Source organism: Streptomyces sp. NPDC101151 (assembly GCF_044768335.1).
GTDB lineage: Bacteria > Actinomycetota > Actinomycetes > Streptomycetales > Streptomycetaceae > Streptomyces.
Map to the genome: position 1 here is coordinate 1 of NZ_JBIWPP010000019.1, position 55,158 is coordinate 55,158.

At 67.3% G+C, this 55,158-nt stretch carries 66 protein-coding genes, 1 tRNA gene and 1 pseudogene (1 of these 68 only partly in view); 57 read left to right on the top strand and 11 right to left on the bottom strand.

Annotated features, from left to right (window positions below; all coding sequences use genetic code 11):
- Positions 1-566 precede the first annotated feature (566 nt).
- Positions 567-887, top strand: a complete 321-nt coding sequence (locus ACIRU3_RS29315) for a hypothetical protein (protein ID WP_404062267.1) — start codon at positions 567-569, stop codon at positions 885-887.
- 218 nt (positions 888-1,105) lie between these two features.
- Here ACIRU3_RS29315 and ACIRU3_RS29320 read toward each other — a convergent pair whose 3' ends face one another.
- Positions 1,106-1,402: a hypothetical protein gene (locus tag ACIRU3_RS29320; RefSeq protein WP_404062270.1), complete on the bottom strand. Its 297-nt coding sequence runs from the start codon at positions 1,400-1,402 to the stop codon at positions 1,106-1,108.
- 536 nt (positions 1,403-1,938) lie between these two features.
- Between ACIRU3_RS29320 and ACIRU3_RS29325 the strand changes: the two genes are divergently transcribed.
- From ACIRU3_RS29325 to ACIRU3_RS29335, 3 genes are all read left to right on the top strand, one after another.
- On the top strand, positions 1,939-3,219 hold the full coding sequence (locus ACIRU3_RS29325) for a pentapeptide repeat-containing protein (protein WP_404062272.1): 1,281 nt from the start codon (positions 1,939-1,941) through the stop codon (positions 3,217-3,219).
- A 643-nt stretch (positions 3,220-3,862) separates the two neighbouring features.
- Entirely contained in the window at positions 3,863-4,270 is a 408-nt protein-coding gene (locus tag ACIRU3_RS29330) for a DUF6416 domain-containing protein (protein WP_404062276.1), read from the top strand.
- Positions 4,271-4,582: 312 nt separating this feature from the next.
- Positions 4,583-5,260: an HNH endonuclease family protein gene (locus ACIRU3_RS29335; RefSeq protein WP_404062278.1), complete on the top strand. Its 678-nt coding sequence runs from the start codon at positions 4,583-4,585 to the stop codon at positions 5,258-5,260.
- Between the two features lie 210 nt (positions 5,261-5,470).
- On the opposite strand, the pseudogene ACIRU3_RS29340 reads toward ACIRU3_RS29335, so the two are convergent.
- Positions 5,471-5,545: pseudogene (locus ACIRU3_RS29340) on the bottom strand (phosphate transport system regulatory protein PhoU); the annotation flags it as partial.
- Between the two features lie 267 nt (positions 5,546-5,812).
- Between ACIRU3_RS29340 and ACIRU3_RS29345 the strand changes: the two are divergent.
- The 3 genes from ACIRU3_RS29345 to ACIRU3_RS29355 all read left to right on the top strand — a co-directional run bounded on the left by ACIRU3_RS29345 (position 5,813) and on the right by ACIRU3_RS29355 (position 8,639).
- On the top strand, positions 5,813-6,349 hold the full coding sequence (locus ACIRU3_RS29345) for a hypothetical protein (protein WP_404062280.1): 537 nt from the start codon (positions 5,813-5,815) through the stop codon (positions 6,347-6,349).
- Between the two features lie 19 nt (positions 6,350-6,368).
- Positions 6,369-7,286: a ribosome-inactivating family protein gene (locus ACIRU3_RS29350; protein WP_404062282.1), complete on the top strand. Its 918-nt coding sequence runs from the start codon at positions 6,369-6,371 to the stop codon at positions 7,284-7,286.
- A 732-nt stretch (positions 7,287-8,018) separates the two neighbouring features.
- Entirely contained in the window at positions 8,019-8,639 is a 621-nt protein-coding gene (locus ACIRU3_RS29355; RefSeq protein ID WP_404062284.1) for a DUF4231 domain-containing protein, read from the top strand.
- Positions 8,640-8,725: 86 nt separating this feature from the next.
- On the opposite strand, the gene ACIRU3_RS29360 is transcribed toward ACIRU3_RS29355, so the two are convergent.
- Positions 8,726-9,814, bottom strand: a complete 1,089-nt coding sequence (locus ACIRU3_RS29360) for a Shedu anti-phage system protein SduA domain-containing protein (RefSeq protein WP_404062286.1) — start codon at positions 9,812-9,814, stop codon at positions 8,726-8,728.
- Positions 9,815-9,936: 122 nt separating this feature from the next.
- Between ACIRU3_RS29360 and ACIRU3_RS29365 the strand changes: the two genes are divergently transcribed.
- On the top strand, positions 9,937-10,380 hold the full coding sequence (locus ACIRU3_RS29365; RefSeq protein ID WP_404062288.1) for a GntR family transcriptional regulator: 444 nt from the start codon (positions 9,937-9,939) through the stop codon (positions 10,378-10,380).
- An 11-nt stretch (positions 10,381-10,391) separates the two neighbouring features.
- Positions 10,392-10,961 carry an HD domain-containing protein gene (locus ACIRU3_RS29370; RefSeq protein WP_404062291.1) on the top strand — a complete coding sequence of 190 codons (570 nt, stop codon included), beginning with the start codon at positions 10,392-10,394 and terminating at the stop codon, positions 10,959-10,961.
- Here ACIRU3_RS29370 and ACIRU3_RS29375 read toward each other — a convergent pair.
- The gene (locus tag ACIRU3_RS29375) at positions 10,949-11,422 is read right to left on the bottom strand and encodes an NUDIX domain-containing protein (RefSeq protein WP_404062294.1); all 474 of its coding nucleotides are present in this window, start codon (positions 11,420-11,422) and stop codon (positions 10,949-10,951) included. The two genes, ACIRU3_RS29370 and ACIRU3_RS29375, sit on opposite strands and share 13 nt — an antisense overlap.
- Positions 11,422-12,189, bottom strand: coding sequence for a helix-turn-helix domain-containing protein (locus ACIRU3_RS29380; RefSeq protein ID WP_388072303.1), 768 nt, complete (start codon positions 12,187-12,189; stop codon positions 11,422-11,424). Before ACIRU3_RS29380 ends, ACIRU3_RS29375 begins: the two co-directional genes overlap by 1 nt.
- 592 nt (positions 12,190-12,781) lie before the next feature.
- On the opposite strand from ACIRU3_RS29380, the gene ACIRU3_RS29385 reads away from it, so the two are divergent.
- The 21 genes from ACIRU3_RS29385 to ACIRU3_RS29485 all read left to right on the top strand — a co-directional run bounded on the left by ACIRU3_RS29385 (position 12,782) and on the right by ACIRU3_RS29485 (position 26,983).
- On the top strand, positions 12,782-13,012 hold the full coding sequence (locus tag ACIRU3_RS29385; RefSeq protein ID WP_404062297.1) for a hypothetical protein: 231 nt from the start codon (positions 12,782-12,784) through the stop codon (positions 13,010-13,012).
- A gap of 5 nt (positions 13,013-13,017) precedes the next feature.
- Positions 13,018-13,467, top strand: a complete 450-nt coding sequence (locus ACIRU3_RS29390; RefSeq protein ID WP_404062300.1) for a DUF3307 domain-containing protein — start codon at positions 13,018-13,020, stop codon at positions 13,465-13,467.
- Positions 13,468-13,589: 122 nt separating this feature from the next.
- Complete coding sequence (locus ACIRU3_RS29395) at positions 13,590-13,877, top strand: hypothetical protein (protein WP_404062303.1); 288 nt, start codon at positions 13,590-13,592, stop codon at positions 13,875-13,877.
- Positions 13,874-14,473 (top strand): hypothetical protein, encoded by a 600-nt coding sequence (locus tag ACIRU3_RS29400; RefSeq protein ID WP_404062305.1) that lies wholly within the window; start codon positions 13,874-13,876, stop codon positions 14,471-14,473. The genes ACIRU3_RS29395 and ACIRU3_RS29400 overlap by 4 nt, the downstream gene beginning before the upstream one ends.
- Positions 14,470-15,123 carry a GGDEF domain-containing protein gene (locus ACIRU3_RS29405; RefSeq protein ID WP_404062308.1) on the top strand — a complete coding sequence of 218 codons (654 nt, stop codon included), beginning with the start codon at positions 14,470-14,472 and terminating at the stop codon, positions 15,121-15,123. The genes ACIRU3_RS29400 and ACIRU3_RS29405 overlap by 4 nt, the downstream gene beginning before the upstream one ends.
- Positions 15,120-16,118 carry a DUF2637 domain-containing protein gene (locus ACIRU3_RS29410; protein ID WP_404062310.1) on the top strand — a complete coding sequence of 333 codons (999 nt, stop codon included), beginning with the start codon at positions 15,120-15,122 and terminating at the stop codon, positions 16,116-16,118. Before ACIRU3_RS29405 ends, ACIRU3_RS29410 begins: the two co-directional genes overlap by 4 nt.
- Entirely contained in the window at positions 16,118-16,525 is a 408-nt protein-coding gene (locus tag ACIRU3_RS29415; protein WP_404062313.1) for an RRQRL motif-containing zinc-binding protein, read from the top strand. The genes ACIRU3_RS29410 and ACIRU3_RS29415 overlap by 1 nt, the downstream gene beginning before the upstream one ends.
- Positions 16,526-16,527: 2 nt before the next feature.
- Positions 16,528-16,845 (top strand): hypothetical protein, encoded by a 318-nt coding sequence (locus tag ACIRU3_RS29420; RefSeq protein ID WP_404062316.1) that lies wholly within the window; start codon positions 16,528-16,530, stop codon positions 16,843-16,845.
- Positions 16,846-16,847: 2 nt separating this feature from the next.
- Positions 16,848-17,012 (top strand): pRL2-8, encoded by a 165-nt coding sequence (locus ACIRU3_RS29425; RefSeq protein ID WP_404062647.1) that lies wholly within the window; start codon positions 16,848-16,850, stop codon positions 17,010-17,012.
- Positions 17,012-17,341, top strand: coding sequence for a hypothetical protein (locus tag ACIRU3_RS29430; RefSeq protein ID WP_404062319.1), 330 nt, complete (start codon positions 17,012-17,014; stop codon positions 17,339-17,341). Before ACIRU3_RS29425 ends, ACIRU3_RS29430 begins: the two co-directional genes overlap by 1 nt.
- A gap of 80 nt (positions 17,342-17,421) precedes the next feature.
- Entirely contained in the window at positions 17,422-19,647 is a 2,226-nt protein-coding gene (locus ACIRU3_RS29435; RefSeq protein WP_404062321.1) for a cell division protein FtsK, read from the top strand.
- A gap of 141 nt (positions 19,648-19,788) precedes the next feature.
- Positions 19,789-20,043, top strand: a complete 255-nt coding sequence (locus tag ACIRU3_RS29440) for a hypothetical protein (RefSeq protein ID WP_404062324.1) — start codon at positions 19,789-19,791, stop codon at positions 20,041-20,043.
- Positions 20,044-20,059: 16 nt separating this feature from the next.
- On the top strand, positions 20,060-20,251 hold the full coding sequence (locus ACIRU3_RS29445; RefSeq protein WP_404062326.1) for a hypothetical protein: 192 nt from the start codon (positions 20,060-20,062) through the stop codon (positions 20,249-20,251).
- Complete coding sequence (locus ACIRU3_RS29450) at positions 20,248-20,442, top strand: hypothetical protein (protein WP_404062329.1); 195 nt, start codon at positions 20,248-20,250, stop codon at positions 20,440-20,442. The genes ACIRU3_RS29445 and ACIRU3_RS29450 overlap by 4 nt, the downstream gene beginning before the upstream one ends.
- 14 nt (positions 20,443-20,456) lie before the next feature.
- Positions 20,457-21,050 carry a hypothetical protein gene (locus ACIRU3_RS29455; RefSeq protein ID WP_404062331.1) on the top strand — a complete coding sequence of 198 codons (594 nt, stop codon included), beginning with the start codon at positions 20,457-20,459 and terminating at the stop codon, positions 21,048-21,050.
- 47 nt (positions 21,051-21,097) lie between these two features.
- On the top strand, positions 21,098-21,841 hold the full coding sequence (locus ACIRU3_RS29460; RefSeq protein ID WP_404062334.1) for a hypothetical protein: 744 nt from the start codon (positions 21,098-21,100) through the stop codon (positions 21,839-21,841).
- Between the two features lie 12 nt (positions 21,842-21,853).
- Positions 21,854-22,333, top strand: coding sequence for a hypothetical protein (locus ACIRU3_RS29465; protein ID WP_404062337.1), 480 nt, complete (start codon positions 21,854-21,856; stop codon positions 22,331-22,333).
- A gap of 84 nt (positions 22,334-22,417) precedes the next feature.
- Positions 22,418-23,335 (top strand): bifunctional DNA primase/polymerase, encoded by a 918-nt coding sequence (locus ACIRU3_RS29470; protein WP_404062340.1) that lies wholly within the window; start codon positions 22,418-22,420, stop codon positions 23,333-23,335.
- A gap of 157 nt (positions 23,336-23,492) precedes the next feature.
- Positions 23,493-25,037: a YfjI family protein gene (locus ACIRU3_RS29475; protein ID WP_404062343.1), complete on the top strand. Its 1,545-nt coding sequence runs from the start codon at positions 23,493-23,495 to the stop codon at positions 25,035-25,037.
- A 315-nt stretch (positions 25,038-25,352) separates the two neighbouring features.
- Entirely contained in the window at positions 25,353-25,544 is a 192-nt protein-coding gene (locus tag ACIRU3_RS29480) for an AlpA family transcriptional regulator (RefSeq protein WP_101400676.1), read from the top strand.
- On the top strand, positions 25,541-26,983 hold the full coding sequence (locus ACIRU3_RS29485; protein ID WP_404062345.1) for a tyrosine-type recombinase/integrase: 1,443 nt from the start codon (positions 25,541-25,543) through the stop codon (positions 26,981-26,983). The genes ACIRU3_RS29480 and ACIRU3_RS29485 overlap by 4 nt, the downstream gene beginning before the upstream one ends.
- Before the next feature lie 4 nt (positions 26,984-26,987).
- Here ACIRU3_RS29485 and ACIRU3_RS29490 read toward each other — a convergent pair whose 3' ends face one another.
- On the bottom strand, positions 26,988-28,028 hold the full coding sequence (locus ACIRU3_RS29490) for a helix-turn-helix domain-containing protein (protein WP_404062348.1): 1,041 nt from the start codon (positions 28,026-28,028) through the stop codon (positions 26,988-26,990).
- Between the two features lie 531 nt (positions 28,029-28,559).
- Entirely contained in the window at positions 28,560-28,985 is a 426-nt protein-coding gene (locus ACIRU3_RS29495; protein ID WP_404062351.1) for a hypothetical protein, read from the bottom strand.
- Positions 28,986-29,229: 244 nt separating this feature from the next.
- On the opposite strand from ACIRU3_RS29495, the gene ACIRU3_RS29500 reads away from it, so the two are divergent.
- Both ACIRU3_RS29500 and ACIRU3_RS29505 read left to right on the top strand, forming a co-directional pair.
- Entirely contained in the window at positions 29,230-29,673 is a 444-nt protein-coding gene (locus ACIRU3_RS29500) for a GntR family transcriptional regulator (protein ID WP_404062354.1), read from the top strand.
- Positions 29,674-29,678: 5 nt separating this feature from the next.
- A complete protein-coding gene (locus tag ACIRU3_RS29505; RefSeq protein WP_404062357.1) occupies positions 29,679-30,581 on the top strand; it encodes a phosphotransferase in 903 nt (300 codons plus the stop codon).
- A 4-nt stretch (positions 30,582-30,585) separates the two neighbouring features.
- On the opposite strand, the gene ACIRU3_RS29510 is transcribed toward ACIRU3_RS29505, so the two are convergent.
- Complete coding sequence (locus tag ACIRU3_RS29510; RefSeq protein WP_404062360.1) at positions 30,586-31,959, bottom strand: hypothetical protein; 1,374 nt, start codon at positions 31,957-31,959, stop codon at positions 30,586-30,588.
- A gap of 772 nt (positions 31,960-32,731) precedes the next feature.
- Here ACIRU3_RS29510 and ACIRU3_RS29515 point away from each other — a divergent pair.
- The 21 genes from ACIRU3_RS29515 to ACIRU3_RS29615 all read left to right on the top strand — a co-directional run bounded on the left by ACIRU3_RS29515 (position 32,732) and on the right by ACIRU3_RS29615 (position 49,088).
- Positions 32,732-32,941, top strand: a complete 210-nt coding sequence (locus tag ACIRU3_RS29515) for a hypothetical protein (protein ID WP_404062363.1) — start codon at positions 32,732-32,734, stop codon at positions 32,939-32,941.
- Between the two features lie 167 nt (positions 32,942-33,108).
- Entirely contained in the window at positions 33,109-33,381 is a 273-nt protein-coding gene (locus tag ACIRU3_RS29520; RefSeq protein ID WP_404062366.1) for a hypothetical protein, read from the top strand.
- Positions 33,378-33,740, top strand: a complete 363-nt coding sequence (locus ACIRU3_RS29525; RefSeq protein WP_404062369.1) for a hypothetical protein — start codon at positions 33,378-33,380, stop codon at positions 33,738-33,740. Before ACIRU3_RS29520 ends, ACIRU3_RS29525 begins: the two co-directional genes overlap by 4 nt.
- Before the next feature lie 42 nt (positions 33,741-33,782).
- Entirely contained in the window at positions 33,783-34,841 is a 1,059-nt protein-coding gene (locus ACIRU3_RS29530) for a hypothetical protein (RefSeq protein ID WP_404062372.1), read from the top strand.
- Positions 34,842-34,866: 25 nt separating this feature from the next.
- Positions 34,867-35,004 carry a hypothetical protein gene (locus tag ACIRU3_RS29535; RefSeq protein WP_404062374.1) on the top strand — a complete coding sequence of 46 codons (138 nt, stop codon included), beginning with the start codon at positions 34,867-34,869 and terminating at the stop codon, positions 35,002-35,004.
- A gap of 188 nt (positions 35,005-35,192) precedes the next feature.
- Positions 35,193-35,396 (top strand): hypothetical protein, encoded by a 204-nt coding sequence (locus ACIRU3_RS29540; protein ID WP_404062376.1) that lies wholly within the window; start codon positions 35,193-35,195, stop codon positions 35,394-35,396.
- A 128-nt stretch (positions 35,397-35,524) separates the two neighbouring features.
- On the top strand, positions 35,525-35,713 hold the full coding sequence (locus tag ACIRU3_RS29545) for a hypothetical protein (RefSeq protein WP_404062378.1): 189 nt from the start codon (positions 35,525-35,527) through the stop codon (positions 35,711-35,713).
- A gap of 116 nt (positions 35,714-35,829) precedes the next feature.
- The gene (locus ACIRU3_RS29550; protein WP_404062381.1) at positions 35,830-37,047 is read left to right on the top strand and encodes a hypothetical protein; all 1,218 of its coding nucleotides are present in this window, start codon (positions 35,830-35,832) and stop codon (positions 37,045-37,047) included.
- A gap of 2 nt (positions 37,048-37,049) precedes the next feature.
- Positions 37,050-37,442 carry a hypothetical protein gene (locus tag ACIRU3_RS29555; RefSeq protein WP_404062383.1) on the top strand — a complete coding sequence of 131 codons (393 nt, stop codon included), beginning with the start codon at positions 37,050-37,052 and terminating at the stop codon, positions 37,440-37,442.
- 105 nt (positions 37,443-37,547) lie between these two features.
- Complete coding sequence (locus tag ACIRU3_RS29560) at positions 37,548-40,040, top strand: hypothetical protein (RefSeq protein WP_404062386.1); 2,493 nt, start codon at positions 37,548-37,550, stop codon at positions 40,038-40,040.
- A 22-nt stretch (positions 40,041-40,062) separates the two neighbouring features.
- Positions 40,063-40,290 (top strand): hypothetical protein, encoded by a 228-nt coding sequence (locus ACIRU3_RS29565; protein ID WP_404062389.1) that lies wholly within the window; start codon positions 40,063-40,065, stop codon positions 40,288-40,290.
- Between the two features lie 81 nt (positions 40,291-40,371).
- The gene (locus ACIRU3_RS29570) at positions 40,372-40,893 is read left to right on the top strand and encodes a hypothetical protein (protein WP_404062392.1); all 522 of its coding nucleotides are present in this window, start codon (positions 40,372-40,374) and stop codon (positions 40,891-40,893) included.
- 84 nt (positions 40,894-40,977) lie between these two features.
- The gene (locus ACIRU3_RS29575; RefSeq protein ID WP_404062395.1) at positions 40,978-41,661 is read left to right on the top strand and encodes an SAM-dependent methyltransferase; all 684 of its coding nucleotides are present in this window, start codon (positions 40,978-40,980) and stop codon (positions 41,659-41,661) included.
- Positions 41,658-41,924 carry a hypothetical protein gene (locus tag ACIRU3_RS29580; RefSeq protein ID WP_404062397.1) on the top strand — a complete coding sequence of 89 codons (267 nt, stop codon included), beginning with the start codon at positions 41,658-41,660 and terminating at the stop codon, positions 41,922-41,924. Before ACIRU3_RS29575 ends, ACIRU3_RS29580 begins: the two co-directional genes overlap by 4 nt.
- Positions 41,921-42,190, top strand: a complete 270-nt coding sequence (locus ACIRU3_RS29585; protein ID WP_404062400.1) for a hypothetical protein — start codon at positions 41,921-41,923, stop codon at positions 42,188-42,190. Before ACIRU3_RS29580 ends, ACIRU3_RS29585 begins: the two co-directional genes overlap by 4 nt.
- Positions 42,184-44,046 (top strand): DNA polymerase, encoded by a 1,863-nt coding sequence (locus ACIRU3_RS29590; RefSeq protein WP_404062402.1) that lies wholly within the window; start codon positions 42,184-42,186, stop codon positions 44,044-44,046. The genes ACIRU3_RS29585 and ACIRU3_RS29590 overlap by 7 nt, the downstream gene beginning before the upstream one ends.
- A 12-nt stretch (positions 44,047-44,058) precedes the next feature.
- Entirely contained in the window at positions 44,059-44,517 is a 459-nt protein-coding gene (ssb, locus tag ACIRU3_RS29595; protein WP_404062405.1) for a single-stranded DNA-binding protein, read from the top strand.
- A gap of 96 nt (positions 44,518-44,613) precedes the next feature.
- On the top strand, positions 44,614-45,540 hold the full coding sequence (locus ACIRU3_RS29600; RefSeq protein WP_404062408.1) for a bifunctional DNA primase/polymerase: 927 nt from the start codon (positions 44,614-44,616) through the stop codon (positions 45,538-45,540).
- Positions 45,540-47,312: an ATP-binding protein gene (locus ACIRU3_RS29605; RefSeq protein WP_404062409.1), complete on the top strand. Its 1,773-nt coding sequence runs from the start codon at positions 45,540-45,542 to the stop codon at positions 47,310-47,312. The genes ACIRU3_RS29600 and ACIRU3_RS29605 overlap by 1 nt, the downstream gene beginning before the upstream one ends.
- A 127-nt stretch (positions 47,313-47,439) precedes the next feature.
- Positions 47,440-47,634 (top strand): helix-turn-helix transcriptional regulator, encoded by a 195-nt coding sequence (locus tag ACIRU3_RS29610; protein WP_404062412.1) that lies wholly within the window; start codon positions 47,440-47,442, stop codon positions 47,632-47,634.
- Entirely contained in the window at positions 47,631-49,088 is a 1,458-nt protein-coding gene (locus tag ACIRU3_RS29615; protein ID WP_404062415.1) for a tyrosine-type recombinase/integrase, read from the top strand. Before ACIRU3_RS29610 ends, ACIRU3_RS29615 begins: the two co-directional genes overlap by 4 nt.
- Positions 49,089-49,142: 54 nt before the next feature.
- Here the strand turns inward: ACIRU3_RS29615 and ACIRU3_RS29620 are convergent, their stop codons facing one another.
- From ACIRU3_RS29620 to ACIRU3_RS29630, 3 genes are all read right to left on the bottom strand, one after another.
- Positions 49,143-50,150, bottom strand: a complete 1,008-nt coding sequence (locus ACIRU3_RS29620; RefSeq protein ID WP_404062418.1) for a hypothetical protein — start codon at positions 50,148-50,150, stop codon at positions 49,143-49,145.
- On the bottom strand, positions 50,147-50,737 hold the full coding sequence (locus ACIRU3_RS29625; RefSeq protein ID WP_404062421.1) for a DUF6932 family protein: 591 nt from the start codon (positions 50,735-50,737) through the stop codon (positions 50,147-50,149). The genes ACIRU3_RS29620 and ACIRU3_RS29625 overlap by 4 nt, the downstream gene beginning before the upstream one ends.
- 216 nt (positions 50,738-50,953) lie before the next feature.
- A tRNA-Arg gene (locus ACIRU3_RS29630) sits at positions 50,954-51,025 on the bottom strand.
- 119 nt (positions 51,026-51,144) lie between these two features.
- Between ACIRU3_RS29630 and ACIRU3_RS29635 the strand changes: the two genes are divergently transcribed.
- The 4 genes from ACIRU3_RS29635 to ACIRU3_RS29650 all read left to right on the top strand — a co-directional run.
- Positions 51,145-51,732: a response regulator gene (locus ACIRU3_RS29635; protein WP_404062423.1), complete on the top strand. Its 588-nt coding sequence runs from the start codon at positions 51,145-51,147 to the stop codon at positions 51,730-51,732.
- Positions 51,733-52,231: 499 nt separating this feature from the next.
- A complete protein-coding gene (nrtL, locus tag ACIRU3_RS29640) occupies positions 52,232-53,203 on the top strand; it encodes an ArgS-related anticodon-binding protein NrtL (protein WP_404062426.1) in 972 nt (323 codons plus the stop codon).
- Between the two features lie 59 nt (positions 53,204-53,262).
- Complete coding sequence (lysA, locus tag ACIRU3_RS29645) at positions 53,263-54,654, top strand: diaminopimelate decarboxylase (protein WP_404062429.1); 1,392 nt, start codon at positions 53,263-53,265, stop codon at positions 54,652-54,654.
- Between the two features lie 149 nt (positions 54,655-54,803).
- Positions 54,804-55,158, top strand: the start of a protein-coding gene (locus ACIRU3_RS29650) for a homoserine dehydrogenase (RefSeq protein WP_404062431.1). Its footprint extends 938 nt past the window's final position; only the first 355 of its 1,293 coding nucleotides appear in the window; the start codon lies at positions 54,804-54,806; the stop codon falls past the right edge of the window.

The window sequence follows — 55,158 nt, forward strand, 5'->3', positions numbered from 1 at the left end:
GGAGATCCGCGACGACATCCACGAAGCGTTCCTCACTCTCGGATGCGCACTCATCTGCTGGCGACGCCTGAAGTCATTCCGATAGGAGTTCTTAGTCGCCTGAGGTGGCAATCTTGGCGTGCGTGAATACTCAGAAGGCGGAGACAGCAGTCTCCGCCTTCTTGGTTTCCCGAACATGTTAGAGCCTCTGTGACCCATCCTCATGCACTCGTGGTGAATAGTGGCGCTTAAACGGCTGGAATATTTTTATCCAGCCTCTATATCCCAGGAGCTCTAGGTGCAAATCCTTGGTGACCTGGCTTCGTTGGGAGCGATTCCTGGAGTTGGATGGGTGCTGCGGTGCATTATCCGCGACATCCTTGACCACAAGCACAAGCGTGAAACGCTTGCGCTGAAGCGGCAACTACTTCAGCGAATCCCTGACGAACAGGTGGCTTCTGTCCTCTCTGAGCTTGGTGCCGATCAGCGCCAAGTTTCGGAATAGATCGGACAGTTGCAATACCGGAGATCACCTGGGGAGGTAAAGAGCGCCCTGTGTTGCAGTCTCAAAACTGTATGTTGGTGCGATGGTTGAAGCTGATGGAGTCCGCGTGACCTTGGCTGCACAGCACCAGGCGCTCCTTGAGGCCCTGGCCGGCTCTCGGCCTGTCCCGGCTGGTCGCCTGCTTGGGTTGCCGGAACTGGACGCCGATGATGTATGGGTGGACACCGCTGGTGCAGCGGCACTGGTGCGCGTCAACCCCAAGACCATCACCGGCTGGCTGGCGCGTAGCGGGCCGAAGAGGCGACCGTTCCCGTCACCGCATCGGCTGCTGTATCGCCTGTACTGGAAGAGGAGCGACATCGAGGGGTGGCTCCGTGGCGGCAGTTCTGAGCAACGTAGTTGACCGGTCGATCTGGCACGCGAGTGGAATACGACAAGAAACACCTCATCTTGCCGTACCGCCACCCCTGTGCGGAAACGCGCATGGCCGGGCGCCCCTGACCTGGGCTTTCGCTCGCGGCAGCGATGGCTCGTCTGTCAGTGTCGGTCGCCGTTGGTCGGCCTCGGGCACCCTCGCACGGCCCAGAGGCGGCCCGGGAACGATCACTCGTCTTCGGTCTGTCACTCATCGAGCCGGACCCTCACCTGGTTGCGTGGGTCGAGCCAGTGGACGACGCCCGTGACGGTGGCCCCGAGAGCAGGCAACTTCATCCCGAGCGGCATGGCGGTGATCTCAGCCAGCCCCAAGGCATCGGGCACACCTTGTATACGTATGAAGATCCCGAACGGCTGACGGCTCACGACCTTTCCAGTGATCCGGGTCCCTACGGGCAGAGCATCGACGGTCGCCGCCCAGTTCCACAGGACCATGTCTCTGGCCGGCACTTCGGGGCCCGTAGGCGTCACGTACTCATCCATTGCCAGTTCATGACGCCCGGGGCGGGTCGGCGCTTAGAAGATGCGGGCACACCTCAGCTTGCCAGTCCAGCGGGGCTGCAGTGATTCCGTGACAGGCCGCTGGGTGTTGTCGTCGTCCGCACTCGTTGCCGTCAGCGGCTGCCGTCGCTGCCGTTGGCCCTTGATACGTGACCGCTGCTTTACAAGATCTTTCTGCTCGTTGTGTAGCCCACTCGATCAGGCCGCGCACGTCGCCTGAGGGTAGGCAGAAGTGCTCCGTGATACAGCCGTTGCCGCTGCCGTCATGGGACCGCCGACGCCGGGACTACGCATTACGAGTTGTGCGATCTCGATCTGAGGGCGTCCATGGGCGTCCACCCAGACCACCTCTTACGAGGTCGGCGGGTGTCCCGGGCAGAAAGACTGTCCGGCAGCCGTAGTGCCAGGTCAGAGGAGCCTTGGGTGTCCAGCGTGCGGGATTCGGGCTTCTGGAGTCCGATGGAAGGGTGAGGGTGAGGCGGCCTGAGCTAAGGCACTCGATCACACGGCGGCGGGCAGTGGAGCGACGGCGAGTCCGCACCGGTGGTAGGCGTGGTGACGGCGGACGTGGTGGAGCGCCATGGCTGACTCTGGCGGCGACACTGCCCGGCCTGGCCGCGCTGATCGCTCTGTTGTTCAACTGGGTCTCGGTGAGCCAGAACCGAACGGAACTGCAGATAGCCGAGCAGGCACAGTTCACCACCCGGTTCAACGAGGCGGTTACGCATCTAGGCTCGCCGTCGCCCGACGTGCGGTTCGGTGGCATTTACGCCTTGGAACGCATCATGCAGGATTCGCCACGCGATCAGCCACGGATTGTGGCGGTACTGTCGGCATATGTACGCACCCACGCCCGCATTTCGTCCGATGCTCTCCCGCGGCTGAAAGAACCCCCGCCACTGGCCCCCGACGTGGTGGCTGCGACAGAAGTGTTGGCCGACCGGCCGCCGGGTCAGGACGGCCATACACAGATCAATTGGAGGGAATCGAATCTGCGTGGTCTGCAACTGGAAAGCCGATACGCGCTGAAGAAAGAGTTCGGAGGTGACGCCTCGGCTCCCCCCTACCTTCCTTTCGCGCTCGCGTCCCTCATCGATGCGGATCTGCAGAAGGCCAAGCTTTTTGGCGTAGACCTCCATGGCGCGGATGCCTCGAATGCGAACCTGGCTGGCGCCACCCTCACGGAGGTGAAGCTCAGTCACGCAGACCTGAGCGGTGCAGATCTAACAGAAGTGACACTGAAGCAAGTGAGTCTGCGAAAGGCCTTTTTGTCATTCGCGACCCTGGTCGACGCTGAACTGCACGGAACAGACCTCGCCGGAGCATCTTTGGACGAGGCGAACCTGGCTGGCGCCCACCTGTACAGCGGGCCCGGCGTAAATTCGGGCCAACTTATTCCCACTAACCTGACCGATGCATCCTTGCTCAACGCGAACCTGACGCGTGCGGACCTGGAAGACGAAGAGAATGAACTCTCCGCGAACCTGCATGGGGCGCACCTGAATGGCGTAAAGCTCACCGACGCCGACCTCTCCGGCGTGGACCTGTCTGGTGCGGATCTGGGACAAGGTGAGGGGTACACCTTCGACCCCGCGAATCTGAGCGGCGCGGATCTTGAGAGTGCGAATCTGGCCGGCGCGAATCTCGGGGGTGCGAATCTAAAAGGTGCGAACCTTGTGTATGCGGATCTGACCGGCGCGAATCTTGGGGGTGCGAATCTGAAGGGTGCGAACCTCACAGGCGCGAACCTGAAAGGCGCAAACCTTGACAAGGCGGTCGGGCTTGTAAGATCTTCCTAGTGGTGGTTCCCTGAGGAAGTTTTTGAGGGCTCACAGGGTGAAAGTTCTCGCTGGTAGTTACCTAACCCGGGATGGTCAGCTGCCCCGTGGCCACGGGGAAGAGTAGTTGCAGATTCGGAATCGCGCCCCCCGTCTTCGATACGACCAATGAGCCGTCTATCAAGTGTGTAGAAAATCCCGTATTCTTTCCAAGTCTGTTGGCGACCCGCCAAGGGCCGTGCCGAGGCATTCACCTGCGTTCATGTCCGTCCGGGCGCTCATCACGAGCCGAGGGCTGGACCCGCCTGAACGGTCTTGGCCGTCGCTGAATGAGACGGAAACTGAAACGGTCTCTGTCGGCAGCGTGGCTGCATCAGAAAGGGGGATCGGTGTCGTAACCGTTCCACGGCTCGTACAGGTTGCTTGGAGACCTCACCTGGAGCGGGTCGGCCCCGGCCGAACGCAGTTAGAGACAGCCGCGCAAGCCGACCAGGCGCTTAGAAGGCGCTTCGTGGCTGCGTCCCGTCCTTCTCTTGACCTGCGACTCTTCCTCAGCTGAGTGGCTTGTCCGTCAAACTTCGACACGGATTCGACACGCAGTGTCCTGGTGGATCTGTACGGTGCGAACGACACACAAGCGAGGGACTAACTGTTGGGGGCAGGCATGACGGAATATCTGTCTGAGGTTGATCCGCGATGGGCTAAGCACTCTGGCGAAGAGGGGCACTACGGTGCCCCGGAATGGGGTCCGGAGGACTTGGAGCGCGCCGCAACGTTCTCGGCTGAACTCGCTCCGCAGGCCCGGCGGGTGTTCGAGTACCTGCTGCGCAACCCTGGCCGGAGGATCCACTGCACGGAGCTGGTGGACAAGGCCCTGGGTGGGCCGAACGAGAGTGATCCGGCGCGGCGCGTGGCAGGGGTGCTGTCCGGGATGAGCAAGGGACACAGCAACAGTGAGCGGCGGCTTCCGTTCTACTGGTGGGAGGCTCCTGAGGGGCGCGCCGGCGCCACGTACGCAGTCCGGCCCTCAGTGGCAGCCGTGTTCTTGGCCGCTCAACTCAGCGCTGCGTGATCTGCACAGCCACAACTGATCACGGGCGGCCGTGTCCTGTGGCCGCCTCCTCGACCAACGTCCTGACCTGCTGCTGTTCTGTCGGCAGCTGCCGGCGTCGGTCATCGTTGAGCGCTCTCCCACGACCCCAGGACGGCCCGGGAGGGCGCTCGTGTGTCTGTCGCGCCTGTGGCGTACCCCCTGGTGGACCGTGCGGCGACTACTCCGAAACGCGCAGGTGGCACACCTGCCCGGTGAACGCATGCACCTGTCCGGCTCATTCATTCGAGTCGTATCTCATGATTGAAGTACTTTCAGTCAATCCTGCGGTGCGTGATCAGCAACCTCAGGCGCGCCGCGATCGCGGCCGTACTCGTCGCCGTGCCCCTCGTGGCACCCACGCCGGCCCACGCCCACGGCCGGTCCATCCCGAGCTACACACTCCCGATGTCGACCGCGGTCCATGTCCTCCCCCTTGCGGCGGAAGTGCGGGACGGCTATCAGCGCACCAGCTTCAAGCACTGGAACGCGGGCCAGAACCCCACCGATGGATGCAATACGCGAGCGGAGGTGCTCATCTCCGAGGCTGTTGAACCGCCAGAGATCCTCCCGGGCTGCAAGCTCTCAGGGGGGCGATGGTGGTCGTACTACGACGCCAAGTGGCTGACCCCCGCGTCCGCCTTGGACGTCGACCACATGGTGCCCTTGGCCGAGGCCTGGGATTCCGGGGCATCGCAATGGACTGCCCAGCGTCGTGAGGCGTACGCCAACGACCTCGCCGTCCCAACCTCCCTGGTCGCTGTCTCCGCAGCCTCGAACCGCAGCAAGGCCGACCAGGACCCGACCGAGTGGTTGCCACCGGCCGTCGACGTCACCTGCCGCTACACCTCGGAGTGGATTGCAACCAAGCTGCGCTGGGGGCTCACCATCGACGCCGTCGAACTCGAAGCACTCACACAACTCGCGGAAGCGTGCCCCGGCAGCACTGTGACCTTCGAGCCTGCTCCGTAGCGTGGTGGCCTCGCCCGTGAACAGGGCGGGGCCACCCACCGGCCTGGCGCACGTCTGGCACGGGCGCCCATAAGTCACCGCACCGTAGGACCGGTGCTTAGAAGATGCGGGCAGGGCCTGGTGTGCCGGTCGGGCTGTCCTGCGCCGCCGTCATGCCTGGCTGCTGAGTGCCGCTGCCGTCCGCTGTCGTTGCCGTCAGCGTTGCCGTCAGTCAGCGAACCGCTCGTAGTAGCGGCCAACCAATGTGACGTCCACAGCGGTCTCCACCCCGTGCTGCCACTGTTCGGTTTCGTCCTATGCCCTCAGATTCGGCCCGTCGGGTGAGACGATGCAGGGCGTGACTGTGCTCAATGTCGCCCTACCCATGAGTGGACCTACTCGGACTCGCTTGCGGCCTCATCCGTGAAGGCTCGCGTTTAGCGGCCGTCAAGGGAACGTTGAACGCGACGCCTTAGCGTTTCTGGTTCATCGATCACCGATCAACGGCAGGGTGGGGTACGCATGTTGTTCCGTACACGAGGCAAGGGCAGGAATTCTTCCTTATCCGCCGGCGTGAATACGTCTCGGCGGCGGGGCGCGGTCGTAGCCGGGGTGCTCGCGAGTGTGTCCGTGGTGGCGCTGGGGACATCCACCGCGGCGTCGCAGTCGACGCAGGCGGCTGTGCCGACGGCTCCGGCTGCCGACTCGGCGCGTGAGCACTGGCAGCCGCCGACGCACCAGAACCAGGGCCCTGGGGCAGCCGGGACGGCGCAGGAGCAGCTCAACACCGACTATTTGATCAACGACGTGACGCCCGCGCAGTTCCGGGGCTCGTGGTACCAGTCCCACATCGAGGGGATCAACGTCACGTGGATGGCGCCCTCGGGGCGGGATGCGTACGACGGCTGGGACTGGATCGAGATCGTGAACCGCGACGGCAAGCGCGTCGCGTGGGACTGGGCCTGCGGCAACGCCCACTGCGCCGCGTACGGCTCGACCCTGATCGACGTGAGCCTCCAGCACGGCGCGGAGTTCAAGGCTCGCTACTGGAGCGACGGAGGCCGGGTCACCAAGGGCCATTTGCAGGCCGAGTTCGAATTCTGGGTCTGACGTGGAAGGCCGAGACGAGATGGTGCGAGGAGCCGAACACCGACCGCTGCGGCGGCGACTGATCAGTGCGACGGTCGTGGTTTCCGTGCTGGCGGGCACCCTCGGCGCGGGAAGTGCGGTCGCCCAGAACGGGCTGGAGGCCCGGCCGCAGACACAGCCCCAGCCTCAGCTGAGGGCGGTGGGAAGCGACGAGGAGTTCGCAAACCTCTACACGCACACGGTTCAGAACATCCGCAGCGCGATGCTGGGGGACGAGGCCGCCCGGCAGCCCGGGGTCGGCCGTCTGATCCGGAACCCCGACCCCAACGTCTTCCAGTCGATCAACATCGGCCGGTTCGCCGAGCGTGACACCGTCGACGGCGGCATGGTCCGAGGGCTCTTCCGCCGGTCCGACATGTATCTGCTGGGCTTCTACGTGCGTAATGGGAACCGCGAGACCGTCTACACGTTCGCCGAGGGCGGGCGCGACATGATCCCGGGAAACGTGTACCCGCAAGTCCGAAGGTCGCGCTTCCCCTTCCCCGTGACCTATCGCGACCTCCCCAGCATCCAAGTCGGCCGGGGCCTCATGAGGGATGCGGTACGCCTGCTGTTCGACCACGACCCCGGCACGAGCAACCACGGACTGCAGGACGGTGTCGAGAGGCTGGCCGTGGCCCTGGCCGAAGGGTCTCGGTTCCAGGTGATTCCCGGGCTGATCGCCCAGCACATCCGGGGCGGGCAGACCTGGACAGTAGGCGCCCACGAACAAGAGCTCCATGACTGGAGCGATCGGTCCACGATCGTCGTGAACGCGCACGCTGCCGACCCGAGCGGCACCTTCGGCTCCGTGTGGCAGCAGCAGCGCCGGTACACCTGGAACGGCGCCAACGTGCTGCTGACCGCGCTGGATCTGGCCCGCCGGATCTACCTGATCAAGCCGCCGCCGAAGCGCTGACCCACCGCCCGGTCACCGAGGGCTGCCGCCGCCGTGCTCCACCTTGTCCCCACCCTTCCGCATAGCCGCCCGACGTCGGCAGGGGTGCCCTACGGGTGAGCGTGTCCAAGGTGCGTCGCGTGTATCGCAGATAGTGCGCAGAAAGTGAGAGACAACGAGAAAGAGCGGGAGTCAGTGAGACTGACTCCCGCTCTTTCAAGTCGGCATTCGCGCTGGTCAGAGCTTGATTCTTGCTGACTGACTGGCGAGTGCCCCCGGCAGGATTCGAACCTGCGCACACGGCTCCGGAGGGCATGCCTACGGCACCCGAGAAACAGGCTCTGACCTGCGCCTTCTCCCTGGCCAACTCCGAGAGGGGCCGATCTCTATCGCATACCGTGCGCGCGGTGCTGTCGACAGGCAGCAGTCAGGCCGACGCGGTCGCCGCGTGTGCCGAGGGCGGGGGACGGGGCAGGCGTACCCCTCGCGCCGGTTGATCTAGGTCCACTAGCATGTACGGCCATATCTCAACGGTGGGGGGAGTACGTCTTGGTGCCAGTGAGCAATCGGGCCGAAGGTCCTGTTGAACGACTTCTTGAGCACGAAAGAACCATCCAGAGGCTGCGTCGTGAGCTCCGCTCAGCTCGCATATGGAGATTCCTTATCATCTCGACGTTTGCGTCCACCCCGGTTCTGTTGCTTGCTGCGGTACTGGCGAACGTATTCACTTGGGGACGCGTTGATCTTACGCGAGTGAATATCGCATGCGGTCCGGTAGTTTTGGCGCTTTTAATCGCTAGTTGGATACTTGGTACGAGCACCATCGATCACGTCAACTGGGAGGCTGAATACATAACAGGCAGGCGCATCGATCTAGAATTGGCGATCGAACGCAAGAGGCTTCACGCGGTTAACCTCGACCTTCCGACGGACACTCGGCGACACATTTACCGAGAGACCGTTCCCGTCGTCATTGAGAAGTACCGTGATGATCAGATGCACTATCGCCGGATCCATAACATATTCCAGAGCTTGATTATCGTTGGTTCCCTTGGAGCGTCAACCATTGCGGGATTGGCGGATACGCCCCCGCCCTATAAATGGGTCCTTGTTGGTGTCAATTTCGCGGTTGGTGCTTCTGCGGGGTTCACGGGATACTTCAAGTTCCGAGAACGGAGCTTCTACCTGCAGCAAACTGCGGATTCCATTGAGGAGGAGCTCGATAACTTCAACCTGAGGGTGGGTCGCTATAAGAACCAGGCAGACGATGATGCCGCGCTGGCGGATTTCACCGATCGTGTGGAGACCTTGAAGAGTGATCAGCGGAAACGGCAGCAACAGCTAGATCAGCCCACTGAGACACCCGAGGGTTAGTACCCTGCTGTTGGCCGGTTCGGACGCTGTTCAAGGCCTTAACCGCCCCGTGCTGCCCACTGTGTAGACGGGGCTGTATGGACTGGTCAAGCCGGGATGTCCTCTGAGGCATCTTGCTCGTCGGCCGTGCGGGTTATCTGGCTCAACAAAGCCTCACACTGCGCCAGCAACTGGTCATAAGTCATAACGCTTATGCCGTGCATCCTACTGTTGAGTCCGTGCAAAGCACGCAACTGCGCATCGTTCCATCCCTGAGACCGCCCAATTACGACAACGGCGCGCGGATGATAGGCAACGTATTCCGGGTGGTTCGGGTCAAATCCTTGCATCCCTACCCGGTGAAGGGTGTCGAGGTATCGGTGACACTGGCCGATGGCGCTGGCGGTATCCGAGGACCAGTACCAGTTCTTGTGAGTCTTATCGAAGATCAATACCTTCGCGTCAGGCCGCTTCAATTCAAAAATATCTCTCAATCCGTTGGCGGCCGACTTCATCATCACGTCGACCTGATCGCCCAGGCCAATTGCGCGCTGATCATCGCGAGCGACATATGCATTGCCGAACACCCAAGAATGGCACTCGCACCAATTCTGGTAGACATCTTCCCTCGTTTTTCCCTCATTCAAATTCTGCCTCAACTCCGTAACGGCAGATCTCAATTCGCCGATTCGGACACTCGCAGAGAATGCACGCGCGAGAGACTCGGGGTCGACATGTTGAGTTACCCTTCGAGCGAAGGCGCGATTATCGAGGGCGCCGCCGAGCGCGCGAGCCGCATCATCGCTCATGTCTACCTGAGCAGGCAAAGCGTCGGTCCGTAGAACCAGAAATTGGCCGTCTTCATCCTGCTCTGCCACGGAGAGGCACTGAGCTATATGCTTTTTCAGGGCGCGAAGTTCGTCCTCTTTGAGGGAGATCTCGCACGGCTCGCCACTCCGCTTATCCTCACGGATAATCTTCAGGGCAAGCTCCGACCGAGTCGAGTTATGAGGTATGAAGTACGGCAATGCCTTAATGCAGACCGCACGGTTATCCCTGAGGGTCAACGCGTCACAAAACGACACTTGCCCTGACGAAGCGGGGCGACGATCGAAGTAGGTCGGCTCATCCCAGTCCATGGGCATATTTTCACCGTCAACGTCTTGTTGCGCATGAGGTTCTCGAAAGTAGAGCATCTGTACGAATCCCCTGTGGTCAGTGTTCCCCCACTGCTTCGGCGCCCGACTCGACAGTCGCTCGTGGCAAGCTGGCTGGGAGTCGCGTCGTAGCAGCATGAGCTGGTGGGAGAGGGGATCCGGTGTCGCAGGCCAGTCCGCGGGGTACGTACTTGCAGGTCTCAGAGTCACTGCGTCAGCAGATCGAATCGGGTGACGCTGACACGCTTCCCTCGGAAGCTGCCCTCATGAGCGCGCATGGTGTCTCCCGCAACACCATCCGACGGGCGCTCAAGACGTTGGAAGCTGACGGTGTCGTTCAGCCTGCCCCCGGTGTCGGCTGGCGTGTGGTTCGGGATGGTGACCGACGCTCGCTCGGAGAACGGATGACCGACCTGATCGCAGAGGATTCGCTGTCAGTGGGTGACTCGTACCCGTCCGAGGCGAAGTTGTGTGATCGATTCGGGGTCTCCCGTACTGCCGTGCGTCGTGTGCTGGCCCAGATGGAAGGAAACGGCCTACTCGCCACTGTCCACGGCAAGGGGCGAACTGTGCGAGCTCTCCCGACGCCCACGGTCCGGCCGTAGTCTTGGCCGCCATGGGACTGACTGAGTGGGCGTACTCGCTCTCCGAATCGCTGCTGTCCGATCCGCTCCCGCGCCGGTGGGCGCACTCGCTGGGGGTCGCCAAGCGCGCTCGCTCCTTGGGCCCGATCATGGGTGACGATGCCGAGTTGCTGGAAGCTGCCGCGGTGCTGCATGACATCGGGTACTCGCCGGCCATCGCGACGACTGGCTTTCACCCCCTGGACGGTGCGCGGTTCCTCCGGGACCAGGAGCGGGCAGACGCGCGGGTCATCCGTCTTGTTGCTCACCACTCCTGCGCCCTGCTGGAAGCCGAGGAACGCGGGCTGAGGCAGGAGCTAGAGGGGGAGTTCGAGCTAGAGCGTCCGGACCTGGTCGACGCCCTGCTCTTCTGCGACATGACGACGACGCCCGACGGAACGCAGACCACACCGGCCGAGCGGCTGGACGAGATCGTGCAGCGGTACGGCCCGGACACGATCGTCGGGCGGTTCATCCAGCGCGCAGCACCCGAGATCCACGCGGCGGCGAAGCGTGTTGACGGTCGGTTGGCGCAGGTCTCTGCTGACAGTCAGCCGATGTAGGGCTCTCGCCGCGTGTCGTCGAGACCGTGGCGGATGCGCAGCATCATCGACGGGTGAATGTCCAGCCCGTCAAGGTCCGTTGGGTCGACCCAGCGGACCTCCTTTGACTCGCTGCTCGTACGCAGGGAGCCGCCGACGGGGTGGGCTCGGAAGCAGATGGAGAACTGCTGCCGGACCTCTCCGTCGTCGTACGCCAGCACGTGTTCAGGGTCGGTGTAGAGCCCCACGATGCTGTCTACTTCAACGTCGATGCCGGTCTCTTCCGCGACCTCACGGACGGCCGTCTCACCGATGCGTTCGCCGATGTCGTGGCCACCGCCCGGCAGTGCCCACAGATCGTTGTCCGTCTTGTGAATAAGCAACAACCGCCCCGCGTCGTCCCGGACAACCGCGGTGACCGAGGGCACAACCGAGTTGGCCTGGGGGGCGTTCGGGTCGCGGAAGTAGTCGATGCGGCTCATCAGGCAGTGCCTTCCCAATCGGCAGGTGAAGAGATCGGGCGGGCCGATTCCCAGACCTTCTCCACGCTCTCAGCGTAGGCGTCGAATAGTTCACCGCCCGGCACGCGTCGCAGGTGGAGCACGGGCGCCATGTAGGCGCCGACGCCGTAGAGGTGCCCGTTTGCCAGCATCTCGTCATCGGCCCGGTAGATGGAGTTGTAGAGGGTCGTACCGTGCAACCGGAACTCCACCCCCGGTAGGCCGAAGAGCGGGCCGTAGTTGATGAGGGCGTTCCGAATCTTGCCCGCCATCGCGGCACCGATCCCTTCGTCCTCGCCGCGTACCGCCACGGCCGGCGACGTGGGCTCTCCGAGGATGAAGCGGATGGGTACCCCGTCGGCTGACTTCTCTTTCACGATGCGGTGGAACGACGCATCTTCCGTGAGCCAGAACCCGGAGTACACCAACAGGTCAAACTGGCGGGTCGCCTTGGAGTACAGGTTGGTCCAGAGGGTCTGCATCACGACGGACCGATGCGGATAGAGCCTTACCAACTCCGCGTTGCCCGCGGCCGCGACCTCAGCTGACGTGCGCTCGTCCGGCCACAGGTACGACACCTCGCACCTCAACAGCGATGCTGTTGCGAACTGGAAGCGGCGGTATGGCTTGCGCTCAGGTTCGTTGATCCATCGCTCGACAGTCTTGGCCGCGACCCCGAGTCGTTCGGCGACCTCATCGAGCGTCAGGCCCAAGTCCACTATCGCGCCGCGCAGTCGCTCGTTCGCCATGCCAACCTCCGGCTTCCTGGGACGACTTGGTTCGACTTCACGGTAGCTAAGGACGACCTGAGTCGCGCAACCGCGAAGTCGAACGTCGTCGCTGCCGACGCCAGTCTGTAGGTACATCGAGCGCGAGGGACTCGCAGACCTCCGACAGCCGAAGGGCTTGACGAGGCGAACCTCTCTCTGCAAGATGAGGAACACGTAATACATGTTCCTCTCGTTGGATCGCGTCAGCGACCCGAACGAGCGCACGACCAGGAGCCCCGCATCGGACGGGGGGAGGCGACCCGGCGCCTTGGCATTAACCGGAGGGCTTAGACCGCAAGGTCACGTCTCCATACGCCTACTTCGAGGCCGGACAGCTCTACCTGACACGGGAGCGCGGTCGCGATGAAGGAGACAACGCACCACCTCACCTAACCGCCGCGCTCGCGCGGCGGCCGGTTGCCTCCGCTGCTCGTCTCGTACGAGCAGCGCTGAGGGGAGCCGGGATCGTCTCGCACATCTGACCCCACCGCTCCGCACTGCGAGGCGGTCGCCTCTCGCCCAGGACCGCGACCGCCTCGGCTTCAAGTCCCTCGACACCAGGAGAAAATCCGTGAATCAGCGCGACCTCGACAACATCGCCCACCGCATCGGTTCGGCCGCCATGGAGTTCGCCCCCGGTCACCGGCCGAACGCCGCTCAGGTGGCCGACGCCGCTTCGATCCTCCACGGCATGCTTCAGACGGCCGAGACCTACGGCGTGACCTTCGCGGACTTCGACGCCGTTGCCCACTTCGCCCGGCTGGCCATTCAGCTCGTCCAGTCCCGCGACGAGCGCCGGTGACCGCCGTGAACGCTGCCACCTTCGCCGCCGTGTTCATCGCCCTGTACGTCGCGCACAGCGTGGGCGACCACTGGGTGCAGAGCTCCCACCAGGCCGCGCACAAGGGTCGCCCCGGCTGGGTCGGCTGCCTCGCCGACGCCCGGCACGTCGCCACCCTGACCGCCACCAAGCTGGTGGTCCTGCTGCCAGTCGTCTGGCTGCTAGACCTGCGCCTGTCGGTGTTCGGCATCCTCGCCGGGCTCGGCATCGACGCGGTTACGCACTGGTGGGCGGACCGTCGCAGCACGCTGGCGTGGCTGGCCAAGGTGACCGGCAAGGGCGAGTTCTACCGGCTCGGCACCCCGCGCGCCGGCCGCGACGACAACCCGCACATCGGTACCGGCGCCTACGCGCTTGACCAGTCCTTCCATCACCTGTGGCTGCTGGTCGCTGCGCTCATCATCGTCACGGTCTGACCCTCGCCGCTCCCCGCACCACCCCGCCCGCGTCTGCGGTGCGGCTCTCGCCTTCCGGGGCGGTCGCCTCTCGCCAAAGACAGCGATCGCCGCGGCGTCCCTTCGATGTCAGGAGAACTGTCATGCGTACGTACGTCGGCCGCCAACAGGCCCTTTCTACCGCGGACTTCGCGGAACTGGCGCTCGGTACCCCGGTTGAGCTGTGGCTCGGGGTGGAGGGCGAGACAGACGAAGAGCGCGCGGCCCGCGAGGACGCGGCGCGCGACATCCTCGCCGACAACCCGGACCTTCCTGACGACCTGGTCCGCATCGCCGCGCGGGTCATCGAGGAGAACCCGGACCTGTTCGACGTCGTCCCTCTGGTCCGCCCGGCCCGCCGGCGCACGGCGCGTAAGGGGGTTGCGGCATGACCACCATGACTCCCGCCCCCGAGGTGCTGGCCGACCACACCGGCGCGCCGCGTCCGTGGCTGAACATGCCGCTGACCTACGACCAGGCGCGGTTGGGCATGGCCTTCCACGAGGCCGGACACGCCGTGCTGTCGATGGCCTACGGCATGCACGTCATCACCTCCGAGGTCATCGCCTGGGAGCCGCAGCCCGACGTGTGGGCGGTCACCGGCAGCACCAGCCACCGGGCGTACTTCACCCCGCCGTGGCACTACGCCGCACAGTGCGCGGCCGGAGAACTCGCCCACGTCACCTACCTGATGGTGTACGGGCTGTGGACGCCGGAGCGGGCCGCCGCGTGCGCCGCCGACCACGACCGTGAGCTGGCTATCGACGTGCTCGCTCAGTACGGCTACCGCCTCGGTCGCGACCACGTTCCCGCTGATGGCAAGTCGTGGGGCATGGTGCGCGGCATCGCTCGCCGCAAGATCTCCCACCTGTGGCGGGAGATCCGCACCGTGGCGCACGCCATGAATGAGAACACGGTGCTCACCGGTGACGAGATCGCCGACCTGACGGGCCTGGTCAACACCCCGCTGATGGCGGGTGCGGCATGAGTGAGCTGCTGTTTGCCGCTGCGGCCGGCGTGCCGATGGCGGCCGGATGGTCCCTGCACGCGCTGCGCCTGCACCGGCGTGTCGAGGCTGCCCGTCGTGACCCGCTGACGGGCCTGTTGACCCGCGATGCGTTCGCCGAGCGTGCCATGAAGGTGCTGGCGGCCGGTCGCAGCGCGGTCTACGTCATCGACCTCAACAAGTTCAAGGAGATCAACGACACCCACGGGCACGCGGCCGGAGACGCCATCATCGCGGCCACTGGCCGACGGCTGACCGAGTGGGCAGCCATCAACGACGCCACGGTGGTCCGCCTTGGGGGCGACGAATTCGCAGCCGTTGCCCGCGTGCTGAGCCGCGCGGATCTGTCCTGGACGCTCAGCGAGCTGACCCGCGCCATCGAAGAGCCGGTGACCGTCGACGGTCACACGCTCGCCGTAGGCGCCTCCATCGGTGCCGTCGGCTACGACCCCCGCACGGACGACGTGGACTTGTCCACGTTGCTGCGCCTGGCCGATGAGCAGATGTACGCGGCCAAGCGCTCCGGTGCCGACTGGCTGACCGCCCTGGACCTCACCCCGCAGGCAGGGACGGTCAACAACCGTCGCGCCGGTCGCCCCGGCACGTCCGGTGGAGCGGAGGCCGCAGCATGACCACCACCCCTCCCACCCCTCAGACGCCCGCATCCGGGGTGCCGCCGCTGACCCGCCCGGAGCTGGGACTTGCCGGAGTCGGCGCGTTCGCTGCCGCCGCGGTCGGCGCGCTGGGTCTGATCTCCTCCTTCGACGCGGTGTCCGCCGCCGCGCTGAGCTGGGGTTTCCACTCACCGTGGATGCTGCCGGTCGGTATCGACGTGGCCATCCCGGTGTTCACCGTCGCCAATCTGCTGCTGATCCGCATGGATATGGCGCTCGGGTGGGTGCGGTTCGTGCCCTGGGCGCTGACGCTGATCACGTGCGGGCTGAACATCGCGGCCGGACACTCCCTGTCGGCCAAGGTCGCGCACGGCACGATGCCGCTGCTGTGGGTGGTGTTTTCCGAGATCGGCGCGCACATCTACGCCGTGCGGATCGGCGCGGCCACCGGTCGCCGGATGGAGAAGATCCGGTTCTCTCGTTGGCTGCTCGCCTTCCCCTCCACCTTCGCGCTGTGGCGTCGCATGACGCTGTGGGAGGTCACCTCCTACAGCGAGGCGCTGGCGCGGGAGAAGGAACGGCAGTTGGCCCGTGCGGACCTGCGCGAGCAGTACGGCCGTAAGTGGCGGTCCAAGACCCCGCGGCGCGAGCGCGTGATGCTGCGCATGGGCGACCTCGCCCCCGTCACCGAAGAGGCCACCCCCGCGCTGCCCCCGGCGGACACGCCGGCGCCCCCGGCCGCCCCCAAGCCGCGCCCCCGACGGCAGCCCGCCACGAAGGCCAAGGCGAAGGCACAGCGCTCCTTCGAGGAGCTGCTGACCGAGGCACGCACGCTCACCGTCGAGTGGACCGAGGCGGAGCTGACCGCGGACCGCATCCGCACCGCGGTGCACTGTTCGGCAACCAACGCCCGTGCGCTGCGAGATGCGTTGAAGACCGAGCGCGCCGACGGCCGTCCGCTGCACTCCGTGGACGACGCGGAGGGCGACGAGTCCGAGGCTGAGGCCGCCTGATGCCCGCGGCATTCAGCAAGTGCTACGACCCTTCCGGAAGCCAGTACGGCATCCCTACCTACCCGTGGCGCTACGCCCCCGACGGGCTCGCCACGCGCCGCCAACTGCGCGCCCGTGGCTTACGTCCGGGCGGTCAGCCCATCGCGGCTCAGGTGCTACGCCCGCGCTACCGGCGCGGCCCGCTGGTCGCCTACCTCTATCGCCTCGACCGCGCCAAGCCCGTGCGGCCGATGACGCCCGGCAAGCGGGCCGCGCTCGCCAAGGCGATGCGCGCCCGCCGCACCTGCCCGCAGTGCCGCACCGACGCGGGATACGTCATCCCGACCTCGATCGGCCTGTGCGTGCCCTGCGCCTTCCCCGACACCTCCATTCCCGCTCCCGTCCACGACACCCCGAGGAGGGGCTGACCATGGCCAAGCCCAACACCAGCCGCCTGGACCGCGAGATCCGGCAGACGGAACGCAAGCTCGAAGCGGTCCGCAAGGAAGAGATGTGGCCGCTCACCGGCCAGGAGCGGCGCGCGGTGATGCGGGCCCTCGCCGGCGGCTCGTACAAGGTCGCCCGAGGCAAGAGCGGCAGCCGCGCGGAACGGAAGCTGGAGACGCTGTGGCAGTCGGCGCTGACCCGGCTCACCGCGGAGCTGACCGCGCTGCAGAACGAGCGGCAGCGGATCGTGAACGAGGCCGCCGCCGCGAAGGCCGCCAAGAAGTCGTCGGGTTGGTGGTGACCATGGCCGCCCGCGAGACGCCTCCCGGCGCGTGCCCGCAGTGCTGGCAGCACGCCTACGACAAGAGCATCCACCGCAAGCTCAAGCCCGGCGAGGACTGCCAGCCGTGCCTGGACCACATGCACAACGGCCACCCGTACCTCGTGCCCAAGAAGAAGTCGAGCTGATGGTGAACCTGAAATGGATCACCCGACTCTTCCGCGGCTCGGGCGACTCGCTCGGTCGGCCGCTGCCCGCCGACTCCGCGCGGGTCGTCTGCCTGTCCGGCAGCCGGTTCGGCGCGCACAGCGTGATCCCGGCGTCCTACGCCCGCTTCGCGGTCAGCCGACGCCGGTCCTGGGGCCACGACGTCCGCGCCTATCCGACCACCGGCCGCGACGGCACCGAGTTCACGGTCGTCTACACCCGCGTTGCCTACGCCGACGACCCCGGCCTTGAAGTCCTGGTCACGGTCTTCGAGTTCCCCGCCGGCAGGGCACTCCCGCCCGGCATGTAACCCCGCGGGTCCGGCCGCTCACCTCCTACAGCGTCGGCCGGACCCGCTCTCCCTCACACCCGAAAGTGGAAGGAATCTCAGTGAAGCACCCCGACGACGACAACGAACTCTTCAACCGGCTGGAAGCCGAAATCGCCGCCGACTCCGGGGGCGAGGTGGTCGACCTCGACAAGGCCCGATCGGCCCGCAGCGAGTCGGCCGACCCGACCACCCGACCCGACGCCGACCCGTCGGCCGACTCCGAGAGTGGTCGGTCGGCTGCCGAGTCGGGCGACCCGACCACCCGACCGCTGGTCGACCTTCCGGCCGCCAAGGCGGCCGGTCCGGGCTACCTCGGTCGGCTGCTCGCCGCGCAGCGCCGTGACGTCGTTCCGGCGTGGCTGAAGTCCACGGCGGAGCTGAAGACCGCCACCGGATGGGTGGCACGGCACTACGCCCACTCGGTCGGCTACCACGCGCTGCGCACGCCGGTCTACGCCGCGCGGCTCACGCTTCAGGCACCGTCCGGGGCCGCGAAGTTCCTGGGCGGCACCATGCGGTGGGTGGCCGACCGTGAGGGCGAACCGGTCCGCCTCGCCGCGGTCCGCCGTGAGGACGCGGCCGAGTACCTGAAGCTGTCGCGGCAGCGTGACGGTCGGGTCCGACTCCGCACCCTGGTGGCCGTGCTCGCGATGTTCATCGGGCTCGGTTCCGCGCTCGCCATCTACGTGCTCGCCCCCGACTGGCTTCAGGCTGTGTCGGTGAGCGCGGTCGTGATGGCGCTCGGGTTCGCCGGACGCAAGGCCGATGACCCGGTCATCCACCGCGCGGTGGAGCTCCCGAAGGCGGTCAAGCTCACCAGTGACATCGTGCTGCGTGCGCTCGGCTCGCTCGGCATCCCGGCCATCAACCAGGCGCAGGGCAAGGGGCGGGACGGCTTCGAGTTCACCGCCCCGATCACCCGCGACGGTCCGGGCTGGCGTGCGGAGGGCAACCTCCCGTACGGCGTGACCGTCACGGACGTCATCGAGCGGCGCGACCGGCTCGCCTCCGGCCTGCGCCGCCCGCTCGGGTGTGTGTGGCCCGAGGCGGTCCCCAACGAGCACACCGGACACCTGGTGCTGTGGGTCGGCGACCAGGACATGTCGACCTCGAAGAAGCCCAAGTGGCCGCTGCTGACCAGCGGTTCGGTGAACCTGTTCAAGCCCGTCGCCTACGGCACCGACCAGCGCGGACGCTGGGTCGAGGTCACCCTGATGTACATCGCGGGCATCATCGGCGCCATCCCGCGCATGGGCAAGACGTTCCTGCTCCGCCTCCTGCTGCTGATCGCGGCGCTGGACCCGCGCGCCGAGTTGCACACCTACGACATGAAGGGCACCGGAGATCTGGACCCGGTCGGCAACGCGGTTTCGCACCGGCACGCCGCGGGCGACGATGACGAGGCCATCGAGTACGCGCTCAGGGACTTCCGGGCGCTGCGCGAGGAACTGCGCCGGCGCACGAAGGTGATCCGCTCGCTTCCGCGGGACATCTGCCCGGAGTCGAAGGTGACCAGCGAACTCGCCGACAAGCGCTCCCTTGGCCTGCACCCGATCGTGATCGGGGTGGACGAGTGCCAGGTGCTCTTCGAACACCCCAAGCACAAGGACGAGTTCGAGGAGATCGCAACCGACCTGGTCAAGCGCGGTCCGGCCACCGGCATCGTGCTGCTGCTCGCCACCCAGCGCCCGGACGCGAAGGCGCTGCCCACCGGCATCAGCGCGAACGCGTCGGCGCGCTGGTGCCTGAAGGTCATGGGGCAGTTGGAGAACGACATGGTGCTCGGCACGTCCGCCTACAAGCGGGGCGTGCGGGCGACCATGTTCGCCTGGGGCGACAAGGGCATCCACTACTTCGTGGGTGAAGGCTCCGACGCCCGGATCGTCGGCTCGGTCTACGTCGACGGGCCCGGCGCGGACAGCATCGCCGCACGCGCCCGCAAGGCCCGTGAGCTGGCCGGACTGCTGTCCGGGCACGCGCTCGGGGAAGAGCCCGAGACCGTCGCGAGCGCTTACGACCTGCTCGCCGACCTGCTCGCCGTGATCCCCGTCAAGGAAACCAAGGTGTGGTCCGAGACCGTCGTCGCGCGGCTCGCTGAACTGCGCCCCGAGGTCTACGACGGATGGGAGCCGGAGACCCTCGCCGCCGCGTTGAAGCCGCGGGGGCTGTCCACGATCCAGGTGGGCCGCCGGGTGGACGGCAAGGTCGTCAACCGGCGCGGTGTCGACCGCTCCCATATCACCGCCGCGATTGCAGAGCGTGACGGAAAGCGGGACGCGGGCTGACCGCCACGGGCCGATATCGCTAGCGGCACACCCCGCTAGCGTTAGCGGCCCGCTTAGCGCCCCAAACCCGCTCTGATCAGGTCGCTAGCGCATAGCTGCCCACCTGCGGAAACCCCTGAAACCCGCCTGGAAGGGCCCTTCATGACCCTCACCCTGCTCGCTATCACACTCCTGCTTGGCGTCACACTGTGTTACGTCGCGGTGTGTGCGGCCTCGCCGTTCGGCGACTGCCGCAAGTGCCGCGGCATGGGCCACAAGCTCAAGACCGACCGCAAGGGACGGCTCAAGCGCGGCAAGGACTGCCGCCGCTGCCACGCCACCGGCAAGCGCATACGCGTCGGCCGCTGGCTCTACAACCGCTTCGCCCGCATCTACCGCGCCGGCACCGCCGACTGACCCCGGGAGAGGACCCATGTCTCACAGCCCTGAGCACCGCCGGCCGCCCGTCATCGTCTGCCACGACGAGGCGAGTGACTTCCTGCCCTTCGCCGAAGTCCAGGCCTCGTTCCGCACTGATCCGGCCGGCCTCGCCGAACTGCGCCGCGCACTGGCTGACATGCGTGCCCGGTTCACCAGCCTCGCCCGCCCGGAGGGCTCGCGATGACCCTGACCATCTCCGCGGTGCTGCTGTTCGGCGTCGCCTCCGTCATCGCGGTGAAGACCCGAGCCGCCAACGCGGGCGGCGCGGTGCTGCTGTTCCTGTTCGGCTTCTTCACCGCCGGGACCGGCGCCTACGGCCCGATTCACGACCTGGTGGCGTCCTTCGCTCGCTTCCTGTCCCAGCTCGGCCACTGACCCGAGGAGTACTCGTGAACGAACCCATCGTCGCGCGGCACTGGCTCGCCACCGCGACGCCCAAGGCCGCGCCCGCCATCGCCACCACGACCGTGCTCGCGCTGGCCCGGATCTGGAACGCCAACGGCGCCGAACACTCCGTCGGCAACGCCGCGTTGATGGCCGTCCTGTCCGCCGGTGCTGCCGCCGCGGGCGTGGCCGCGGGCAACAGCACGGGCGATTCCGTGCTCGTGGGGACCGCGTTCGCCGCTTCCGGCGCGCTCGCCTTCGCGGGCGTGGCCGGATACGCCGACGGGCTCCCGCTGCCCCTGCTGCTGTGGTCCCTGGCCACGGCCGGCGCCTACGGCCTCGCCGCCCGCTACTGGCGCCACGACCACCGCGAGACCGTCGCGTACGAGCGACAGACGAGCGAGCGGCGCGAGGAGTACGCCCACGTCGAGCGCGTCGAAACCCTCCGCGCCACGACACAGATCGAGGTCGCCCGCACCGGAGCCGCCTACGCCGAACAGCTCGCACAGGCCCTCGTCACCCGCTCCACGCTGCCCGGCTTCGACCCCAAGGTGCTGGAAGCCGCGGGACTCCCGGAGATCCCGCGGGGGGATCGGTGAGGTTCTACCTGACCACGCACAAGCGGCATTGGGTTCGGCTGACCAGGGTGCCGCTGTTCTTGAAGTCCGAGCACTTCGTGAACGCGGTCAAGCTGGATGCGGCGCGCGGTCCGTACGCGGTGGACTCCGGCGGGTTCTCGGAGCTCCAGCGCCACGGCTGTTGGACGCGCTCCCCGCGCCAGTACATCGAGGACCTGCGCCGCATCTGGGAATGCGTCGGCCCCTACGACTGGGCCGCACCGCAGGACTGGATGTGCGAAGACCTCATCATCCACGGCGGCACCGCCGGACCAAACGTGTTCGTCGGCACCCACCTCAGCGTGCCGGAGCACATCCGCCGCACCGTCGCCAACTTCCTCGAACTGCGCTCCCTCGCTCCCGAGTTGCGCATAGCCCCTGTCATTCAGGGCCGGACGGTCGCGGACTACGAGTCGTGTGCCGAGTTGTACGAGCGTGCGGGGGTCGACCTGACCCGCGAACCCACGGTCGGGCTCGGCTCGGTCTGCCGCTTGCAGTCCACCCGCGAGGGAGCGGCGATCGTGACCGCGATGGCCGCGCGCGGGCTGAAGCTGCACGGCTTCGGCTTCAAGACGCTGGGACTGGAAAGGGTCGGCCACCTGCTCGCATCGGCCGATTCCGCCGCGTGGAGCTATCACGCCCGCCGTAGGCCCCCGCTGCCCGGCCACACACACAAGAACTGCGCCAACTGCATCGACTACGCCATGCGCTGGCGTACCCGCGTCCTGGCCAGCCTGCCGCCCTGGCAACAGCCCTTCCTCGACGCGTCCTGACGAAAGGAAGTCATGTTCGAGATCCGCATCATCTGCGACCCCGCCGACACCGAACCGATCGTCGCCGCGCTGGACCGCACGTTCACGACCGGCACCGTGAGTGTCTACCCCTCCCGTGACCGCAAGCGGAACCGCCTCTACGCCCGCGCCGAGCACAAGCCCACCAGCGCCGAGCCCGCCGAGGACGGGCTCACCCCCGAGCAGGCGTACGCCGACGCCCCCAGCATCAACAGCGAGATCGGGTGGGTGGCGCGGACCCTCGCCGACGCCGAGTGCTTCACCGAGCTGGATCGGGAGTTCTACCTGCGCAAGGCCGCCCTGCTGGATCGCATCGCGCTGCTCGACGAGCCCGACGTGCCGTACGGCGAGGCCACCAAGGCCGCCGACGCGGCAGCCGTGTTCCTGCTGGACATGGACCAACCGGGCCCGTTCTACGAACCGCGCGCCTACGTCCGCCGGGAGTACGCCCTCTCGCTCACCGCCGAGCAGTAGCTGTGGCTGGGGCGGTCGCCTCTCGCCAAAGACCGCGACCGCCCCGGTTCTCCGTCCCTTCGACAGAAACAGGAGACCTCCAGCATGACACCTGACCGCAAGACCCTGCGCCCCCGCGGCACGGACCAACAGGACGGCAGCAATCTGCGCACTGCGCTGTACCTCGCGGCGGCCGGTGTGCCGGTGCTGCCGCTGCGGGACGGGAAGGTACCGTTCGGCAACTGCCGCGCGTGCGCCAAGAACGCGTGCGGCGGGCGACCGAACATGAAGCGCGCGGGCACCTGCAACTGCCCCGCCCCCTGCCACGCCTGGGCTGCTGCCACCACCGACCGGAACGCCCTCACCTCGCCGCTGTGGGTGGCGGCATGGGGGCGGGCCGTGTGCGTCGGCTACCACCCCGGCGGGGCGGGGCTGACCGTGGTCGACCTCGACAACGCGGCGGCCGTCGTCTGGGCCCGCGAGACCCTGCCCACCACCCGAACCGTGGCGACGACGCGCGGAGAGCACTGGATCTACCGGGGCGTCATGGGGTCGCACAACGCGGTCCGGGCTGGCGTGGACATCAAGTCCCTGATGTCGTACGCCCGTTGGCTCGGTCCGGGCACCGGTCGCATGGCCGATCTGCCGTCCACCGTCCGCGCCCTGGTGGTGAAGGAAGAGACCACCCCCGCCCGCGGGGAGGTGGTCTCTTCCCTCCCCGAGCGCGCCACCTGGGACCGGACAGTGGCCACCGGATGCCGCCACACCGACGTCTACGTCCGCACGGGCCTGGAAAGGGGCCTCACCCTCGTACGCTCCCGCACCGAATCCGGTGCCGGATCACAGGCGTTCGGCGTGGCCCGGTTCCTCGCCGCACAGCACACCGGCTGCCCTGGCCCGTGCGGAATCGACGTGATCGGGGCAGAGATCGTGGCCGCAGCCGTCTCGGTCGGTGTCCCCGAGCCCTACGCCCGCCGCGCGGTCACCAACGGCCTCAACGCGGCCGAGAGGGGCGCCGCATGACCTATAAGCCCTTCAATCCCCTGAAACAGCCTCAGAACGCCACACAGGCCGCACCACGGGCCACCGTAGGCGACCGAAAGGACGTCGCCGAAGGCGTCCGCACTGCACTCGGTCCTGACCCGCACACCGGAGCTCCCACCGAAGGGAGGGCAGCCTCATGACCGCACAGCCTGTGGACAACACCGACCTGTGGGCCGGACTGCCCACCCTCGACGCGCCGCCCGCACCCGTGTGGGAGGACCCCGTTCCCCTCGCCGGGCCCCGCAAGCTCGCCCCCTTCCCCACCGCCTCGCTTCCGGGGTGGCTGCGGGAGTTCGTGGCCGCGGTCGCCGAGGAGACACAGACCCCCGTCGACCTCGCCGGATGCATCGCCCTGTCCGTGCTCGCCACCGCGGCGGGCGGAAGGGCGGTCGTGCAGGTGCGCGGGCACTGGCGCGAGCCCACCAACCTCTACGTCGTCGTCTCGCTGCCGCCCGCCAACCGCAAGTCCGCCGTGTTCGGCCTACTCACCGACCCGCTGTACGAGGCCGAACAGCAGCTCCGCACGCTGACCCAACCGGCCATCGTGGAAGCCGAGATGACCGCCCGGCTCGCCAAAGAGGCAGCCGACAAGGCCGCGTCCAAGGCAGCCACGGCAGGCGCGGACGAGCGGGATGAACTGGTGGCCACGGCGATCGCGCTGGCGCAGACCGCGGAGAGCGTCAGCGTGCCGGCCAAACCGCAGTTGCTCGCCGACGACACCACCGCCGAGACGGTCACCTCCCGCATGGCCGAGCAGGGCGGGCGGATCTCCGTCATGTCCGCGGAGGGCGACATCTTCGACATCATCGCCGGACGCTACTCCGGCAAGCCCAACATGGGCGTCTTCCTCAAAGGCCACGCCGGCGACCGGCTCAAAGTTGACCGGCAGACCCGAGAGGAATACATCGAACACCCCGCCCTCACCATGGGCTTGTGCGTGCAGCCACAGGTCTTGGACGACATCGGACGCCAGGACGGGTTCAAAGGTCGCGGCCTGCTCGGCAGGTTCCTCTACTCGGTTCCCGAGTCGCTGGTCGGCCGCCGCAAGATCGAGCCGGACCCTATCCCCGAGCAGGTCATGGAGACCTACCGGCGCCACGTCCTCGACCTGACGCTGTTCCTCGCCGAATGGACCGATCCGGCCCTCATCCAGCTCACCCCCGAGGCGGTCGCCGCCCTGAAAGCCTTTCAGGCGCGGGTGGAACCGATGCTGGAAGCCCGCGGCGGCATCATGGGCCAGATCGGCGATTGGGGCGGCAAGCTGGTCGGCGCCACCGCGCGCATGGCCGCCTTGCTCCACCTCGCCGAACACCTCACCAAAGGGCACACGGTGCCCGTGGCGGAAGCGACCATGCGCGACGCGATCGCGCTGGGCGAGTACTTCATTAGCCACAGCCTCGCCGCGTTCGACTCCATGGGAGCTGACCGCATCGTCGAGCGGGCCCGCACCGTGCTGGAAGTGCTCCACGCCCACGGGTGGCGCGAGGTCAGCAAGCGGGACCTGATGGTCAAGCTCTCCCGCTCCGAGTTCCGCACCGCCAACGACCTCGACCCCGTGTTGGCCCTGCTGGAAGACCACGGATACGTGCGAGCCCAAGCCGTTCAGCGCAGCGGAGGACGCGGCCGGCCCCCCTCGCCCCGCTACCTCATTCACCCCCGCCTGACCGACCAGACCGCCTGACCCCCGCCACAGAAACCACAGAATCACAGAAATAACCCCGACAAGCCCCTGACCAGCACAGACAGCCCCGTCAGGGGCTTGCGGAGCGCTGCCACAGAAACCAACCGAGAAGCCACAGAAATAACCCGCCACCGGCCCCGCCGGTCCGGCCACCTATTTCTGTGGAACTTCCCGCGATTTCTGTGGCAGCCCCCACCGCGCTGCATCGCCGCAGGTCAGCCCGCCAATCCAGGGTTTCTGTGGTTTTCGTGGTTTCTGTGGCGGCTCTCGGCTGGTCCCACCACCTTCCCTTGCTCTCTCGCCCAAGGAGGAGTCGTGGCCAAGCCCCGCGACGAGATGCTGACGATCCCCGAAGTGATCGAAGAGATAGGCGTACCGCGAGCGACGTTCTACCGCTGGCGGCAGTACAAGAAGGGCCCGAAGTCCATCAAGCTCCCGAACGGCGCGGTGCGAATCCGCCGGTCCGAACTGAGTCGGTGGCTCCAGACGCTGGAGGAGAGCGCGTGACGAAAGACGCCGACAACGGGGCCAAGCAGAACAACCGCTCGGCCCCGGAGGGGTTCTCGCTCGACGTGCGCCTGTGGAAAGTCGCCAAGGCGCAGAGCAAGACGCGTCCCTACCAACTCCGGTGGAAAGTCGGAGGAAAGGTCAGTAGCGCCACCTTCGCCACGGTGGCTCTCGCAGAGAGCCGCAGATCTGAACTGTGGCAGGCAATGCGCCGCGGCGAGGCATTCCGCATCGCCGACGGTCTGCCTGAATCCGAGGTACGGGCCGAGGTCACTGCGGAGCAAGTCCGTGAGGAACTCCCCTGGTTCGCATTCTGCCGCGAGTACATGGCGATGCGCTGGCCAACCGCCGCGGCCAAGACCCGTGAGGGAATCGCCGACGGGCTCGCAGCGGTGACGCTGGCCCTGGTGGAGCAGGAACAGAAGATGCCTTCACCGGAAGAGCTGCGCCTTGCCTTCCGGTGGGCGGTCATTCCCAAGAACGCCGAACTTGACCCGCCGGAGGAACTTGAAGACGCCTACGGGTGGATCTCCAAGAAATCACTTCTCGTCTCCTCGCTGGAAGACCCGAAGATTCTCCGCGATGTTCAGTATCGGATCTCCTTCAAACTGGATGGCACTCCCGCGGCGGGGGAGACCTCCCGTCGTCGTCGGCGCGCGCTCAACACGGCGGTTGAATACGCCATCGAGCGCAAGCTGCTGACGGAGAACCCACTCACCGCCATCAAGAAGGTGAAGAGCTCCTCATCGGACCGTGTGGACCCCCGTGTTCTCGTGAACAAGACGCAGGCCGCTCAACTCCTCGCCTCGGTCTCCTACATTGGGACATGGGATCGCAAGAAGGGCCGGCGCCTGGTGGGCTTCTATGCGGTCATGTACTTCGCGGGGCTCCGCCCGAGTGAGGCCGTGGGCCTCAGGAAGGCTGATTGCTTCCTCCCAGAGAAGGGGTGGGGGAGTCTGACGCTCCACGACACGCACCCCGTGTCTGGCAAGCAGTGGACAGACAGCGGAGAGCGCCACGACAAGCGCGGCCTGAAGTCGAGAGAGGCCAAGGAAGACCGGCCAGTCCCGATTCCGCCGCCGCTCGTGACCATGCTTCGCGCCCACCTGAAGGAGTTCGGCACGGCCAAGGACGGGCGGCTCTTCACGAACGAGCGGGGCGGTCTCGTGGGCAGCAGCACCTATTGGCGTGTGTGGCGGGACGCTCGGGAGTACGCACTCCCGCCGGACCTTCAGGCTTCCATCCTCGGGGGTCGGCCGTACGACCTGCGGCACACCTGCATTACCACGTGGCTCAACGCCGGAGTGCCAGTCGCCGAAGTAGCGCGTAGGGTCGGCAACTCACCCGAAGTGATCCATCGCGTGTACGAGGGATGTATCTACGGCCAGGAAGAAGTCATGAACAACAAGATTGAACGCGAGCTTGATTGGCCGGAATGATCGCCTACTCGGCTGCCTGATCTGGTATCTGGCCGCGTCTCAGGAGGGCGCGGCCAGCGGCCAGTGTGGAGTGGATAGCGGGAGCGGTGATAGGGATGGATCCTTCGCCTCGGCGGCGCACGATGCTGATGAAAGCTCCCTCCACTTGGCCGTCCACTACAGCACCGTGCACCAGGAATGGCTTCAGTTCTTCAGGCTGCGGGGGGACATGAAGGAACACGATTCCCTTGCCATCGGTCTCGTAATACTCGATATCCAAGAGGTCGGGCGGCGGATAGAGGTGATGTTCCAGGGCGCTCTGATATCGGCGTAGTGTTCTGCCGTCGATCGGGACGGGATGAACGCTATGGATCACCTCTCCGCCTGGAACCTTCTTTCCCTTCATGCCGACCACAACGATTCCGCCGTACTCCGCGTTGGCGAACCTTGAGACGGATTGCGCGAGGGAGATCTTCCCTTGTGTCGAGTCGAGGTCATAGTGGCTGCTCTTCACATCGAGCCAAGGTCCCTCGGGTTGTCCTACCAGGACATCTGCATGTCTGGCTCTGAGTAGGTCCAAGGTGGTCTCGCGCGTGAGGTGGCCACTTGCGAAGGCATCTAGGAGGGCTATCGCGCCATGCCCGATCTCGTACAAGTCCTCCAGGGTCCTCTGGCGAAGACTGCATTCGATATCGAAGTCCCACACCCAAGGAGAGGTCACTTGGCTGCTCACCATTTCTACGTTTCGCAGCGCAGCCCTATGGCGAGTGAGGTAGGGGTGCAGGGCTGATCGGTAGAGCGGCTCTGGAGAGCCCTCGTCGTCGTCCTCGTGTGCCTTTGTGACTACCTCGACGCGTACCAGTAGCTTTCCCTCCTGCTGGACAAAGCTCACTGGGCCGGGAGTGCTGTACTCGTCGTCGAACTCGTCGTAGTCCCCATCCACGACGTAGACCTGCTCGTCGTCGGCCAGGCAGCTCATCAGGGCTGCTCGGAAGTCCGTCGCCTTGATGGATGCCAGCTCAGATGCGTGGAAGGTGAAACCCGCGTCGCGGTAGACCCGCTCCATCTCTCCAAATATCAGGCGATCGCTCCGCCTGTCGTGGCGGATGGTCCTCTGCAACTGAACCCCTCCCCGAGCGACGCTCCGCCGGCGCCAGTCATGCGCTGAGCCGCAGGGGCTCGCGGTCTGTAGCCGTGCGTCACCGATCTCTATCGCAGGTCTATCGCAACTTGTGCGTACCAACGACAAAGAGCGGGACCCAGTGAGACTGGTTCCCGCTCTCTCATGTCGGCATCCGCCCTGGTCAGCGTTTGATTTCTGCTGATCCTCGGCGAGTGCCCCCGGCAGGATTCGAACCTGCGCACACGGCTCCGGAGTGATTGCGCCGTTCAAGGTCCAAACCCCCATTGACCTGCGGCGGAGCGGGGGTGGGCAGGGAAGGGGACGGTGACTGTGTCGGAGGTGTGTCGCGGAGCCCCTGCCGAGCACCGTCTAGCGCCGTCTTGCCTCCCCCGACGCCGGAGGGGCCCGGCTGGTCAGCTTCCGGTGGGCGATGGCACGGACAGTCCGAACCCAGCAAGTGCGAGAGCAGTGCAGCTACTCCTTGCCAGCGTTTTCCTCGCCCTGCGCGCCCTCGGGGCTCTTAAACTCCGCATGGGGGTGGGAGAAGCGTCGGTCCCCGCCCACCTCCGAGACGACACACGCGTCACCCGTCGGGTCCGTGTCGACGGCCTCCGCATACCCGTTCGCACGGATTGCCCACGCCAAAACTGGCTGGGAGGACTCCCAGCCTTCCTCCTTGTCGAACCACGTGATCACCCAGCCGCCACCGGGCGCGATTCCAACGATTGGGTTGGCCTCGCGGACTTCCTTGAACCCGGCCATTTCGTCGGCGCGCATCAGCCGGTTTCGCAGCAACACCAAAGCCCGGCCTTGGTCGTCCCAGGCGTGCACGGGCTTGGTCAGCGTGACGTTGTTCTCGTTCACATACACGACTTCCGTAGGCACGGACGGGATGAGCATGAGACCTCCAGGGAGAGCGGCCGGGATGACTCCGCCTAGTCTCGGAGACCGCGGCCGAGTGAAGGGCCGCATCGCCAGTTTCTGTCCGAGAAGAGCCGAGTGTTACTTCGGACCGATGCTCCTTCGAGACCGCCAAGCACTGTCACATGGGGCAGGCAGGGCTCCGTCCGAGCGAGAGGCCTGTAGGCGCCGACGGCTGGCATGCCACGATGGGGCGAGTCGGAACCGATGAAGGGAAGGCGACGTGCAGCAGGCCAGTCCGCGAGGCACGTACCTGGAAGTGTCTGAGTCTCTGCGCAAGAAGATTGACAAGGGGGAGATCACCGAGGCGCTGCCCTCTCAGGCAAAGCTCGTGAAGAGCTACGGCGTGAGCCGCAGCACTGTCGAGCGGGCGCTGAGCGCACTCAAGGCTGGCGGTGTGATCGAGTCTGTACCGGGGGCCGGCTGGTACGTGGCGGGGACAGGCGACAGACGACCGCTGGTGGAGCGGGTCACCGACATCATGCGGACCGATGGACTCAAGGTCGGTGATCGCTTCCCCACAGAGAAGGAGCTGTGCGATCGGCTTGGCGCATCGCGGACTGCTGTGCGCTCTGCTATCGCACAGATGGAGGGTCAGGGACTCATCGGCAAGGGAAGCGTACGAGGGCGGGAAGTCCGCGCCCTACCGGCAGGACAGGGGGAGTAGACGGCGTGACGACGAGTGAACGCGTCGAATTCGATGCGGATGAGGCAGAGAGCATCCTGCGAAGTGCGTGCCTCGTGGTTCACCTGAATCCAGACGGAATCAAGATCCTCCGGTTGGGGGACCATGCGGTATTCCGTATCGACGGCGGCCAGATCGTCTCACGAGTTGGCCGTAGCCCCGACCGACTACCTTCCGTACGCCGGGAGGTTGCCGTGGCCCGGTGGCTGGCTGCTCACGACTACCCGGCCGCACGCCTTGTCACGGACGCTGAACAACCCGTCGTAATCAAGGGCCACCCTGTGACGTTCTGGGAGGGTCTGGCGGACGGAGAGACCTTTGCTACTACAGGCGAGATGGGCACGCTTCTGCGACGGCTCCACGACCTGGAGCCGCCGCCTCTTTTGCTGCCTCCGCTACGGCCATTCGACAAGGTCCAAGAGCGCTTGGAGCGGGCTGTGATCTCGAAGTCGGCTCGCACGTTTCTGTGCGGGCTGGCTGGGGACCTGGCAGACGAGTACCACCGTCTTCAGTTCGCCCTGCCGGCGGGGCACCTCCATGGAGACTTCAACGTCGGCAACGTTCTGCATGACGCGGCGGGTCGGCCCAAGGTGATTGACCTGGATGGGTTCGCCACTGGCCCGCGCGAGTGGGATCTTATGCAGACGGCTATGTACTACGACAGCTTCGGCTGGCACACGGAAGCCGAGTACAACGACTTTGTAGACGGCTACGGCTTCGATGTCCGCCAGTGGTCGGGGTACACGGTTCTCAGGGGCGTCCGTGAACTTCTCATGGTCACATGGCTGTCTCAGAATGCCGGAGCGAATCCGCGCGCTGCTGAGGAGGTCGAGAAGCGAGTAGCGAGCCTGCGCTCAGGCGGATCGCGCCGAGACTGGGCCCCGTTCTAGGGCGTTACACCGCCTGCTGCCAGAGGCGAAAGCTGCGAGCCTGCTCCTCGAAGTCGCGAAATTCTGCAGCCTTTGTCATGCCAGGTGTGATGCGGTCCTTGAATTCCCGTACGTACTGCACACAGCGTGCGGACTTCAGGCTCTCCCCGAGTTGCAGTGCCTCTCTCGCGATGTCGAAGCCGCGGCTGATCTCCCCTTGGGCAATGTACGACTCAGCTTGTACCATCGTCGCGAAGAAGTCGCTCCGGTTGTTGAGGCCGTCACCGACGATCGACCCTGCCCCGCGCTCCGTGGCTTCGACCGAGCGCCCCAGGTCGCGGAAGCAGTGGCCGAACTCCGCAGCAAGCTCTACTTCATCGAAGTAGGCAATCCACGGCGGGTCACTGTCGGCGGTGCGGAGGCTGAGTTGCCGTTCTGCTTCTGCCAGGGCTAATTCGCAGCCTCGGGCGTCGTTCATGCGTGCGAGGGCCCTTGCTTCCATGGCTCGGAATTGCGCTGCCAAGGTGGGTGTAAGGCTCGCTGCTGGCCCCATGCTCGCCGCGCGTGCGAGCGTAGCGCCTTCGCGGTAGTTGCCGAGGAAGGTTGCCTGATGGCTCATTGCGGAAAGGATGCTGCTGCCCAAGAGCCTGTCACCCGCGGATTGAGCCATCCGCAGTGCCTGAATGAGGTAGCGCTGAGCTGCCCCGTGAAGGCCGCTGTCGTACGACATCCAACCTGCGATCAGCAGTGCTTCGGCGACAGCGTTGTGCAGTCGTCGGCCGACGTCATCCGTGTATGTACCGTCCAGTATGGGCCGCACATCCGAGTGCAAGTATTGGATTAGTGCCCGGCGAGCGTGCCCCCCGCCGAACTGCCCGTCGAGCCTGGCGAACATGTCGGCTGTCGAGCGGAGCATTTCCACGTCGGCTGAGCCGACGGCCCTGGTTCCTGATCGGGTCAGGCTCGCGTCAGCAGGGGCCACAAGGAATCGTACGGACGTTTCATGCCAGGCAACGGGATCCGGCTTGGCCTTGACCAGTACGTCGGACTCAGCGAGATCGGCGCGCCAGAGGTCGGCCACGGTCTTCGTCGCGTCTTCGGGACGGTCGGCGAAGTCAAGGCCAACGCCGGCTTGAACTGCTGCGGTTGCTGCGGCGCCCATGCCGATGTCATCGAGCGTGAGCGTCCGCCCGACCTTGCGGCCGATCGCGTCGGCTATGAAGCGTGGGAGGTCACCTCGGGGGATGGACCCCTTCAACCAGCGGCTTACGTAGGTGTGATCACAGGTGATGTCCTTTCCTGCGCGGGCAGCGGCGGCCAGGACGGCACGGGCGAGGGCCTTGTGTGAGAAGTCGCCTTCCCTTATGAGCGCAGCCAGCTTGTCGTTCCCGTCTGCCATTGCTCCCCCTGGTCGCAGTCGCAGTCTCGCCGTGGCGCACCTCCACTCTACGCAGGTCAGCCGGGGGGTGTAGAGGGTTTACACCCCCCACTGCACGAGTGCACCCCCAAGTGAACGCTCCTGAAGTTCGTTCCTGCTGGTGATAGTTGAGTCATCGCCACGGGGCAGGCCGGCGGTTCCGAGATCAAAAGCCAGAGCGCTTGACGACGCGGAATCCGTCTGCCAACGTGAGTGGTAGGTAACACACACCACGCATCGCGGGGTGTGGCAGTGCCCGGATGGCAAGGCCCGGATGCCGCACTGCGGAGAACTGAACAGTGATCGTGCGGGGCTGACGCGAGAGCGGCGGTCACGGCAGGTGCCTAGGGCGAGGGTCCGGGGGCAAACCGCCGCGATGGACGAAGCTCTCCCCCTACGCGCCTTTGGCAGGCGCCACCCGATCCCGGGTGTGGGGATGTACAGCGGGAGCCCCAACGCACGTGGCGGTAAGAGTGAGACCGCCCCCGCGGCGACCGGGTGACGTCGTCGGCGGCACGCCACCCTGTACCGATTCGTGCAGGCCGCCTGCTGGCGTCAGAGCAGCGACGATGACGCACCCGATTTCCCGGCTCGGGACCGGTGCCCGTGGCAACGGCGCACTGGTGAAGCCCGGTTCTACCTCTACTTCTTCTGTCCCGCGGCGCGGTGCGCTGCGGCCGGTTGCCTCCACTGCTCGTCTCGTACGAGCAGTGCCGAGGGGAGCCGGACAGACCGCGACCCAGGAAGGGCATCCATGAGCAGGCACAGGGACAAGCAAGCCGAGGTGGACGACGGCTCGGAGAGGGCTGCCACGTACATGGTCGTGGCGTATCAGCGCGCCGCCGCAGTGTGTGAGGTCGCCAGCGTAGGCCTCGGCCTCAACGGGACGGACGCCGTCTACTTCGCTCACGAACTGCGCGAGGAGTTCCCGGAGGCGATCGTGGCGATCCTTCCCAAGAAGTAGGCGTAGTCGCTCTTATCAGCCCCGATGGTCGTAGGCCGGGTTCGACTCCCGGCCGGGGCGCTCCGGCCCGCCGCTTGCGCGGCGGTTGCCGTATCTCCCGGGTCAGCCGCCCTCTCGGAAATCTCGCGCGGCCCCGGTCTTCCCGTCCCTTCGACATGGGAGCTCCCATGCGCAATTACGTGTCCGGCCACCGGGCCGACACCCCACAGGACTTCTTCGAACTCGCCCTCGGTGCTCCCGTCGACCTCTGGCTCGGAGTCAAGGGCGAGAGCGAGAAGGAGCGCGCGGCTCGGCTGGACGCGGCCCGCGACATCATCACCGACCCGGACTTCTACGACCTGCCCGCGCGTGTCGTCCAGCACGACCCGGAACTTTTCAACGTGGTCGCGCTGCCCCGCTTCACCCGCCGCCGCGCACCGCGCAAGGCGGCTGCGGCATGAGCGAGGGTCTGACGCTGGACGACCTGAGTGTGCCGCTAAGGGTGCTGCGCCTGCTCGCCGCTGACTTCGGGCACCTGCCGGCGCCGGTGGTGGAGGTGACCGACATCTTCCCGAACCGGCTGGATCTGCGCTTCCACGACGCCTTGAGCGAGTTCGAGGTGTGGCGCGAGGCGCTGGGCATCGCACCGGACGACGTAACACACGGCACCCAGGGCGAGGGGCGCACGCGCGTCCTGAGCGCGTCCATCGAGTATGCGGGCGCTGAGCTGAATCTGGTGGCCTACGCCCAGCTCCCTGCCCCCGCACCGCCCGGAGAGCGCACCCCGCACGCCACTCCCGATGACCAGTACGCCGCCTGACCGGCCTGGTCCGACGGTCACCCCCTGACAAGGAGACAAGCCGTGAATCATCCCCCGGAGCGGTCCCTGAGCTGGGGCCAGGCACTCGTACTGGGTGCCACCGCGCTTCCCATGGTCGGCTTCGGCGGCCTGGGCGCATGGGGCACCTACAGCAACATCACCTCCGTCTTCCACCGCTCCGCCACCGCGCTCGGTGTGGTCGCTGCGGGCGAGGGCGCGACGCTCGTCCTGGCCCTGACCCTGGTGGGCCTGACCATGCTCGGACAGTCCTCACCGACCGCGGTACGCGTCGGACTGTGGACACTGCCCGCGGTGGCCTCCCTGACCGGCGCCGCGGTCGCACCGACCGGTACGGAGTCAGTGGTGTTCGCCTTCACCCCGATGGCCATGTGCGTGGCCGCGGAGGGCATGGGCCTGCTGGCCCGCCGCATCGTGGTCTACCGCACCGGCGTGGACGCCGAAGCGCAGCGCCGCAACGCCGCGGTCATGCAGAAGCTTGCCTACCACCGGGCCCGCGCCGCGAACCACCCAGAAAAGAAGGCGCGTGGGAAGTCGGACCTGAAGGCGTGGAAGCTCGCCAAGAAGGTCGGTACCGGTGACGCCCTGCTCGGGGCGCACCTGGTTGGCGTCCAGCGCGAGCGGATGACGGCCGGCGCGGATGCCGCGCTCGCGGGCATGTTCGCCCTGCCCGTCACGGCCCCTGCCCCCGCCGTGACGGCCGCCCCGGAACCGCCTGTGGTTGCGCCCGCGCAGGAGGAGGGCGTCACATTCCCCGTGACGGTGGAAGACACGCAGGTCACGGCCGAATCCGAGACCGTACCGGCCGTGCCCGTCACGCCCGTGACGCCGCCCGTCACACCGCCCGTGACGCTGGAGGAGATCGCCGCCGTGGCCGGCGTGCCGACCCCGCAGCCCGGGGAGCCGCTGACCGATGCACAGCTCGTGGCCGTCCTGCGGCACCTGCGCTACGCCGACGACCCGCCGCTGTCCTACCGCCAGGCGGGGACCGCCTTCCGCGAGGGCGGCTTCGTCGGCGGGGAGCAACGGGTGCGCAAGGCGTGGGGTTCGCTGATGTCCCACGAAGAATCCGACCTGAGCTGATCAACGCAACCAGCGAGGAGGCACGGTGGAGCGCGAATTCTGCAACGAGGACAAGCCGGACGTGACCGTCGGGAGGGACCCGTTCGCCTGGGACGTCTGCGACGAGGACTGGCAGGTCCCGATGTGTGATCCGTGTGAGCAGCAGCGCGCAGAGGAGATCTGACGCGCACCGCGTCCGGCACCACCAATGAAGGCCAGCCCACGGCAATTGGGCTGGCCTTCATTGCGACTGCCGGAAGCAGTCGAGCACCAGTGAAGCAGACCCGGTGAGCCCCGGCGAGCGGCACTCTCGCAGACCCGGTGAGCAGACCCCGCGGCCTGTAAGCGGACTTTCCAGAAGGAGAAATGACCATGACCCGCAGCGAATACCTGGGCAAGGCAGACTCGGCCGCCCGACGGGCCGCGAACCTCGCTGGCCACTCCGAGACCTGGGCGCACAACGAGCACCCCAAGGCCGACCGGTTCGCCGCCGCGGCCAACGCCTGGTCCGAGGTCGCCCGCATCTATGTGGCCATCGCCCGGACCATGCCCACCGACGAGAAGCAGGAGGCCTGACCCCTGGTCGGTAGCGCCCGTGAAGCAGACCCGGTGAGCCCCGGTGAGCGGCACTCTCGCAGACCCGGCGGGCAGACCCGGTGAGCAGTACGGCCCAACCACACGCGAGCGGGAGGGGAGACGAGCCGATGAGCGGCGCAGGCTACTGGTCCAAGGCGATCGCGAAGGCTGATGCCATCTCACCGAAGGCGGGTGCGCTGAAGCGGCTGGACCGCTTCCGCGGCGCGGTCGCCAAGCTGGACCCGGCCGTGCAGCTTCGCGCCTGGAACGAGCTGAAGGCAGCCGTCCAGACGATCACGGACAAGTACGCACGGTAATCGTTCACGTTCACGTTCACGAGGGGTGGACATGAACGTCTCCATGCCCTATGCGCGTGCGTACGCGCATGGGCAGACGTTCACGTCTCCCCGGTCACGACCGGTGAGGGAGAAGCATGGAGATCCTGCTGCTCTGCGCCATCGCCTTTGCGGCTGGACAGCGGAGTGAACAGGCATCCTTGGGTATCAGCCCGGCGGACCGGGCCATGGCCAAGGAGTACCGCAGGCACGAACAGGCGGTGCACCGCATCGCTGAGAAGCACGGTGCACCGCCCCCGGCGCCGGCGCCTCTGCCGGGTGCCTCGCCCTGGAAGGAATCGGCCCCCGCCCCGGCGGGGGCCGCCGCGGTTCCCGGCACGTTCCGCTCCGGCTACCGCAGTTACGCCCCGATGCCCCGCACTGCCACCCTGACGGGTCGGCGGGCCGGGGCGGCTGGCGCGTGGGCCGCCCGGGGCGTGGCGTGGGCCAGGGACACCGGCCGGGGCGCGCTGCACGAGTACCGCAGGCGGCGCGAGGCAGACGGGCACGAGGACCCCGCCCCGGTGCTGGCGGCGCTGCCCCCGACACATCCGCCAGCGGTACCGCCCATGCCGACAGAGCCTCCCACCGTCGGTGACAAGACGGACGAGGCCCCTGCGGCTCGCAGCACCCCCGAAGCGGATAAGGCGCCGGAGTCGGCCGGTGAGGAACTGCCCGACGGGGAGGACTGGGCGAGCGTCTACGCCTGGACGGACGAAGACGAACCAGAGCCCGCCGAGCCGGAGAAGACGCCCGAAGAGGCGCCGGAGAGGTCCGGGCCTGCCCCGTCCGGTGAGGCAGGCCCTTCCCCGGAACCCGCCGCACAGACGGAAGCCCCTGCCGCGCCGGGATCCGGAACGACATCAGATCGCAAGGGAGTTGGACGTATGGCCGCGGAAGTCACCTACGACTCCGTCATGGAGGAGAGCGACGAACTGTCGCTCATGTGCGACGACGACGTGAAGGTCTACGACCGGATCGGCATGCGCTGTGAACGGGAGATCGGCCGCGCCGACGCCCTGATCGCGGACGCCCGCAACGCCGGTGTCGGCGAATCCGTGATCGGCTGGATTGCCAGGGCCCTGGAGAAGTACCAGGGCATCCACTCCAGCCTGGACGAACTGAGGGACAACACGATCGCGCAGGGCGAGGCGGTCGTGAAGGCGAAGGAACTCCTTCGAGTCGGCCAGGGCCTGTACGCGGGCATCGCCCAGGACATGGAGGACGTCGCCGACCGCGAGTTCTACGTGTCGGACGCCGTCGACGGCGAGGACACGTCCGCCCAGTCCGAGACCTACGAGACCCGGGGGGCCTGACCATGGGTGCAGCAAAGACAGCCAGGTCGGTCGTCACCTACGCGGCCGTCATCGCCAGGGCCAGCGCGTATGCGATCCGGGCGGCCCGCACCAGGGCCGCCGTGGAACGGCTCCAGGCGCGCTTTCAGGACCGGGCCGACTCCGCCCGCTACCTCTCCGAGGCGATGACCGTCCTGGAGGTGGATGAGCCGACGACGACCGCCTACATGGAGGTGGCCACCCTCTCGGAGGCCATGGCACACAACGTCGGAACGATCGTCTCCCGGTCCGACGAACTGTCGAACGCGGCCGAGGGCCTGAGCCGGGAGACGCAGGCGCAGCACGGGCGGATGGCGGACGCGAACCGCACGCACTCCGTGCAGATGGCCGACCGGCGGTTCATCAAGCGCAACTGAGCCCAGCGGCACGGGCCGCGGACCAGAATCACGCACCACTTGCTGAGGGCGGGGCCGTTGGGAGCGGCCCCGCCCTCTGTCATCGCGAATGGAGTGGAGTCCCGGATGACAGCAACAACCGTACCGAAACAGGACAGCAAGAAGCAGGAGGTCACCGACCTGCGCCTGAAGGTGGCGCAGATACAGCGTTCCCCCGGCCTGTACGCGGGGGCCGCCCTGGCCGCCGCGGGCAGCATGCTGAGCGGCGACCCGCTGATGGTCACCACCCTCGGCGCCGGCGCGGTAGCCGCCGGGTGGACGGTGCTGGGCATGCGGCCCGGCCCGTGGCGCTGGCTGCCCGGCCACGGCGAGCCCTGGGAGTGGATGTGCCGCTCCTCACGGCGGGGCTACCGGCGTAGCCTGCGCCGGATGCGCCGGCGGCTCGGTGCCGAGCCGTACGCGCCGCTGCCCGGCTGGTACGCGCACCCCCACCGGCCCGCCCTGGTGCGGGCCGCCACAGCCGAGGTGCGCCGGCGCCGCTGCGAGGCGCTGCGCACGGCCTGGACCCGGGCCCTGCCCGACTGGGAGCGCGGCTGGTGGCGCCGCTACAGCCCGGCGGAAATGGCGCTGCGAGCCGGTCCGCTGATGGCGCTCCCCGCCTCCGGCTACATCGATATGCCGTGGTGGGCACGCCTGGCCCTGACCGCCGCAGGGACATCGTGGGGGGTGTGGGTGTCGGACCGGCCGGACCCGCGCCCGATAGCCGCCCGCACCGGGCCCGACGCCGACTGGTACACCGCCCGGTGGGCCGGGTGGATCGCCGCTGACCGCGGCCCCCTGCCCGCCTCCCACCTGGCCTCCATCGAGCTGGACGAGGACAGGTTGACTGCGGTCATCGTCTCCACCACGGCCCGGAGCGCGGCGGACGTCACCCAGGACCACGTCAGCATCGCATTCGAGGTGCCGCCCCGGGCCGTGAACGTCTACCGGCCCGACGACATGGCCGCCAACCGGGCCAAGCTGACCGTGCGCCTCAAGCCGCTCACCGAGCGGGCCGCAGACGACGACCTGTCGTCCGTCTGGCAGGAGTACAACCCGTACGAGGGCAGCGAACTGTACGGCGTCGAGGAGACCGACACCGGCCGCAAGTTCACGATCCTGCTGCCGCGCAAGGGCACATCGGCCACGGCCGTGCAGCCCCGCGCGATCGCCCAGGCGCTCGACATGCCGGGCGAGGAAGCCGTCTCGCGCCTGCACCTGCGGGCCCTGGACGCCCGCAGGATCGAGGTCAACGAGATGGCCTCCAACCCGCTGCAGGACGGCGTCCCCCTGGACCTGGAAGCGCTGCGCATGGACGCCGACGGGTACGTGACCATCGGCCGCGACATCTACGGCGAGAACGCCCGGTGGCGCCTGATGATCCCCAACGCGGGGAAGTTCGGCCTGTCCGGCGCCCAGGGCATGTCAGCCGTCCACTCCTTCGACTCCGGCACCACCGGGGCGGGCAAAACCTCCCTGGAAGAGGCCCTGCTGATCGCCCAGGCCATCAACGGGTTCGCTTCCTGGGTGGCCGACGGCAAGGGTGGTGTGGGCTACGCCTCGTGGGCCGATGACCTGGACTGGCTGGTCAAGTCGCCGCTCGGGTTCGCCCTGATGGCGCAGAGCGCCTCCGCGGTCGGCCGGTACCGGTTCGCCGTGCAGATGCGCATGCAGTGGCGGGACGCCGACGGCGATGTCGAGACCGGCCGAAGCTTCTTCGTGCCGGGCGAGCCGTTCGCCCCGATGCAGGTCACGTTTGACGAGTTCAACGAGATGGCCAAGGAGGGCAGCCGGGACAAGAACGCCGCCGCCGTGCTCAAGGGCGTCTCGCACCTGGGACGGCAGACCCGCGCGGCCGGCATCGGCGCACGCGTCCACGTGCAGATCCCCAACCTGGACGCCATCGGCTCGAACGCCGACGCCAACGCGGTCCGGGACATGCTCCAGTCCGGCAACATCGCACTCTTCCGCACCGCCCGGACGGACGTGGACTCGATGTCGCTGGGCTCGCGCACCCCCGAATTCCGACTGGAGCCGATCCCCGAGACGTTCCCGAACGGGTCCGGCACCGGGGGCCTGTGCTACATCGCCGACGGCGCAGCCCAGTACACCCAGTCCCGCGTGATGTACCACCACAACGCGGCCAAGGTGTTCCGCTCCCTGCCCCAGACGCCCCTCACGGACGGCGAGGCCGACGCGGCCGGCATCGCCTACCTGCACCGGGATGAGTACCGGCACATGGACGCCTCGGAAGAAGAGGCGTTCCTCACCGACCTGATCAAGTCCAGGTCCGGCAAAAAGAGTCCAGGCGCCGTCGTCATCGACATGAAGTCGGCCGCCCAGGCTGCCGAGGCGGTCGGGGAGGCCGAGGACGAAGACCTTGACGAACTGGTCCCCCTGCCGCCCCGGGTCCGTGTCTGGAACGCGGTGGACGGCGGCGCACGCCGCAACAAGCAGATTGCCGAGGTCACCGAGCTGAAGCCGTCCAACGTCGCCAACGTCACGACGCGGCTCGAACGCCTCGGCAAGCTCACGCAGATCGAGCGCGACTGGTACACGGCCGAACGCCTGGACGCCTGAACCCCTCGAAACGGAGCCCGGAATGACCCTCACCACCAACGGCCTCTTCCTGATCGCTGCCGCCGTGCTCGGCTTCTGGATGTACAAGGACAAGGGTTTCAAGAAGCGCGAGTTCATCGCGGTCTCGCTGTTCTGGATCGTCCTCGTTGCCACCCCGTGGGGCGGCAACGCCGTCAGCGGCGTGCAGGGCGTCCTCGGCAACGGTGCTCAGACCGCGAGTCACACCGTGAACAACGTCGGCGCCAAGTAGGCCAGTTCAGCAGGAGCCGCCCCGCAGAACACGGGGGTGGCCTCCCCCGTTCGGGCCGCTGGCCCGGAACAAGGAGCGCGCATGTCCCCTGAGCTGACCCCCGAGGAGAAGGCGCACGCCGACGCGGAAGCAGCCCGGCTGATCGCCGACTGGATCAGCGACAACACCCCCGTGGCCGCCACGGTCCGCGACACCACGCCCGTGCGTCCGACAGGAGCGCAGCCTGTGCCGCAGCCCGGACGGACTCCGATGAGCCAGAGGGCCACCGACATCAGTGGCGTGATGCTCGCCGCGAGTGTCGCCTCTGTCCCCATCGGCGGGATGACGGCACTTGTGCTCTACGTGCTGGGGCAGGCCGACCCGATCAATCTCGCCATCGGCGCCGGGGCCCCAGCCGGCCTGGTGGTAGCGGTCGGTATCGCCGCGAAGATGATCGGCCGCGCCGTACAGGAGGGCACACAGGGCGTGGCGCAGGCGGCGTCCGCGATGCCTCCCGGCGCGGTGCACCACCACTACACCGGCCCGGTCCGGGTGGAGAACAACGCGATCACCGCGCCCGCGTACGGGCTGATCGCCCGCAACCGCAACGAACTCAACCGCTAGCAGCGCGAAGGGCGGGCCCACGTCTCGTCAAAGCCCAGGGCCGCCCTGCTCCATCCATCCAACTGAACAGTGGAGGTCAGCAGCATGACCCATCCGACCGGCATCCGGCGACCCGTCGTGCGCGCCCTGGACTTGTACTGCTGCCAGGGCGGCGCCGGCATGGGCTACAACCACGCCGGAATGGACGTCACCGGCGCGGATATCACCGCCCAGCCCCGCTACCCGCTCAGCTTCCACCAGGCCGATGCCCTGGACTTCGTGGCCAAGTTCGGGAGCGGCTTCGACTTCATCCACGCTTCCCCGCCCTGCCAGCACGACAGCGACTGCCAGCGGCTTCAGGGCAACAGTCACCCCGACCTGATCGGCCCCACCCGCGAGGCGCTCAACGCGACCGGACGGCCTTGGGTGATGGAGAATGTCCGCGGCGCCGTCGCCAAGCTCCGCAGCCCGGTGATGCTGTGCGGGACGATGTTCGGGCTCCGGACGTACCGGCACCGGTACTTCGAGACCGGCGGCGGCTTCACCCTCACTCCGCCTGCGCACCCGGCCCATGTTGCGCCGCAGGCTAAGTTGGGCCGTCCCGTCCCACCCGGTCACTTCGGCCAGTACGTGGGCAACTTCTCCGGTGTCGACCAGGCCCGCGAAGTGATGGGCGTGCCCTGGATGAACCGCGACGGCATCCGCGAGTGCATCCCCCCGGCCTACAGCGAGTGGATCGACCGCGCCTTCCTCGCCAGCCTCACCACCCCGGCTGAGGCGGCAGCGTGAGCACCCCGGCTGCCGAACTGGCCCTGTTCGACACCAACGCACCGGAGCAGATGCCCGGGGCGGTCGGCTACCAGGCCGTCAACACAGCTGCCTGCGGGCGCGCGCTGGCGGGTGACGGCTACGGCTGGCTGGACCGCATCCTGCCGCCGCCGATGGCGCTGGCGTGCCCGCGCTGCCGCCGCCCGATGAGCCTCGGAACGGTCCCGCTGCTGTGGGAGTGCACCCCCTGCGATACCTGCGATGAGAGGAGGAACGACAGGTGACCAGCAAGAAGAAGGAGGAACCGCCCACACCCCTGTCCGGCGCCCGGCTGACCTACCCGGAGGGCAGCCGGCACGCCTGCTGCGAGATCTGCCGGCAGCCGCGCAACCCGCTGTTCCAGACCACCCCGGAGACCCATCGCATCGAGCAGTCCGGCAAGCCGGTTGCCGCGCGGGTGTGCCTGCGCTGCTGGTCACGGCACCACATCGACGCCGAGAACGAGTGCCCGCACTGCGGCAAGGACATCACCGAGGAGCCGCTGTGGTGATCTGCACCCGCACCCACGGCGGCCACACCATGACCGTGAACGCCCCCGTCGACGCCGCCGACTTCGATCTGGCGGCGTTCACGGCGTTCGCAGCCTCGGATCCGGTGCTGGGGCTGGACGTGGAGACCCGGGCGATCGTCAAGGGTGGTCCGGGGCACTTCGGCCCGGACGCCGGTGTCCGCCTGGTGCAGTTCGGTACCCCCACCACCGCATGGGTCCTCAACCCCCTCATCCCCGAGCAGCGCCAGGCCATCCGCGACGTGCTCGCAGATGAGCGGCGGCACTTCGTCACACACACCTCGTACGACGTGCTGGCGGTGTGGTCGGCGTTCGGGATCGCCCTTGGTCAGCGCGTGGTGGATACGCATCTGCTGTCCAAGCTGCTGGTGCCGGATGAGCGGGCCGGGCACGGGCTGAAGGAACTGACCTGCCGCTACCTGGACGACGGGCTGAAGCAGGCGGAGACCGTGCTGCACGCGCGGATGCGGGAGCTGGCCCCGGTCGGCTCCCGCGCCGGCAACAACCCCATCGACTGGGGATGGAGCTACCTGCCGCCCACGGATGAGGCCTACGTGGTCTATGCGGGGCTGGACGCCGTCTACGTGCGGCGTCTGCTGCCGCTGCTGCTGGCCCGCTGCACGCCGTTCTCGCACCTGGTGCGAATGGAAGCCTGGCTGGCGGCGCAGTCCACCGGCATCACCGTGCGCGGCCTGCTCCTGGACGTCCCCTACACCCAGTCCCTGCTCACCGAGTTCCGCGGTGAGTTCGACCAGGGCGACCAGGCCATCCGGAGCCTGCTGGGGTTCTCCGGCCGGTCCCCGAAGTTCGGTGACTGGCTGGAACAGCAGGTCACCGGCATGGTCCTGCCCCGGACCGACGGCGGGAAGGTGGCCACGGACGCCGACAGCCTCACCGCGATCGAAGAGGCCGTGGCAGAGGGGCGGGCACGGATCACCGAGGACGGTGCGGCGATGGTGGCCGCGCGCCGCCACCTGTCGGCCACCTCGAACACGATTTCGAATCTGCAATCGTTCCTGGCCGCGGCCGACGGGGCGGGTCGGGTGCATCCGCAGATCAACACCCTCCGCGCCAAGACAGGCCGCATGTCGATCACGGCCCCGGCGCTCCAGACCCTGAAGAAGCACGACCCCCGGCTACGGCACTGCTTCCGTGCCGACCCCGGGCACGCGCTGGTGGCCTGCGACTTCTCCCAGGTCGAAGTACGGGTGGCCGCCGCCCTGTCCCGCGACCGGACCCTCATGGACGTGATCGCCTCCGGCGTGGACCTGCACGACGCCACGGCCACGCTGATGTACGGGCCCGGCTTCACCAAGGAACAACGCACCGTTTCCAAGCGGGCGACGTTCGGCACGATCTACGGCGGCGGCGCCAAGGCGCTGGCCGCACAGACCGGGGTGCCGGTCCGGGTGGCGCGCGGGGTGATCCAACGCTGGCAGCGCACCTACCCGGAAGTGATCCGCTTCGGCAAGGACATCGCCAACGCCACCACCGTGATCACCGGCTCCGGCCGCCGCATCCCCTCAGACCCGGACAGGCCGTACGCGAACAGCAACTACGCGATCCAGTCCACCGCCCGTGACCTGCTGGTCGCCTCCGTCTACGAACTCGTCACCCGCCACGGCCTGGCCGCCGCTTTGTGGCTGTTCGTCCACGACGAAGTGATCGTGCAGGTCCCCGAGCAGGACGCCGAACGCGTCCGCGACCTGCTCACGGCCGTGATGACCACCTCCTTCCGCGGCGTCCCGATCGCCGCGGACGCCGAGATCCTCGGCACCCACTGGGGCCGCCTGCCCGAGCAGGCGGCTTCGTCCGTACCGGAGCAAGCCGGAGCCTAGGAGGCCCGCACCATGCCCATCGGAGAAACCGTCATCACTCTGGTCGGCAACCTCACCGCCGACCCCGAACTGCGCCACACCACCGACGGCACCCCGTGGCTGTCCTTCAACGTCGCCTCCAACAGCCGCAACTGGGACAAGACCCGCGCCGAATGGGGCGAGGGCCACACCCTGTTCCTGCGCTGCACCGCCTGGCGCTGGCTCGCCCAGAACGCCGAGACCAGCCTGCACAAGGGAGTCCGGGTCATCGTCACCGGCGCCCTGCGGCAGTTCGAGTACACCAGCGCTGACGGCGCAACCCGCACCGGCTTCGGCCTGGACGTGGAAGACATCGCCGTCAGCCTCCGCTACGCCACCGCAACAATCCACCCCACCAAGGGCACCCGCGGCCAGAGCGAGCGCCCGGCGCACGGGGTGAAGGACGACCCGTGGGCCAAAACCGGCAGCTACGACGACAACCCGCCCTTCTGATCCTGTCCGCCGGAGCAAATGAGGCGGCCCCGCGTCTCGTCAAAGCCCGGGGCCGCCCTGCCCCATCCATCCAACTGAACAGTGGAGGTCTCCAGCATGACCCAACCACGCCCCGGCGACCAGCACCCCGGGCCGTTCTGGGCAGCAGCACGCGCCCACGCCCTCTCAGCCGCCACCCTGCACGGCCTGGCCGTCTTCCCTCTCTCCCGCAGCAAGCTCCCCGCCATCACCACCGCCCACCCGGAACCGACCGCCACCTGCACCGGCCAGTGCGGCCGGCCGGGCCACGGCGTCCACGACGCCAGCGCCGACCCCGCCCGCGTGCGGGAGCTGTTCGCGGCGGCGCCGTGGGCGGCCGGCTACGGCATCGCCTGCGGCCGGGCCCCGCACCACCTGTTCGGGTTGGACCTGGACCGCAAGAACGGTGTGGACGGCGTGAGCGGCCTGCGCACGCTCGCGGCCCGGCACGGCTTCCAGATCCCGCGCACGGTGACGGTGGCCACCCAGTCCGGCGGCTGGCACCTGTGGCTCAAGGCCCCCGACAGCGCGACGATCCCCAACACGGCCAGCCTGCTGGCTCCGGGGATCGACACCCGCGGCACGGGCGGCTATCTGGTCGGCCCTGGATCCCTCGGGCCGAGGGGCCGCTACCGCTTCGCGGTCACTTTCAGCCAGTCCGTCATCGCCGAAGCCCCGCCCGCGATCATTGACCTTCTGGCGGCCCGCCAGGCAGCCGTTCAGGAAGCTCCCGGACCGACCGGCCCGGGAGGCGGGTCAAGGCGCTCACGTGGCCGTCTCGGGCCGCTGGTGCGATTCGTACTGGATTGCGGGCCCAATGACCTGAACAACCGGCTGTATTGGGCGGCCCGCAAGGCGTTCGAGTCCGACGATATCGACCCCGACGCGGCCACTGCCGAACTGCTGGCCGCCGCCGTCGACCGCGGGCACCCCGAGACGCCGGCCCGCCGCACGATCGCCAGCGCCGCCAAGGGCGCGGCCCGCACCCGGACGGAGGCCACCTGATGGGCGAGAAGGGCCCCAGTCAGGCATCCCAGCTCGTCAGCATGGCCAAGGCGGGCTACGAGTTCGTGATGTCCACCGACGGCCGCCCCTACGGCGTTCGCCGCAACGGCCCCAACGTCGTCCGCCCTTTCAAGGGCCGCGGCGGCATCCGTGCCGCCCTGGCCAAGCAGTTCACCGAGGACAACGGCGGCCAGGTCCCCTCCGCCAGCGCCTTGGCCGACGCCATGACCGTCCTGGAAGGCATCGCGGATGCCTCCGACCCCGTGCAGGTCCACATCCGGGTCGCCCGCGACCAAGAGCGCATCGTGCTGGACCTGGGCACCTCCAACGGGAAGGCGGTCATCGTTTCCGCGGACGGGTGGACGGTGGCCGACCGCTCTCCGGTCCTCTTCCGCCGCTCCGGCGCGATGGTCCCCCTGCCCGTCCCCGAACAGGGCACGGACGGCATCGCGCTGCTGCGCGACCTGGTCAACATGGACGATTCGGCCTTCCACCGGCTGGTCGCGTGGCTGGCCGCCTCGTGGATCCCGGGCATCCCCCACCCGGTGCTCACCTTCAAGGGCGAGCAGGGCACCGGCAAGTCCTACGCCGCCCAGATGATGGTGAATCTGGTCGACCCCTCTCCGGCTGCCAAGCGGTCCCAGCCACGGGACATCAAGGCCTGGTCGGTGCAGGCGTTCAACTCCTGGGCGCTGTGCCTGGACAACGTCTCCGATGTCCCGTCCTGGCTGTCCGACACCCTGTGCAAGGGCGTCACCGGTGACGGCATCGTGGACCGCGCCCTCTACAGCGACGACGACGTGGTGGTCCTCACCTTCCGCCGAGTGCTGGCGATGACCACCATCGACGCCGGTGCGCTGGCCGGCGACCTGGCCGAACGGATGATGCTGCTGGACCTCCAGCCCATCCCCGACGACCAACGCCGCGAAGAAGAGGAGATGGACGCCGCCTACGCCGCCGCCCGTCCCGCGGTCATCGGCAGTCTGCTGGACCTGCTCGCTTCCGTCCTGCGGGAACTCCCGAACGTGACGCTGGGCAGAAAGCCGCGCATGGCGGACTTCGCCCGCGTGCTGGCCGCCGTCGACCGCGTCAAAGGCTGGTCCACCTTCGCCGACTTCACCGAGGCCGCCGACAGCGTCAACGCCGATGCCCTGGAAGGCGACCCCTTCGGCTCCGCGCTGGTGGCCTGGCTGGACACCCACGGCCCCTGGTGCGGCACGGCAGCCCAGCTCATGGACGTCATCCCGCCGCCCGACGGCTACCACCCGAAGTGGCCCAAGGACGCCACCCGGGCCAGCGGCCGGCTCAAGCGGATCGCGCCCCTGCTGCGCTCCATCGGGATCGCCTACGACGACACCCAGCGCACCCCCGACCGCGCCCGCCAGCGGCTCATCCGCCTCACCCCATCAGAAATGCAGTGCAGGACAGCGTCCGCAGTGTCCGCAGCGTCCGCAACCTCCGCTGACCTGCACGAACCTGCGGACACTAGCGCGGACACTGCACCCGTCGCAGCGTCCGCACAGCGTCCGCAAGACGATCATGCGGACGCTGCCGGCTCGTCTGCGGACGCTACGAACCCCTCAGCGTCCGCAACAGCGTCCGCACCCGACACCGCCCCTGACCTGCACTCCCACAAGATCCCGGACGCTGCGGACGCTGCGGACGCTGCAATGCACCGCACTTCTAATCCGGGCCTTCGCTGCCCAGCCTGCGGACAGCCCATGGACCCTGCTCTGACCGCAGCTGGCCATCTCACGCACCCCGACTGCTGACGGCAGTCCAGCAGCATCCGCAATTTATCAACGCTTTTGTGCTTCGGCCACGTTGCGAAGGATCCGTTAACGCGGGCTGAATGCAATTCACGTTGATCGCGATCAAAACAGAAGAGAGGACGGCGGCATGAGTGGCCGCGTACCGGACGAGAAGCTGACCATCAAAGAAGTTCTCGCAGATCTCAAGGTCGCCCCGGCAACCTTCTACCGGTGGCGTCAACTCGGTAAGGCGCCCCGATCGATCAAGCTGCCCAACGGAGACGTCCGCATTCGTCGATCAGAGTATGAGCGCTGGCTTGCGGAGCGGGAGGATGCTGCGTGAGCACCGGGAACAACATCCCGGCCGGACGCTCCCATGGGTCGGCCCGGCCGGGCTTCTCCTTCGACGTCAAGCTCTGGAAAGTGTCGAAGACAGGGCGCAAGTCGCGCCCATACCGGCTCCGGTGGGTGGTCGCCGGGCGGGTGCACGGAGACACGTTCACCACGTCCGCCCTCGCGGAGAGTCGGCGGTCTGAGCTGTGGCAAGCCATGAATCGGCGCGGTGAGGCCTTCGAGATCGAATCGGGTCTGCCTGAGTCCGAGGTGCGCGTTGCGGCGGAGGCAGCCGAAGCAGTACAACTCGACCCGCCGGTGCGGTGGTTCGAGTTCTGTCGGAAGTATGTAGTGGGGCGGTGGCGTACAGGTGCGGCCAAGACCCGTGAGGGCATGGCGGACGGCCTTGCGGCCGTGACGCTCGCCATGGTCAAGCGTGGGGATGGCGTTCCTGACGACGAGACGCTTCGACTGGCCTTCAGGTGGGGGGTCGTGCCCGCGAACGCGGGGGAGGAACCGCCGGCTGAACTCAAGGCCGCATATGACTGGGTCACGATGGCTGACCTGCCGTTGGGTGAGCTGGCCGACCCCGAGGTCTTCGAAGACGTGCTGTACCGCCTCAGCTACAAGCTGGACGGCACTCCAGCCGCGGGAGACACGTACAAGCGGCGGCGCCGCGCCCTGAACACCGCCCTCGAACACGCCGTGGTGGCAGGGGATCTCCGGGAGAACCCGCTTCTGCGTACCCGCCGGAAGCACGTCGGTTCTAACGACGTGGTGGACCGCCGCGTCTTGGTGAACGCCGTGCAGGCGCGGCAGTTGCTTACAGCCGTCTCCTACGTCGGCTCGTGGGATCGCTGCCGTGGGCGGCGCCTGGTGGCCTTCTACGCGGTGCTGTATTACGCGGGGCTCCGGCCCGCTGAGGCGGTCGGGCTACGACTGTCAGACTGCCACTTGCCCGAATCGGGTTGGGGCACGCTGACACTGCGGGAGACACGCCCCGTCTCCGGCAAACAGTGGACTGACTCCGGCGAGCGGCACGACCGCCGCGGCCTCAAGGCGCGGGAAGCATCCGCCGATCGGCCCGTGCCTATCCCGCCAGTCCTGGTCACCATCCTTCAAGGGCACCTGAAGGAGTTCGGGACGGCCAAGGAAGGACGCGTGTTCGGCAACGAGCGCGGGGGAGTGGTCGGCTCGTCTACATACTGGCGGGTGTGGGAGGAAGCGCGGGAGTACGCGCTACCCCACGAACGGATCGACTCGCCGTTGGCTGGACGCCCGTACGACCTACGCCACGCCTGCATCACACGATGGCTGAACGCCGGGGTACCTATTGCTGAGGTGGCGCGCCGCGTCGGCAACTCACCCGAGGTGATCCACCGCCGCTACCACGGCTGTATCGACGGTCATGAAGAAGCGGCGAACGCAAAAATCACAAAGGCGCTAGAAGAAGAGGGCGACTGACTAGCTCGCGACGGCGGCCGTCCGGGAATACCGGACGGCCGCCGTCGCAATTCATTACGCTCTATGCTCGTCAGACTCAGACTCAGACTCAGACTCAGGAATCAGTGCAACGGGAACATCCGGAGCATCCAGAGGAACGTCCTCTGGAGCCCCGAGCACGATGAGTTCGCCGCTCGGTCCCTGCATCCCCAAGAAGAGGTACTCGGTGACAGTGCGGCCACCGCTTCGGGTAAGCCTTCGACGTTCTTCGACTACAAGGTGAACCTCGTCACCCAGGGCCCAGGGTACTTCGGTGATCTGGCCGGGCTCGAACTTCACCGTGACTGCTGAGCTGGCCGGCGGTTTGATTACCGCCACGCCTGAAAGCTTCATTTCTGTAACGCGGCCGAAGACTCGACGCTGAATGCGCGTAAAGGCTTCTTGGTGTGTTTTTCGCAGCTCCCGCACATATTGTTTCCCGGTTTCGGTCAGAGCGGAGCTGCTTACCGAGCCGTCATGCGAGAACCAGCGCAATTGTACCGCCAGGTCAAAGCGGTCAAGGGCGCTGACCAGGCGTGACAGGCTTGAGAGCATCGGTGTCCACTCGGACACATCTTGACGTGCTTCTACGGTCTTGACAGCGTCAAACAGCACGTTAATTGCTTGTCCGATGCTTTCAGTGGAATCAGTCTCGACTGTCGACGTATTGCCGTCATCGACGTCGGTTGGGCGTGTGGTGGGGCGAACATGGAGCACAGTGCTTCCGGACGACACGCCGATAAGCTCCAGCTCGATGTCCTCATCGGTGGAAGCTGTGACCCCATCCTGCAAGGGTTTTAGCAAGGCATTTCCGACAGAGAATCTAAGCCCCCCGCTGCCAGCCTCTTCCCCTGTAAGTCGGATTGTGAGTTCTTCGTGGAATTGGGCGTCTGGATTCCATCTGCGTACGGAGGAGAGCCATTCGGCTCGCTGCTCCGAGTCGACCGCGTCCTCGTCTTGCTCCGAGGCGTCTTCGTTTGCGAGCCACTCGTCCAGCTCGGCGCGATGGCTCTCCAAGACGCGCCGTCGCCAACCTGTGGTCACAGCGTCACCTCCAAGTAGCCGCGCCTCGGTTCTGCGCTCTCCAGCGTAGGTGCATCCTTCTCGCCGACTGGCCTGCAACGCTGCCACCAGTCATCCCATGCGCCCCGTTGGCGCAGGTACTCCAACTCTGTGTGCTCAAGCTCTCCGAGTTGGAAGACGGAACGGATCGGACGGTAGCGGACTTCTAGGGCCGAGAGAAAGTAGTCCTTCTCAGTGTGTATCCGTGTGAACGCCCTCGTCATCCACCCGGCCTTCGGTTTGCCCTTAATTGTCTGAGCTGCTGTGTCGTTCACGAAGACCGTGAGGTCGGCGTTACGCGGGTTGACACGCGAACTGACAAAGCTCCCGCCGAGCCACACACGATGGATCAGCGGCTCCCCGTTGAGGATGTCTCCGAAGTGTTCTTCCAGGTGGAAGAAACGGGCCATGTAGGCCTCGAAGCCGTCCCAGATTTGATTCCGCGTGGTTGATTCGCCGAAACGCTCATGGGCGACGAGCAGTGCATGAGCCTCGTCGGCGTCGACCTGGTACCTGCCGGGCCTGAGGTAGTAGTCCTGCCCGTTTGCCTGAACAGTGAAGTCGAGCACCGGCACCCCCCTGTGTCCCAACCGGTTTTGGGACCGTACACGAAGGGTCTGACACCCGGTAGGGCCGGCGGCGGGGGTGACGCGCCACTGTGTCGGGGGTGTGTCGTGAACACTGAGAGACAACAAGAGAGGGCGAGAGTCAGTGAGACTGACTCCCGCCCTCTTCTGTCGGCATCCGCCCTGGTCAGCGCTTGATTTCTGCTGATCCTGGGCGAGTGCCCCCGGCAGGATTCGAACCTGCGCACACGGCTCCGGAGGCCGTTGCTCTATCCCCTGAGCTACGGGGGCGTGTCGGGCGCTGTGCTGTTTGCTTGCGGCGACGGATAGAACCCTAGCAGGTCTTTCGAGGTGATCAGGAACGCGTTTCCCGGGGTGGGTCGGGGGTGGGTCCCTCGCAGGGGTTGGAAGTGGGGAAAACCCGGACGCGGTGGCCGGTCCGGACCTACTCTCGACTTGTGCCAGGCGCGTCGGGTCGGGTGCTTGTTGTCGACGACAACAAGGTCATCCGGCAGCTGATCAGGGTCAACCTCGAGCTGGAGGGGCTTGAGGTCGTGACCGCGGCCGATGGTGCCGAGTGTCTGGATGTGGTGCATCAGGTGCGGCCCGATGTCGTGACGCTCGATGTCGTCATGCCTCGGCTGGACGGGCTCAGGACCGCCGCTCGGCTCCGCGCCGATCCCCGAACGCATGATCTTCCCCTCGCCATCATCAGCGCTTGTACGCAGTACGAGGTGGAGACCGGTCTCGACGTCGGCGTCGATGCCTTCCTCGCCAAGCCTTTCGAACCCTCGGAACTCGTTCGGCTCGTCAAGCACTTGATCGAGCGCAGGCCCGGGGGCAGGGATGGGGAGAGTGAAGAGGGTGACGAAGATGACGGTGAGAGTGAAGGGGAGGGTGGGCCTGAAGGTGGCGGGGTGATCGATGGCGCTACCGATGGGGTGGCCGAGGTGACCGAGGTGACCGAGGTGACCGACGGGGTCCCCTTCGGCGGGTAGCCGACCCTCCGTCTGTCTCCTTCGTCGGGTAGCCGACCCTCCGTCTGTCTCCCTCGTCGGGTAGCCCGGTCCCCCATGCGCCCCCTTCGGCGAGTAGCCGGCCGGCCTTCGGCGACCCACACTCACCCGGCCTTCCGCTCGACACCAGCCACCGCCTTCACTCACCACCTCGCTCACCACCTCGCTCACCAGCTACAGCCAACCCCTCACCCACACCCCTCACCCACCGCCTACAGCCACACCCTTCACCCACCACCTCACTCACCGCCTACAGCCACACCCCTCACCCACCACCTCAGACAGCCCACCCTCAGACGGCCCACCCTCAGCCGCCGCCCCTCACCCCCCGCCCCCCACCTTGAGCCGCCCTCAGCCGGCCTCCTCAACCCCGAACCCGCTCCCCCCCGCATCCCCCCACATCCCCTTCCCCCGACACCCCCTCCCGCCCCGAAATAAACCACTTCACATACCCACCCCCCACCTCCCCTACGCTTGTCCCGTGACCCCCGTCGAGCTCTCCCGCACCGTGCTGCACGCAGTGCGTCGTGCCGTCGAGACGGGGGAGCTGAGTGTGAGCGTGCCGGAGCGGGTCGTGGTGACCGAGCCGGGGGCCGGGGGATGCGGGGACTTCGCCACCAATGTCGCTCTGCAGCTCGCGCGCCCGGCCGGGCGGGCGCCGCGGCAGGTTGCCGAGATTCTGCGGGCGTATCTCGTCGGTGCCGAGGGGATCCAGGACGTCGTTGTCACCGGGCCGGGGTTTCTCAACATCAGCCTCGGGGAGCGGGCCGACCTCGTGGCCGGGGTCGTGACGGAGATCCTCGAGCGTGGTGGCGCCTATGGGCACAGTGAGGTCCTCGCCGGCCAGGTCGTCGTGCTGCGTGTGCCGTACGAGGCCCGGGCCGAGGCCGTCGCCGATGCGGTCGTACGGATTGTCGCGACCCAGGGCGGGCGAGGTGAGGTCGAGCACGGGGAGCCCGTGAATCTGCGGCCGGTTCCGGCGCCGGAGGATCCCGCGCCGCTCGGGGCCGATGCCGCACGGTGGGCCCTGCTCCATCCCGCGCCGCACGACCGGCCCCGGATCACCGCCGATCATCTGATGCAGCGGGAGAGCAATCCGTTGTTCCGGGTGCGGTATGCGCACGCCCGTGTCCGGGCCGTCTGCCGCAACGCCGGTCGCCTCGGGTTCGGTGCCGAACCCGGACCCGTGGAAGCCCGCGGTGTCGTCACCGCCCTGTCCGAACACCCCCGTATCCTCACCGCGGCCGCCACCCATCGCGCCCCGGACCGGCTTGCCCGGCATCTCGTCACCGTCGCCGATGCCGTCCTGCCTTTTCTGCCGACCGTGCTTCCGCGCGGCGAGGAGAAACCCTCGGCCGCCCACCGTGCCCGGCTCGCCCTCGCCGAAGCCGCCGGGACGGTGCTGGCCGGTGGCCTGACCCTGCTCGGCATCGACGCACCCGAACACCTCTGAGGGCCGGAGAACGAACACATGAGCCCCGGAGAGAGACAGAGAGTCTGAGAGCCAACGTCATGAGCCGTTCCGCCCATCCTGCCGGGCCCCGTCACGCCGATGTCCTGCCCGAGGGGCACTACTCCGCCCCGCCCACCGACCTCAACGCCCTCGACCCCAAGGTGTGGGCCCAGACCGTAAGCCGGAACGGGGACGGTGTCCTCACGGTCGGCGGGATTCCCGCGACCCGGCTCGCCGAGGAATTCGGTACGCCCGCCTACATCCTCGACGAGGCCGACTTCCGGTCCCGGGCGCGTGCCTGGCGCACCGCCTTCGGTGCCGACGCCGACGTGTTCTACGCCGGCAAGGCCTTCCTGTCCCGTGCCGTCGTGCGCTGGCTGAACGAGGAGGGCCTCAATCTCGACGTCTGCTCCGGTGGGGAGCTGGCCACGGCCCTCTCCGCCGGTATGCCCGCCGAGCGCATCGCCTTCCACGGCAACAACAAGTCCGTCGAGGAGATCACCCGGGCCATCGAGGCCGGCGTCGGGCGGATCGTCCTCGACTCCTTCCAGGAGATCGTGCGCGTCGCCCACATCGCGCAGTCCCTCGGCAAGCGGCAGAAGGTCCAGATCCGGATCACCGTCGGGGTCGAGGCGCACACCCATGAGTTCATCGCGACCGCCCATGAGGACCAGAAGTTCGGGATTCCGCTCGCCGGTGGGCAGGCCGCCGAGGCCGTGCGGCGGGCGCTGCAGCTCGATGGCCTCGAGCTGATCGGTATCCACTCCCACATCGGGTCGCAGATCTTCGACATGTCCGGGTTCGAGGTCGCCGCGCATCGTGTGGTCGGGCTGCTGAAGGACATCCGGGACGAGCACGGGGTCGAGCTGCCCGAGATCGACCTCGGGGGCGGGCTCGGCATCGCCTACACCAGTGACGACGATCCGCGTGAGCCGCATGAGATCGCCAAGGCGCTCACCGAGATCGTCACGCGTGAGTGCGAGGGCGCACGGCTGCGGACTCCGCGGATCTCCGTCGAGCCGGGGCGCGCCATCGTCGGCCCGACGGCATTCACGTTGTACGAGGTCGGTACGGTCAAGCCGCTCGACGGGCTGCGGACGTACGTCTCCGTCGACGGCGGCATGTCCGACAACATCCGCACCGCGTTGTACGACGCCGAGTACACCGTCGCCCTCGTCTCGCGCTCCAGTGACGCCGAGCCCATGCTCGCCCGCGTCGTCGGCAAGCACTGCGAGAGCGGGGACATCGTGGTCAAGGACGCGTTCCTGCCCGCCGACCTGGCGCCGGGCGACCTCGTCGCCGTGCCCGCCACCGGCGCCTACTGCCGGTCCATGGCCAGCAACTACAACCATGTGCTCCGGCCGCCCGTCGTCGCCGTGAACGACGGCGAGACCCGGGTCATCGTCCGGCGCGAGACGGAGGAGGACCTCCTGCGTCTCGATGTCGGGTGAGAAACAGCAGGAAACCGGGCCGAAAGATCTCCGGTCTTTCGGTCCCGCCAAAATGAAATAGACGTCTCACGATCCGGACGAAGGGTAGAAACTCCCGTCCGGTGAGTGAGACTGGTCCAACCGTAGACGGTAAGAGGAAACGAGGTCGGATGATGCGTACGCGTCCGCTGAAGGTGGCGCTGCTGGGCTGTGGAGTGGTCGGCTCAGAGGTGGCGCGCATCATGACGACGCACGCCGACGACCTCGCCGCCAGGATCGGGGCCCCGGTGGAGCTGGCCGGGGTCGCCGTGCGGCGGCCCGGCAAGGCCCGTGAGGGCATCCCCGCGGAACTCGTCACCACCGATGCCACCGCGCTCGTCAAACGCGGCGACATCGACGTCGTGGTGGAGGTCATCGGCGGGATCGAGCCCGCCCGGACCCTCATCACCACCGCCTTCGAGCACGGGGCGTCCGTCGTCTCCGCCAACAAGGCGCTGCTCGCCCAGGACGGGGCCGCCCTGCACG

Coding starts and splice junctions, on each gene's coding strand:
- ACIRU3_RS29395 (WP_404062303.1), top strand. CDS start 13,590: ATGCGTACGTACGTCGGCCGCCAACAGGCCCTTTCTACCGCGGACTTC.
- ACIRU3_RS29510 (WP_404062360.1), bottom strand. CDS start 31,959: ATGGCAGACGGGAACGACAAGCTGGCTGCGCTCATAAGGGAAGGCGAC.
- ACIRU3_RS29445 (WP_404062326.1), top strand. CDS start 20,060: ATGTCTCACAGCCCTGAGCACCGCCGGCCGCCCGTCATCGTCTGCCAC.
- ACIRU3_RS29320 (WP_404062270.1), bottom strand. CDS start 1,402: ATGGATGAGTACGTGACGCCTACGGGCCCCGAAGTGCCGGCCAGAGAC.
- ACIRU3_RS29610 (WP_404062412.1), top strand. CDS start 47,440: ATGAGTGGCCGCGTACCGGACGAGAAGCTGACCATCAAAGAAGTTCTC.
- ACIRU3_RS29490 (WP_404062348.1), bottom strand. CDS start 28,028: ATGGAGCGGGTCTACCGCGACGCGGGTTTCACCTTCCACGCATCTGAG.
- ACIRU3_RS29555 (WP_404062383.1), top strand. CDS start 37,050: ATGGGTGCAGCAAAGACAGCCAGGTCGGTCGTCACCTACGCGGCCGTC.
- ACIRU3_RS29540 (WP_404062376.1), top strand. CDS start 35,193: ATGACCCGCAGCGAATACCTGGGCAAGGCAGACTCGGCCGCCCGACGG.
- ACIRU3_RS29515 (WP_404062363.1), top strand. CDS start 32,732: ATGAGCAGGCACAGGGACAAGCAAGCCGAGGTGGACGACGGCTCGGAG.
- ACIRU3_RS29315 (WP_404062267.1), top strand. CDS start 567: ATGGTTGAAGCTGATGGAGTCCGCGTGACCTTGGCTGCACAGCACCAG.
- ACIRU3_RS29425 (WP_404062647.1), top strand. CDS start 16,848: ATGGCCGCCCGCGAGACGCCTCCCGGCGCGTGCCCGCAGTGCTGGCAG.
- ACIRU3_RS29410 (WP_404062310.1), top strand. CDS start 15,120: ATGACCACCACCCCTCCCACCCCTCAGACGCCCGCATCCGGGGTGCCG.
- ACIRU3_RS29440 (WP_404062324.1), top strand. CDS start 19,789: ATGACCCTCACCCTGCTCGCTATCACACTCCTGCTTGGCGTCACACTG.
- ssb (WP_404062405.1), top strand. CDS start 44,059: ATGCCCATCGGAGAAACCGTCATCACTCTGGTCGGCAACCTCACCGCC.
- ACIRU3_RS29560 (WP_404062386.1), top strand. CDS start 37,548: ATGACAGCAACAACCGTACCGAAACAGGACAGCAAGAAGCAGGAGGTC.
- ACIRU3_RS29550 (WP_404062381.1), top strand. CDS start 35,830: ATGGAGATCCTGCTGCTCTGCGCCATCGCCTTTGCGGCTGGACAGCGG.
- ACIRU3_RS29430 (WP_404062319.1), top strand. CDS start 17,012: ATGGTGAACCTGAAATGGATCACCCGACTCTTCCGCGGCTCGGGCGAC.
- ACIRU3_RS29450 (WP_404062329.1), top strand. CDS start 20,248: ATGACCCTGACCATCTCCGCGGTGCTGCTGTTCGGCGTCGCCTCCGTC.
- ACIRU3_RS29350 (WP_404062282.1), top strand. CDS start 6,369: ATGGTGCGAGGAGCCGAACACCGACCGCTGCGGCGGCGACTGATCAGT.
- ACIRU3_RS29575 (WP_404062395.1), top strand. CDS start 40,978: ATGACCCATCCGACCGGCATCCGGCGACCCGTCGTGCGCGCCCTGGAC.
- ACIRU3_RS29600 (WP_404062408.1), top strand. CDS start 44,614: ATGACCCAACCACGCCCCGGCGACCAGCACCCCGGGCCGTTCTGGGCA.
- ACIRU3_RS29570 (WP_404062392.1), top strand. CDS start 40,372: ATGTCCCCTGAGCTGACCCCCGAGGAGAAGGCGCACGCCGACGCGGAA.
- ACIRU3_RS29380 (WP_388072303.1), bottom strand. CDS start 12,189: ATGGCGAACGAGCGACTGCGCGGCGCGATAGTGGACTTGGGCCTGACG.
- ACIRU3_RS29475 (WP_404062343.1), top strand. CDS start 23,493: ATGACCGCACAGCCTGTGGACAACACCGACCTGTGGGCCGGACTGCCC.
- ACIRU3_RS29565 (WP_404062389.1), top strand. CDS start 40,063: ATGACCCTCACCACCAACGGCCTCTTCCTGATCGCTGCCGCCGTGCTC.
- ACIRU3_RS29415 (WP_404062313.1), top strand. CDS start 16,118: ATGCCCGCGGCATTCAGCAAGTGCTACGACCCTTCCGGAAGCCAGTAC.
- ACIRU3_RS29470 (WP_404062340.1), top strand. CDS start 22,418: ATGACACCTGACCGCAAGACCCTGCGCCCCCGCGGCACGGACCAACAG.
- ACIRU3_RS29405 (WP_404062308.1), top strand. CDS start 14,470: ATGAGTGAGCTGCTGTTTGCCGCTGCGGCCGGCGTGCCGATGGCGGCC.
- ACIRU3_RS29465 (WP_404062337.1), top strand. CDS start 21,854: ATGTTCGAGATCCGCATCATCTGCGACCCCGCCGACACCGAACCGATC.
- ACIRU3_RS29360 (WP_404062286.1), bottom strand. CDS start 9,814: ATGCTCTACTTTCGAGAACCTCATGCGCAACAAGACGTTGACGGTGAA.
- ACIRU3_RS29520 (WP_404062366.1), top strand. CDS start 33,109: ATGCGCAATTACGTGTCCGGCCACCGGGCCGACACCCCACAGGACTTC.
- ACIRU3_RS29420 (WP_404062316.1), top strand. CDS start 16,528: ATGGCCAAGCCCAACACCAGCCGCCTGGACCGCGAGATCCGGCAGACG.
- ACIRU3_RS29400 (WP_404062305.1), top strand. CDS start 13,874: ATGACCACCATGACTCCCGCCCCCGAGGTGCTGGCCGACCACACCGGC.
- ACIRU3_RS29375 (WP_404062294.1), bottom strand. CDS start 11,422: ATGAGCCGCATCGACTACTTCCGCGACCCGAACGCCCCCCAGGCCAAC.
- ACIRU3_RS29605 (WP_404062409.1), top strand. CDS start 45,540: ATGGGCGAGAAGGGCCCCAGTCAGGCATCCCAGCTCGTCAGCATGGCC.
- ACIRU3_RS29370 (WP_404062291.1), top strand. CDS start 10,392: ATGGGACTGACTGAGTGGGCGTACTCGCTCTCCGAATCGCTGCTGTCC.
- ACIRU3_RS29545 (WP_404062378.1), top strand. CDS start 35,525: ATGAGCGGCGCAGGCTACTGGTCCAAGGCGATCGCGAAGGCTGATGCC.
- ACIRU3_RS29525 (WP_404062369.1), top strand. CDS start 33,378: ATGAGCGAGGGTCTGACGCTGGACGACCTGAGTGTGCCGCTAAGGGTG.
- ACIRU3_RS29330 (WP_404062276.1), top strand. CDS start 3,863: ATGACGGAATATCTGTCTGAGGTTGATCCGCGATGGGCTAAGCACTCT.
- lysA (WP_404062429.1), top strand. CDS start 53,263: ATGAGCCGTTCCGCCCATCCTGCCGGGCCCCGTCACGCCGATGTCCTG.
- ACIRU3_RS29495 (WP_404062351.1), bottom strand. CDS start 28,985: ATGCTCATCCCGTCCGTGCCTACGGAAGTCGTGTATGTGAACGAGAAC.